We start from the raw sequence: 57,671 nt of genomic DNA on the forward strand, positions 1-57,671 counted from the left end.
TTAATGGTAAAACCAGACGGCGTACAACGTAATTTGATTGGAGAAGTTGTAAAACGATTTGAATCAAAAGGATTTAAACTTGCTGGTGCAAAGCTAATGGTAATTTCAAACGAGCTTGCGGAAAAGCATTATGGTGAGCATAAAGAAAGACCATTTTTTGGCGAGCTTGTTGATTTTATTACTTCTGGTCCTGTATTTGCAATGGTTTGGGAAGGCGAGAATGTAATCGCGACTGCACGCCAGATGATGGGTAAAACAAATCCACAAGAAGCTGCTCCAAGTACAATTCGCGGAGATTTTGGCGTGACGGTCGGAAAGAATATTATCCATGGTTCTGACTCTCCAGAAAGTGCGGAGAGAGAAATTTCACTATTCTTTGATGAAAGTGAAATCGTTTCTTACAATAAACAAGATAGTGCATGGATCTACTAAGTAAAAATAAACCTCCGTTTTTAACGGAGGTTTTTTTACAATTATGGGTGAAAGAGGCTAAGAACAATGAAAGATGACTATATGGAGTTCATTGAGAAGGTAAAGATAAGGCTAGGAATTAATTTACAGTTATATAAAGAAACACAGATGAAAAGACGAATTACAACACTGCGAAATAAAAGAGGCTATTCTAGCTTCGTATCTTATTTTGAAGCATTCAACAAAGATAAAGATATGCTAAATGAATTTACGGATCGATTAACAATTAACGTGTCTGAATTTTACCGCAATGCAAAAAGGTGGGAGGTTTTAAAGGACACGATCCTGCCAATTCTGCTAAAGGATAGAAATCGGTTATCTATTTGGAGTGCCGCTTGCTCAACAGGTGAAGAACCATACAGTTTAGCAATTTTGATGAAAGAACATTTCCCCACTGTACCTGTTCAAATATTGGCAACAGACATTGATACGAATGTGCTGGCAAAGGCAAAGCAAGGAATCTATATGGAACAGGCTTTGAAAGAGTTGCCAACAAGTTATAAAAAGAAGTATTTTGAAATGACGGGCAGTCTTTATAAAATTGATGAGTCACTAAAGCAAATGATTACATTCAAAAAGCATAATTTACTAGCTGATCGCTACCCTACAAACATTGATCTTCTCGTATGTAGAAATGTTTTAATTTATTTTACGGATTCTGCTAAGGAAAATATTTATAAAAACTTCAGCAATGCATTAAAACCAAATGGCGTATTATTCGTTGGAAGTACAGAGCAAATTTTTAACCCAGCTAAATATGATTTCAATCTTGCAGAAACATTTTTTTATCAAAAAATTAATGAGTCACCAGTTAAAACGTCTCTTTAATTTTGGGTTACTCCGACTTCATCACTTGTAAAATTATTTTTTTCGAAAAAATGCAACATAAACAAATGGAGTTATGGTATAGTAGTTAGAAAAACTTTGGATTTATCATATCCACTTTTTAAGTAAATCATTGTAAAGGAGAATGTTCATTGCGCTACTTAACATCAGGGGAATCTCATGGGAAACAACTAACAACAATTATCGAGGGACTCCCTGCACAAATGCCATTATTAAAAGAAGACATTAATGAGTCCTTAATACGTCGGCAAGGGGGGCATGGAAGAGGAAAGCGAATGCAGATCGAGAAGGATCTGGTCGAGGTAACAAGTGGTATTCGACATGGATATACGTTGGGTTCTCCTATTTCGCTCGTTATACATAATGATGATTTTAAACATTGGACAGATATTATGGGAGAAGATCCTATTAAAGAGGATACAAAGCTTAGACGAGTTGTTACAAAACCAAGACCAGGCCATGCAGACTTAAATGGTGCATTGAAATACGGCCATCGTGACATGCGAAATGTTTTAGAAAGATCCTCTGCCCGAGAAACTGCTGCTCGTGTAGCTGCAGGAGCCGTTGCCAAAACTTTCTTAAAGCACCTTGGGATCGAGGTATGCGGATATGTGAAAGAGATCGCGGGTATTCGTGCAGAAGATAAGGACGACCTTACGATTGAAGAACGTATAAAGATATCGCAGGAATCACCAGTTATGGTTTTGGATAAAAATGTAGAACAAGAAATGATGGATAAAATTGATAAAACGAAAAAAGAAGGAGATTCCATTGGCGGAGTCTGTGAAGTATATGTAGAAGGCATGCCTGCTGGAGTAGGGTCTTATGTTCATTATGATCGTAAGCTTGATAGCAGAATCGCCGGAAGTGTAATGAGTATCAATGCATTTAAAGGGGTCGAATTTGGAATTGGATTTAAAGCTGCTGAATTGTTTGGTAGTGAAGTTCACGATGAAATTGCTTGGGACAAAGACAAAGGTTACTACCGTACATCAAACCGACTTGGCGGTTTTGAGGGGGGCATGACAACTGGTATGCCGATTGTTGTAAAAGGTGTCATGAAGCCAATTCCGACATTGATGAAACGACCACTACAAAGTGTCGACATTGAAACAAAGGAGCCATTCAAAGCAACTGTTGAACGTTCTGATGCATGTGCAGTTCCTGCTGCTTCTGTAGTCATGGAGCATATTGTCGCATTTGAACTAGCAAAAGCTATTACGGAGCAATTTCCGAGTGATGAATTCTCTAGACTGAAAAAAGCAATTGACGATTATCGCGAAGAAATAAGGTGTTTTTAGTGGAGAAAATTTTAGTTAAATCAAGCACGAACGCCTATACGATTTCAATTGGAGAATCATTACGATTGCAAATCAAGCAATTTCTGAATAAAGAATATTCATCCATTTTGGTTGTAACGGATGAGCATGTTGCAGCACTCTATTTAAAGGATATTCTGGAAAACCTACCTGCATATCGGGTTTTCCAGTCTATCGTCCCAGCTGGAGAAAAGTCAAAAAACCTCCAAACCTTCTACCAATTACAAACCGAAGCCATTGAATTTGGTCTGGATCGTGAATCACTAATCATTGCCCTTGGCGGAGGCGTTGTTGGTGATCTTGCCGGTTTCGTTGCTGCAACTTATATGCGTGGGATTGATTATATTCAAATACCGACAACGATTCTTGCTCATGATAGTAGTGTCGGTGGGAAGGTAGCAATTAATCATGAGTTTGGTAAAAATCTGATCGGTAACTTCTATCCGCCAGAAGCAGTTATTTATGATGTTGACACACTACATTCTTTAAGTGAGCGTGAAGTGCGGTCAGGCTATGCGGAATTGATTAAGGAAGCGTTGATTGCTGATAAGAATTTTTTCAATACATTGTTAATGGTGGATATTTATAATGTATCGAATCATGGGCTACAGAAGCATCTGAAGCAAGGCATTAGAATTAAAGCTGCTATTGTAGAAGCGGATGAAAGAGAATCAGGGGTGCGTAAGTATTTAAACCTTGGACATACATTAGGTCATGCATTAGAAGCTGAACTTGGATATGGGACATTGACTCATGGAGAAGCAGTAGCTATTGGTCTTTTATTTTCTATTCATGTGAGCGAAGCATTATATTCGATAAAATTACCATTTGATGAGCTTGTTCAATGGTTTAAAACGAATAAATATCCGATTATTGGAACGGACTTAAACAATTTAGCATTAATAAGTAAAATGAAGTCAGATAAAAAGGCATTAAAGAGCAAAATTCAAATGGTGCTATTAGAGGATGTAGCTAAACCAGTTACAAGAGAATTAGAGGATACTGAAATCGAAATTTATTTAACATCATTTGAGAGAAGGTTGATGGTACAATGAATAGGGGATTAAGAGGGGCAACTACGGTCTTACAAAACGAAGAAAACCAAATGATAGAAAATACAAGATTACTAATTGAGGAAATGGTAGCGAAAAATAATGTCCAACCTACTGATGTTTCACACGTTTTCATATCTGTAACGAAAGATTTAAATGCAGGATTTCCCGCAAAAGCTCTAAGGGAGATTTCGGGTTGGACATATGTTCCTGTCATGTGTATGGCTGAAATCGATGTGCCGAACAGTTTACCGAAATGTATTCGAGTAATGATGGTTGTTAATACAACGGAAGAACAAGAAAAAATTCAGCATGTTTTCCATCATGATGCTGTTAAATTACGACCTGACCTTGTAAAGGGGGATAATAACTAATGGAAGCAAAGCCAGTCTTAAGTCAGCTAACTCCTTACAAGCAGGGAAAGCAGACGAAAGAAATCCAGCAAGAATTTGGGTTAGAACGAATCGTAAAACTCGCGTCGAATGAAAACCCATATGGTTATTCAAATCAAGTGAAAGAGGCGCTTTTACAAGGATTGCCCGACTTTAATATATACCCAGATGGCTATACTGCTGAATTAAGGTCTGCATTAGCAAACAAGCTGGAGGTAGCAGAATCACAATTAGTATTTGGAAGCGGGACAGAAGAAATCATTCAAATGCTGTGCAGAACATACCTTGCTCCGGGATCGAATGTTGTTACAGCAACACCGACTTTTGGCCAATATAAACACTATTCCCTAATCGAAGGGGCAGAGGTAAAGGAAATTGAAGTAACTGCTGACGGTTATCATGCCTTGGATAAGATGCTTGAAGCTATTGATGAAAAAACAAGAATCATTTGGCTTTGTTCACCGAATAATCCAATCGGGACTGTAATTCCAAAAGAAGCATTTGAAGCTTTCTTGAACAATTGTCCGAAACACGTTCTTATTGCTTTTGATGAGGCTTATTTTGAATACGTTGATCCAGAAGCTAACATAGATGTGCTTTCGTACATCAAAAGTCATAACAATTTGATTGTAATGCGCACATTTTCTAAAGCTTATGGATTAGCAGGATTACGAATTGGCTATGGTATAGCAAATCATATGATTATCGATAAGTTAAATGTTGTTAGAGGACCTTTTAACACTACCTCTATTGCACAGCAAGCTGCACTTGTTGCACTATCCGATGACGTATTTATAACGAATAGTTATGAAAAAAATAAAACGGTGAAAGCATCTTTTAAAAACTTTCTCAATCAAATCGGTTGGAAATACTTTCACTCAGAAACAAACTTTCTCCTTGTAGAAACACCGATAAGCGGTATCGATGTATTTCAGTATTTATTAGAGCGTGGTTTTATAGTAAGGCCTGGTGAACTACTTGGTATTCCAAAGACAATTCGAGTGTCTTTAGGGACAGGTGAAGATATGGAAGACCTACAACGCGTTCTGTTAGAATTCCATAACGAAGCAATAGTAAAGTAAGGTGATAAAATGCGAAAGACGATTTTAGTAGCAGGAATTGGTTTAATTGGAGGTTCCCTTGCAAAGGGCATGGCGCAATCAAGTGATCATCATATTATCGGATATGATCTGAATGAAGCTTCACTTGAGTTTGCACGTTTAAACGGTATCATTCATGAGGCAAGTACTAATTTTATAGAGGCAGCACAGCGATCCGATTTTATTATTCTGGCAGCACCAATTTCGGAAACAATCGCATTGGTGAATCTACTTAAAACGGTATCCTTTAAACGGAAAGTGATTATATCTGATACCGCATCCGTAAAGGGAGCGATTTTAAAAACAGCAAGTTCGTTAAACAGTGAAAATGTAACTTTCATTGGTGGCCATCCGATGGCTGGTTCACATAAAAGAGGTGTGCAAGCAGCAAAGGCACATCTATTTGAAAATGCGATTTATGTATTGTCACCTACAAATGGAAATCAACACAATGAGATTGAAGCTTTAAAAGGCGTTTTAATTCAAACGAAAAGTAAATTTGTTGTCTTAATGCCAAATGAGCATGATGAAATGACTGGTGTTGTATCACACTTTCCTCATTTAATCGCTTCATCCCTTGTACATCAAGCAAAAAAATGGGAAAATACGCATGCATTCCTACCAAAGCTCGCAGCAGGAGGCTTTCGGGATATTACGCGCATTGCCTCAAGCAATCCAGAGCTTTGGCAGGATATCTTCTATCATAATCGGGATAAAATGTCCGTGTTACTTCAAGAGTGGATAGAAGAGATGAAAGGTCTAAAGCAGCTTCTGGATCATGATCAAAAAGAGGAAATGATTACATATCTCAATAAAGCAAAGCTATATCGAGACGGTTTGGCAGAATCAAAAAAAGGTGCTATTCCTGCTTTTTACGACTTGTATGTTGATATTAGAGATCAGCCCGGTGCAATTGCTTCCATTGTGCAGTTATTGGCCCAAGAGAAAATTAGTATTAAGAACATAGAAATTCTTGAAGTTCGTGAAGATATTACGGGCCATATGAGACTGAGCTTTAGTTCAAAGAAAGCTCAGGTAGCAAGCTCAACATTATTAGAGAATAATGGGTACGAAACGATGATACAACAATAATGCCAATAGAATAAAGGATGTGAATAGATAGTGAGCGAATGTACATTGCAGCAATCGAACAATCCGCTTTCGGGAGAAATTTTAGTTCCGGGAGATAAATCAATCTCGCATCGAGCAGTAATTTTCGGTTCTTTAGCAAATGGAATAACGAAAATCACGCATTTTCTTGATGGGGAAGACTGCATGAGGACGGTGGAAGCATTTAGGGAAATGGGCGTTTCTATCGATGTTCATGATACAACATTAATAATTAAAAGTAAGGGTGTAAAAAGATTAGTTGAGCCAGATCAACCTTTAGATTTCGGTAATTCAGGAACAACAACTAGACTAATGCTTGGAATCCTAGCTGGGTTACCTTTCTTTACGACAATCTATGGGGATGCCTCTCTTTCCAAACGACCAATGGACAGAGTAGTGAATCCATTGAGACAGATGGGCGCAATAATTGATGGCAGATTTAATGGAAGCTTACTTCCAATAGCAGTCAGAGGGACGGCGATTAAAGGAATCAATTATACCCTGCCAGTTAAAAGCGCTCAAGTTAAATCAGCGATTCTTCTTGCTGGTTTACTTGCAGAAGGTGAAACAAAAGTTACAGAGCCAATTCCGACGCGAAATCACACGGAAAATATGCTTAAAGCCTTTGGTGCAGATCTAACAATTGATGGAAACACAATCACTGTTACGAACAAAAGTGATCTAACTGGGACAGATGTACATGTTCCGGGCGATATTTCATCTGCTGCATTTTTCTTAGTTGCGGGAGCTATTGTACCTGGTAGTGAAATTTTACTGAAAAATGTAGGGTTGAATCCTAGCAGAACTGGTATAATTGAAGTCTTAAATAGAATGGGCGCAAAAATTCAAATTGTAACTGAGCATTCTACAAGTGGAGAGGCATTTGGAAATGTTCGAATTGCCCATGGCTCTTTAAAAGGTATCACAATTGAAGGAGAAATCATTCCTCGATTAATCGATGAAATTCCAGTAATAGCTCTTTTAGCGACACAGGCAGAAGGGACAACGGTAATTAGAAACGCAGAAGAATTACGGGTCAAGGAAACAGATCGAATCACAGCAATAGTAGATGTTTTATCAACCCTAGGGGCTGATATTACAGCAACTGAGGATGGATTAATTATAAAAGGACAAACACCATTAAAAGGTGGTAAAATAGCTTCTTATGATGATCATCGTATCGCAATGATGGGAGTAATCGCCAGCCTCATAACAGATGGTGAAGTGACAATCGATGATACTAGCTGTATCGCAATTTCATATCCGAACTTCTTTAAAGATTTAGAATCCATCTCCTAATAAAAGAGTCTGCGCAAAGCAGGCTCTTTTTGTTTCAAACTAAAAACCAGATAACAATTTCTTCTCTTTTAACATAATGTACAACTTTGATGCAAAAACAAACGTATATAGATGCATTTCTGTTTCAGTCATCTTCGCTTTTATTGTATAATTGAATCAATCATTTATTTCATTAATAATAGTCGAAATTCATGCGAGTTTTTTGAAGAGAGGATGTTCGTCATGGACACCATTATGGAAGCAGTAAAATTAATAGAAAATAATCAAGCTGAAAAAGGGATCCAACTATTGGGGGATTACTTATCTAAAGCAAATGATGATGAAAAATATACGATTGCAGAGCTTTATAGACAATGGGGACATCTGCAAGATGCAAGACTTATTTTAGAAGATTTATTGAAACGATATCCGGACGAAAGCGATTTAAAAACCTCTTTGGCAGATATTTTTATTGAGCTCGAGGAAGATGAACCAGCAATAACGCTCCTTAATGAAATAGAAAAGGACGATACAGCATATATACAAGCGCTGATCCAATTAGCTGATTTATATCAAGCGCAAGGATTATTCGAGGTGTCTGAGCAAAAACTATTAACGGCGAAGCAACTTGCACCAGGAGAGGTTGTCATCGACTTTGCGCTTGGAGAATTATATTTTTCGATTGGTGAGTATCTCAAAGCGATTACCTATTACGAAAAGGTTAAGTCAAAGCGTGATGAAGTTGCCCATATTTCAATAGATGACAGACTTGGTGAATCCTATGCAGCTGCTGGCGAATATGAAAAATCATTAACCTACTTTACTGAGGATGGTAATGAAAATGCCGATAAGCTATTTAAATATGGAATTACTGCATATCAAACAGATCGAAATGATATTGCAATAAAAGCATGGGAGCATGTAATTGAAATCGACGAGTCTTACCATACAGCTTATTATCAGCTAGCAATGGTTTATGAAAAGGAAGGGCTATTAGAGGATGCGTATAAAACCGCAAAAAAAGGGCTCGAAATGGATGAATACAATAAAGAACTATTCTTTCTAACAGGTTCTATTGCACATCAGTTAGGTCAGGATGATGAGAGTGAGAAATTTATTCGAGAAGCAATCGCATTAGACCCTGATTATAAAGAGGCTATCCTGTTCTTAATTGAGTTATTTAAAAAGAACGAAGCACATATAAATATTACAGACCTTATAACAGAGGTGCAGAAATTAGGTGCAGAGGATCCACTTTATGATTGGGAATTAGCACGTGCATTTAATGAAATTGAATCGTTTGATAATGCATTAAAAAGCTACCGTGATGCATATACTAGTTTAAATCAAGATAGCGACTTCTTGAAAGAGTTTGGCTATTTTCTTACGGAAGACGGTAAGATCAAAGAAGCTATCCCAGTTTTTGAATCCTATGTTCGTTTGCAGCCGTTGGACGAGGAAGTTGAGTCATACTTAGCACGTTTAAAACAAACATATGAATTAGGTGAGTAGAATTTCAGCAGCTATTAAAGTGTTAGCCGTGTAAGTGCAACTAAGATATACACAAAGGAGCCTTGTTTTCTAATAAAACTTTAAAAGGGGGGTAAAACAGATGATAACGCCTGTCACTGCCAAAGATAAAAAAAGTTTTATTCAATGGTTTTTAAATCATTACCGCCTTAAAAAACGAGAAAGCGTCTGGATCCTGAATTATTTAATCAATCATAGTGATTTATTAGCAAATGTGCATTTTGTCAGAGATGTGAAATATTGTTCTAGAGGGATTATGATGACAAGTCACTGTTCTGATGAAGTAGCATTTCGATTTTACAAGGACCACCTTGTAACCACAGATGCAGAAAAGTCCTTCCATGATATCCGGCTCAATCAGGATGAGTCCTTATATTTACAGCTGAATTTTAAAAATGCTAATCAGAATTCATATTATGCTTCTGTACTGGAAGAAAATCCTTTCATCCCAGTTGATTACTATATTACAAATCAGGATAAGGATATTGCTAACCAGCTATTAAATTATTCCTTACATCAATATAAAAAGGAAAAAATACTCTCTGAAATTGATAATGCATTGAAGAGCAAAGACCGTGAGAGGTTCCTGGTACTTACAAAAGAATTAGCCGATTTGAAAAAATCAACCTAAGCTTTAGGTTGATTTTTTTTGTCTATATAAGATAAGATTTAATAATAGTACACAATTATCGTTATAGAAAGGATGATACAGCGGTGAAATGGAGAAAAGCAGATCTTCAAACATATTTCCAGAGTAAAGAATACATAGATTCTATTGTAGTTCCTCTAGTCCCGTTTGGTATTGCAAATGATGAAGAGTCAGAAAAAGCAGCTATTCAAGCCGAGATGATTACCCTCCTCTCACACGAACTCGAAAAAGAGTTAACCGGAAGAATGTTACTAGCACCACATTATTCTTACTTGAAGTCAATTGATAAACAAACAGAGGTAGCCCGATTGAATAGGTGGTCGGCAGAAATGAAAGAACAGCCTTTTAAGCATATCTTTCACTTAACATTTGACCCAAGTTGGAAAAAGCATGAGCAGGAACTAGAAAGTACCCTGTTATGGATACCGGCTGTACAAACAGGAGAGTTGAACTCAAAAGAAATGCATAAAACCGTCCGTGAACAAGTTGCTCAAATGGTAGAGTTAATTCGTGCATATTGGTAATAATAGATATAGTAGAAGTATAAAAAACGTCATATTTTAGTGTGTCAGTAATTAAAAAATTCTCGATAATGTGTCATCTTTTGTTTGTGAATATTGTTTTATATTGACCGAATAAAAAGATTGCGCTATCATGGTATTGTCCTAGTAATCTGATTAAAAATGATATGTCCGTGATTATGGTAAAGAGGGGGGAAAATCATGAGTGATGAAAAACAGCAAGTATCCCGAAGACAGTTTTTAAATTATACGCTTACAGGGGTAGGAGGATTTATGGCAGCGGGGCTACTTATTTCTCCAATAAGGATGGCCATTGATCCAGTATTAAAAGAATCTTCTGCAGGAGACATGGCAAACGTAGGTTTATCAGTCGACGATATTACAGCAGAGCCACAGCGAATCGATTGGACGATTGATCAAGTTGATGGCTGGTATGAATCTGAAGTAAATCGTGCTGCATGGGTTTATCGAAATGAAAATGATGAAATTGTAGCTTTTTCCCCAGTATGTAAACATTTAGGTTGTGTTGTTTCATGGGAAGGCAGTGACCAGCATCCAAACGAATATTTCTGCCCTTGTCATGATGGACGCTATTACAAGGATGGTACCAACGTTCCAGGTACACCTCCATTAGCTCCTCTAGACGAATATGAGCAGGAAGTAAGAGATGGAATGCTATTCCTAGGCGAACCAAAACCAAGAGGGGAGGCGTAATGACGAATGTTACAGAAAATATATGATTGGATTGATGATCGTATTGATATTACGCCGATATGGCGTGACATCGCAGATCATGAAGTACCAGAACATGTTAACCCTGCTCATCATTTTTCTGCATTTGTGTATTGTTTTGGTGGTTTAACATTTTTCGTTGTGGTAATTCAAATTCTTTCTGGAATGTTTTTAACAATGTATTATGTTCCAGATATTGAAAATGCATGGAAGTCCGTTTACTATCTGCAAACTGAAGTAGCTCATGGGCAGATTGTAAGAGGTATGCACCATTGGGGTGCTAGTGTTGTAATTGTCATGCTATTATTACATACCTTACGCGTATTCTTCCAAGGTGCTTACAAAAAACCACGTGAACTTAACTGGATGGTCGGTGTATTAATCTTCTTCGTTATGCTCGGCTTAGGTTTTACTGGTTATTTATTACCTTGGGATAATAAAGCATATTTCGCAACACAAGTTGGACTAGAAATAGCTGAACAAGTTCCATTTATTGGACAAGAATTGAAAACTTTACTGGCTGGAGATGCAACCATTGTTGGTGCCCAAACATTAACAAGATTCTTTGCAATTCATGTATTCTTCCTGCCGGGAGCATTATTTGCGCTATTAGCAATTCACTTTATTTTAATTCGTAGACAAGGTATATCCGGACCACTATAAAAAGGAGGGTAAGTGATGCATAAGGGTAAAGGTATGAAGTTTGTTGGGGATTCTCGAATCTCTGCTGAAAGAAAACCTAATATACCGAAAGATTATTCTGAGTATCCTGGAAGAACAGAAGCTTTTTGGCCCAACTTTTTATTAAAAGAATGGTTGGTTGGTGCAGTATTTTTAGTTGGATTTTTATGTTTAACATTGGCACATCCATCACCATTAGAGGGGATGGCCGATCCAACTAATGCGTCGTATATACCATTGCCAGATTGGTACTTCTTATTCCTATATGAACTATTGAAATATGAATTTGCAAGTGGAGATTGGACATTAATGGGGATACTAATCCTTCCAGGGCTTGCATTTGGTGCGTTATTACTTGCGCCGTTCTTGGACAACGGTCCTGGCCGCAGACCACACCAACGTCCAGTTGCAATTGGAATGATGCTACTTGGATTAGTAGCTGTTATATGGTTAACCTATACATCGGCAGCACATGTTGATTGGGAAGGCCGTGCTGAAGCGAACAAGCCAGTCCCACAAGCAGAAGTGACAATTGATGAGAGTCATCCTGGATTTGCAGCTTATGAAAATAGCTGTTTAGCATGTCATGGTGCTGAATTAGAGGGTGGCGCGGGGCCATCTTTAGTAGGAATTGAACTTAGCGCCGAGGAAATTGCTACGATTGCTGTAGATGGTATCGGTACGATGCCAGCAGATCAATTCCAAGGAACAGATGAAGAGTTAGAGCAGTTAGCCGACTTTATCATCACAGTAAATGAATCAGCTGAATAATGCTTTTTAAAACACCTTTACCATTAAAATTGGTGAAGGTGTTTTTACATCGGAATGACAGGAAGGATAGGAAGAATGATTAAATATATATTACTAGACAAGCGATTTATTTTCTGCCTTTTTCTAATTAACTTTTTGGGTACCATTTATGGTTATTATTGGTATAAGGCGCAGCTTTCCATAACGCCAAGTATTTTTCTCATCTTCGTTCCAGATAGTCCTACTGCAAGCTTGTTTTTTACCATTTTTTTGTTGTTCTTTCTTTTCGGCAGAAATATTCCGTATGTGGAAGCTCTCGGTGTAGTGACCTTACTCAAATACGGTACCTGGGCGGTTGTGATGAACCTACTTACATTAATCATTGAAGGATCACTAAGCTGGCAAGGGTATATGTTAATGGCTTCTCATGCAGGAATGGCAATCCAAGGGCTTTTGTATGCTCCATTCTATAAAATTAAATTAAAACATATTGCAGTCGCTGCAATTTGGACTTTACATAATGATGTTATAGACTATGTATTTGAAATGATGCCAATGTATTCTTCTTTGACAAAGTACATGAATGAAATTGGTTATTTTACCTTCTGGCTAAGTATCCTTTGTATCTTTATCACGTATTGGTTAACAATTCATCGAAAAAAATTGATATAAGTGGTTGTTGTTCCAATAGCCATTAAAATGGCTTCGAGAACAAACGGTATTCATCGGATTAGTTTTTTGACTTCCTTATTAAAGGAAGTATTATAAACTTAACTGTTATATACCGAGATCTTTCCTCATACACTTCAAGTAATAATAAAAATATGAGGTGATCTCTATGGTAAACAGATTAAAACTGCTTGTTCGGGTCACAGCTGCGGTACTCATAGGGATAGGGTTAAACATTTACTTTGGAGTTGTATGGATTGAAGCGAGTGTGGGAAATACTGAACATATAGTTGAAAAGCAGTCTGGTATTACTCCGTTTATTTGGGCAGCTATAATTGTTGGTGGCTGTATAACGGCTACATTATCCTATGTAAGTTGGAGAAAATATAAAGCAGAAGTAAAAGCAAGAGAAGCACGTAATAAGGATAAATCAGTTGACTAATACATTAAATTTGACTAAAATTGACCTTAGAAAGTATTTTAAACTTCTAATGGAGGAATGCAAATGAGTTTAGGGAGTTACTTGATTTATATTGCTATATTAATGATTGTACCAATATGGGCGCAATCGCGAGTAAAAAGCACGTACAAAAAGTATTCAAAAAAGCCAACATCATCTGCAATGACGGGTGCTGAAGTTGCTCGCAAAATTTTAGATGATAATGGACTTTATGATGTTCAAATAGGACGAACAAAAGGAACATTAACTGACCACTATGACCCGCGAAATAAAGTAATTAAACTTTCTGATGGAATATACGATGGTCGCTCTATGGCTTCCTCTGCTGTAGCAGCTCACGAAGTAGGACATGCTATTCAAGACCAGCAGGAATATGCATTTTTGAAGTTTAGAAGTGCATTGGTACCTGTAGCAAACTTTGGTTCCAACATCTCCCTTTTCTTGATCCTTGGTGGTATGATATTAGGAGCCATGAACTTAGTACTATTTGGTATCATCTTTATGTCCGCCGCGGTATTATTCCAACTTGTTACACTTCCTGTAGAATTTGATGCATCTAACCGCGCGATGGGGCAATTAGTTTCTTCAGGAGTAATTCGAAATAATGAAGAACGAGAAACAAAGAAGGTTCTGAATGCCGCAGCTTTAACATACGTAGCAGCAGCACTTGTAGCGGTAGCGGAACTTGTTAGATTTATATTGATTTATCTTGCCAGCAGAGAATAGTATGTAAAAACGATCATTTGCTGAACACCATTTTAGGTAAATAAAGTAGAAAAAAGGATGACGCTACGGGTCATCCTTTTTTCTATCTGCTCAGGAAACTATAAAAGGCTTAGGCGCACTTATACCCTTGTGGTGACATCGGGCATCGTCTCCAATTAAAAGGGTGGCCGATTAAAACCAGACTACGCCTGATATCGGCATACCCCTAAATTGGCATGTTTCCTTTTAGATGAACTTGACTTTCGCCCGTGGAGAGGAAAGTCATCGTTCATCTTATACTTTGGAGTGAATCTCCTGTGTAGGAATGTTCGACTCATCGAACACCAGAGTTCGGGGCGCAGTCCGTACGTCGTTAACCGGGCGTCCCGATTGTGTTCTTGCTTAATCTTGTATCGGATTTTTATTCTCATCGAGAGTAAAGCCTTCACCAAGCACATCGTGTACGGTCGTTACAGCGACAAATGCATGTGGGTCTATACTGTTAATAATCGCTTTTAATTTTACAATTTCGTTTCTTGCAACAACACAATAAAGTACATCTCGCTTTTCACCTGAAAAACTACCGCGCCCATCTAATACAGTTACTCCTCGATCCATTGAAGTAAGAATTTTTTCTGCGATTTCATTGCTTTTCCCTGAGATGATGGTTGTTCCTTTAGCTGAATAAGCTCCTTCTTGAAGGAAATCAATTACCCGAGCACCAACATATACAGCGACAAGTGTATACATACCTTCCACTAAATCTAATATTACAAATACGGATGTTGCTATAACAATAAAGTCGAATAAAAACATTGTTCGGCCCATACTCCATCCGACATATTTGTTCACCAGTCTTGCAATAATATCAACTCCACCTGTTGTTCCTCCAAAACGGAATATAATACCTAGGCCAACACCGATGAATACACCAGCAAATAAAGCAACCAACGTCATATCATTTTCTAACGGGACATTAAATTGGTAGGTCTGAAAAATCCTTAGAAAAACCGAAACCATAACCGTTCCAAGTATTGTATAAATAAAGGTGTTTTTTCCTAAAAATTTCCACCCAATAAAAAACAGTGGAACATTTAATATAATATTGGAGATAGCAGGATCCCATTCCCATAGAAAATAAAGCAGCAATGTAATTCCGGTAAAACCACCTTCACCAAGGTTATTCTGCATATTAAAGTGAACAATACCAAATGAAAAAATGGCGGCTCCTAGTACAATAAAAAGTATATTTTTAAGTCTTAACCCTTTTAGCATCTGCATAACCTCCAGATAACGATATCAATTTCGTAGAAGAATTAAACCTCTTCTTATTATAGTCAATTTCATTTTGAACAACAATTTTATTTTCCCATATAAAAAATTTGTCAAACGTGTAGCTTTTAGCTAACATGAAAGGAGAACAAAAAGGAAGAAGGGAATATCATCGATACACCTACATATAGCACAAAAGAAATACAACAACGGGTTGATGCTTATATTTCTCAGTTTAAAGAGGGATACTTTTCACCTTTATCTCAAATGGCAAGATTAACAGAAGAAATCGGTGAACTTGCCAGGGAAGTAAATCATTATCATGGCGAAAAGCCAAAAAAAACTTCTGAGAAAACACATACTGTTGAAGAAGAACTAGGGGATATCTTATTTGTTCTCGCTTGTTTTGCAAATTCATTAGATATCGACCTTTCCGAGTCATTTCATATGGCGATAAGTAAAATTGAGACAAGAGATAAAGATCGTTGGACTCGTAAAAATGATCAGAACTAAAGGAGAGAGAAATTGATGACAATAAATATTATTTTAGCTGGACCAAGAGGCAGAATGGGTCAAGAAGCAGTAAATATGGTGAATCAGGAATCCGACTTTAAATTAGTAGCTTGCATCGATCGGAAAAATGGTGGTAAAGAAGTTAAGGATATTGCGGGTTTACCTCCATTACATGTACCAGTGTACGAAAATGCAAAAGAATGTTTTGAAGCAGTAAAAGCTGATGTTTTTATCGATTTAACTGTACCCGAGGTTGGCTACTACCATACAAAATTGGCATTAGAAAATAATATAAGACCTGTAGTTGGAACGACAGGATTTACAGATGAACAATTAAATGAGCTAGCGGAGCTTGCAAAGTCCAGTAATTTAGGTTGTATTATTGCACCCAATTTTGCAGTTGGTGCTGTACTAATGATGAAATTTTCCCAAATGGCTGCCAAATATTTTTCCGATGTAGAAATAATTGAAAAGCATCATGACCGAAAATTGGATGCCCCTTCTGGGACTGCAAAGAAAACAGCAGAATTAATCAGGCAATCTAGAGAATATAAAAAACAAGGTCATCCAGATGAAGAAGAAACAATAAGAGGTGCACGTGGCGCTGAAATGGACGGAATGCACATTCATAGTGTTCGATTGCCAGGGCTTGTTGCACATCAGGAAGTGATTTTTGGAAGCCCTGGTCAAACCCTATCCATCAAGCATGACTCTTTAAACCGTGAATCATTTATGGATGGGATTAAACTTTCTGTTAATCATGTTATGGACATGAAGGAGCTTGCCTACGGACTGGAAAACATCTTGTAAGTCATATTAGTAGGATGAAGTTGAATTTAGGATAGTACAAATTCTAACATCCAGTCAATATATAGTGATGTATTCTTATAGCTGTGAATTTCTTCTGTTATGCTACATTAATCATAAAAAACAGAGGAAAGGCATTCATTGGCCTAGAATTGGTGGGTGTCTTTGTTTTCTAAAATGTAAAAAGTGAGAGTAATGGTATAGAAAGAAGGAGAAATGTGAAAAAAATAGGGATTACATGCTACCCAAGTGTAGGTGGATCAGGAGTAATTGCAACAGAACTTGGTAAACTGCTCGCTGAACAGGGAAATGAAATTCATTTTATTACGTCTAGCATTCCTTTTCGGCTAACGAAAATTCACCCCAGAATATTTTATCATGAAGTGGAATTAAATCATTATCCGGTTTTTCAATATCCACCATATGATTTAGCACTTGCAGCAAAGATGGCTGAGGTTATCGATCAGCAAAAACTTGATATCCTGCATGTTCACTATGCAATGCCGCATGCTATATGTGCTATCATGGCTAAGGATATTGCAGACCACGATGTAAAAATAGTAACAACCCTTCATGGAACGGATATTACCGTACTTGGTATTGACCAAACCTTTAAAAAGGTGATTAAGCACGGAATCGAAAAATCGGATGCTGTTACTGCTGTTTCAAAGAGTCTTGTTAAGCAAACAACTGAAATGCTTGATGTAAATAAAGAGATAGCGACAATCTATAATTTTGTAAATGAAGAGGACTATTATAAGCAAGATGTCCCTGTATTAAGGCAACAATACGGAATATCAAACGATGAAAAAGTGCTTATCCATATTTCAAACTTCCGAAAAGTAAAACGCGTACGAGACATCATATATGCTTTTAAACAAGTTCGAAATGAAGTCAAAAGTACATTACTACTTGTCGGCGATGGACCGGAATACCCTGATACGGTACAACTCGTAGAGGCACTTGGGTTAAAAGAGCATGTACGTTTTTTAGGAAAACAAACAAATATAAGTGAATTATTATCCATATCCAATTTAATGCTGCTATTATCAGAAAAAGAAAGCTTCGGTCTTGTTCTACTTGAAGCAATGTTATGCGGTGTACCATGTATTGGTACCAATATAGGCGGGATCCCTGAAGTGATTGAGCATGATAAAACAGGGTATTTGGTCGAGCTGGGAGATACTGATTCGGCAGCAAATTATGCAATTGAAGTGCTAACAGATAATCATTTAATGCGTCGTCTTTCGGAAAATGCTTTAATACAGGCTAAAGAAAAATTTGCGTCAGAAAAAATTGTAAACCAATATCAGCATCTATATGATACTGTTTTAACATCCAATATAGAAAATGGTGATTAACCATGCTACCAGAAGCATTTTTACAGGCAATACCAGTGCTTGAACATATTGAAAAACATCAGCACAAAGCTTATTTTGTAGGTGGATGTGTACGTGATTATTTGTTAAAGCGCCCTATCGGTGATATCGATATTGCAACCTCGGCATCACCTTCATTCATTCAGAAAATTTTCCCAAAGGTGATTCCTGTTGGTATAGAGCATGGAACTGTAATTGTACGGCATAATCACGAATCTTTTGAGGTAACTACATTCCGTATCGATGGAGATTATACGGATAAACGACACCCCGACTCAGTCGTATTCATCGACAATATTGATAAAGATTTAGAGAGACGGGACTTTACCATTAATGCACTAGCAATGGACTTAAATGGTAATATGATTGATTTATTTGACGGAATCCACGATATTGAGAATCGAGTTATTCGAACAGTAGGAAATGGCTATGAGCGATTTACGGAAGATCCACTTCGGATTATACGTGCGATTCGCTTTTCAAGTCAGCTAGGATTTACAATTGACCCGAAAACCTTACAGGAAATGAAGGAAGTAAGCAGTGAAATTAAAACACTTGCAATTGAGCGGATTGCTAATGAATTTTCGAAGCTATTTGCTGGGAATGATGTTAACCAAGCTTTAAATTATGTGAGGAATTTGCAAATCGAACGATACTTACCTGTATTTTGCGATTCCCCTCAGATTCTTTTCTCATTGCCGGTATCAATAACACCATTACAATCCTTTGCCGAAGTTATTGCGCTATTCCATCTTGTCAATCCAAAAATAGAGGTCATTCGGTGGGTCAAGGAATGGAAATGCTCGAACAAAACAAAACAAGAGGCACTCCGATTAGTCGAGGCTTATTCTTATTTCGAAACGCATGGCTTGGATCGATGGCTTATCTATCAATTAACACCGTCTTTATATAAAGGTTTCATACGAATTAGCGAAAATTTAACACAAACAACAGTTAGCTTGCACAAGTTGGAAGCAATTGAACAACAGCTTTCCATTCGATTGAAAGAAGAGCTGACAATTGATGGATATGATTTAATGGCGATTTTCCCCGAGAGGAAGAGAGGGCGTTGGATACAAGAATTACTAAATTGTATTGAATATAAGGTTGTATCCGGTGAATTAAATAATAATAAAAAAGAGATAAAGGAGTGGATAAAATGGAATCCACCCGAGACCGATTGATTCAGCTCCTCGCAGAAAATGGAGATGCTTATATTTCTGGACAAGCTCTATCCGATGCGATCGGCATCTCAAGAAATGCTGTTTGGAAGCAAATGAAAGAACTCGAAAAAGATGGTTACCAAATCGAAGCTAAATCAAGAATAGGTTACCGTATAACTGAATTTCCAGATAAGTTAAGTAGTAATACACTAAAATGGGGACTCCGTACAGAGTGGATTGGAAAGAAGATTATTCATCATCCGACAGTAGATTCTACACAAGCAATTGGACATCAAGCAGCTCGTGAAGGGGCACCACATGGCACGATAATTGTTGCGGATGAACAAACTGGCGGAAGAGGAAGAATGAACCGATCATGGCACTCTGCAAAGGGACAGGGTATGTGGTTAAGTCTCATTCTAAGACCTAAAATCCCACCTACCCATGCATCTCAGCTTACATTATTAGCAGCTACTGTTTTAGCAGATGTATTGGATCGATATGATACTATTCAACCATTTATCAAATGGCCCAATGATATTCTGATTAACGAAAAGAAGACAGCAGGAATCTTAACGGAAATGCAGGCAGAACAAGATCAAATTCAATACATTTTAATCGGGATTGGTTTAAACGTAAATCAAGCGCGAGATGATCTACATCAGGATATCCAATCCAAAGCAACGTCATTGCGAATTGAAACAGGCAATGAACTATCCATTAAAAATATTATCCAAGAGCTGTTAATTGCTTTTGAAGCTTCCTTCGACAACTATATAGCCCAAGGATTTTTACCAATTAAAAAGAAATGGGAAAGCTACGGTTTCAAAATGGGAGAAGATATTATTATCAAAACATTTAAGGATCGTTGGAGAGCGCCGTTTCTTGGGATATCTGACGATGGTGCACTCTGTACAGAATCAATGGAAGGTAAACCAATCTCACTTTATTCTGCTGAAATAGAGTGGTTTGATGATAGTAGCATGAAATAAACAACTGAAACCTTCTTAACCTCAGCAACAGTTAGTAGTTGACGTTGGTAGAAATCCTGCTATCATTATTATGGAGCTCATTATTCTGTAAAAGGTATGGGCATACCACTAAGTTAACAAACTCTTATCAATATATACGATAAGAGTTTTGCTATTAATAAATAAAAGGTCTGAAAAAATCGAATGAATTTAATGAGAATAACATTTAGATAAACCGGACTCAGAAGGTAAGGTGGATCAGGTGAATAAATTTGTCGTAGTTGACTTGGAAACAACAGGGCATTCTCCTTTAAAAAATGATAAAATAATTGAAGTTGGTATCGTTGTTATAGAAAATAACGAAATCACGGATACCCGTACAACCTTATTTAATCCAAAGATACCAATTCCACCGTTTATTTCTAATTTAACCGGGATTTCTGATCGTGATGTGGAAGATGCACCGTTATTTAATGAGAAGGCTGATAAAATAGTTGATATTTTTAAAAATAGTTATATAATCGCTCATAATGTAAAATTTGATCTTGGTTTTTTAAACACAGAACTTGCAGCTAATGGAAGAGATCGATTGACAAATCCAGTTTTAGATACGGTAGAGCTTTCACGAATACTATTTCCTCAAGCACCTAGTTATAAACTTGGACAGTTAGCGGAACATTTGGATATTCATCATGATGACCCACACCGAGCACTGTCCGATGCATATGTTACTGCCAAGTTATTTTTAAAACTGATGGACAAATTAAAGACTTTACCATATGAAACGATTGCCCAATTATTAAAACTGGAGAAACTATTTATTTCCGATCTCCACGAAATTTTGTCAAATCGAATAGATGAATTGGCATTTGCAACTACCGCACCTGAAGAGCTAACAATTTATCAAGGTCTTGCATTTAAAGAAGCAACGGAGACAAAAATAGAGACACCTAATTTAAATCAGTCCTTTGGTGAATATCTTGATGGAATTTATGAAACAAATGGTTCTATGGAGAAGCAGATGAAAGGGTATGAAAAAAGAACTGGTCAACGTGAAATGTCAGAATTAATCTTTGACTCCTTTCAAGCGAACTCACATGCATTGATTGAAGCTGAAACTGGAACAGGGAAGTCGCTGGCATACTTAATTCCTGCAATTTTTGAAGCGGTAAAGTCAAATCAAAGGCTAATTATTAGTACATATACTACACAATTGCAAAGTCAATTGCTGGAAGAAGAGATTCCTGCTTTAAGAAGGCTGATTGCCATTCCGTTTCAGGTAGCACTCCTAAAGGGAAAAAGCCACTATATTAGCTTAGAAAAATTTGCATATGAGTTACATGATAGTTCAAACGACAACTATGATATTGCGTTAACAAAAGCAATGCTACTGATATGGTTAACGGAAACAGATACTGGAGATATTGACGAAATACAGTTACCATCCAGTGGATATTTTTTCTATCATAAAATATCCACGGATGCAGAAGGAAAGGTAGAGCCTTTCTCTCCATGGTACTCAAAGTCCTTTTATCAGAAAGCCCGCAGAAAAGCGCAAAAAGCTGATATTGTGATAACGAATCATGCATTACTATGTACAGATATGTTCAATGATTATCAATTCTTACCAGCATATGAAAAAGTAATTATCGATGAAGCACATCACTTTGAAGAAACTGCATCACATCATTATGGAATGAAACTTGATTACAACAATATACAATTTACCTTTAATCAGATCGGCCGGACGCATGATGGTAAATTATTTAGTAAGCTTGTATCGAGTTATTCATTGACAGATGTGGATGTTCCACTAGAAAAATGGGATCACCTATTTGATCAGGCAAAATATGAAATTGATGACTTATTTCAAAGCTTATATCAATATGTAGTGTCTCAACATAAAAACAATAAATTATTAAGTGATATCGGTAGATTACAATACCGACTTGATGAAGAAAAAGAAACAGGACAAACATGGGATGCAATTCAAGAAATGGTAACAAGGCTTACATTTTTTATTAGAGATCTTATTCATGTCCTTGCACTTATGGAACAGCATTTAACGAAAAAGAAGATAATGGACAAATATGATAAAGAAGAATTAGATGGAATTACGAACACATTTGAGGACTTTATTGATCGATTGGAACTGTTTTTCTTTATTGAAGGAAACGTTCCACATGTTAAATGGATTGAAATTGATACAAAAGGCACCAAAAATGTGGTTTATTTATATAGAGAGCCAGCAGAGGTTTCAGAACTACTTGCTAATGATTTTTTCCAAAGTAAGAAAAGCGTTATCTTGACAAGTGCTACATTGACGATGAAGAACTCATTCGATTACATTCAGAAAAGGTTAGGGTTAATTACGGATCGATTAATAACGAAGAAAATAGCGTCGCCTTTCTCCTATAAGAATCAAGTTCAATTACTTGTTCCAAATGATTTTCCAGATATTAAGTATGGAAACATTGATGATTTTATTTACGCTACATGTGAAGCAATATTGTCTTTGGCTGAAATTACCGAGGGTAGAATGCTCGTCTTATTTACATCGTACGATATGTTGAAGAAATCCTATACACTTTTAAAAGAAACGATTGATACAGGTAAATATGTCTTAATTGGACAAGGAATAACGAGTGGTAGTAGGTCAAGACTAAAAAAGAATTTTCAAACCTTTGATCATGCGATTTTGCTTGGAACAAGTTCATTTTGGGAGGGTGTTGATATACCAGGTGACGATTTGTCGTGCCTCGTGATCGTTAGACTTCCATTTCAGCCGCCAAACCATCCAGTGTTTGAAGCGAAGTCTAATCTGTTAAAAGAAGCCGGAAAAAATGCATTTATGGATTTATCATTACCAAATGCCGTTATTAAATTTAAGCAAGGATTTGGCAGGCTTATCCGTTCATCAAGTGATAGAGGCATTGTTTTTATTTGTGATGCCCGTATCATTAAAACACGGTATGGCAAATATTTCACAGACTCAATACCAGACGTACCTATTTCGTTTAATTCCACACAAGAGTTACTGGATAAAGCAGAAGAATGGTTTTAAACAACAACAGCGGGAGCCTGTAGCGGTATAAAGGGAAGAGGGAAGTCTCGCTCGCAGGAGAGGGACGAAAAAAACTACTGATGTTATTACACCAGTAGTGAGTGAAGATGTGATATGGGTTAGGTTTTTTTGGTCAAATTAACAAATTAAAGCAAAGTCTTCGACTACTGGATTATTGTAGTTGTGCTTTTTAATTCGACGTTGCTTTTATTGTTTACATCCTTACAAGAGCTATGTATAGTAAAAATATCTAAAATAGAAACACAATTGTTGGAGGGATGTTGATGAATCAATATACAGTAAGTTTATTTTCAAATACTTTTGTTGATTGTTCGCATCATAAAGTTAAAAATTCAATCTATAGGCTGAGTTATTAATAATGATGAATAAATCAAAATGGCTATTATGGAGCTCATTGACCTTACTTATTATCCTTATTGCATTAGGTATTTATGGTATCGTTCTCTACAATAACTTATATGATAGCAAGACAGCAGGATTTGATGAAACAAGCAGGCAGATCCTAAGTCAAACGTCTATTACAGAAATAGAAAAAATTGAGCAATATAATGGCTCGGCGGCTTATCATGTTTTATTTGGAAAAAATGATGCAAATGAAGAAAAGCTTATTTTTTACCCGCTCGAAGGGAATGAAAAAAGCTTGACAACGATTGACAAATCTGAAATATTGACAGAGGAAGAAATCATTGAAAGATGGCAAGCAGAATGCGATAGCTGTGAGCTCATCAAGGTCACACCTGCATTGGAAGAAAACGAAGCATTATGGGAAATTGCCTATAACGACATGAATGATGATTATGTGCTTGACTATAAGTCCATCTATGATGGATCCGACGTCCATATGTATCGCTTTAAAAGAATGTTTAATTAGTGCTAAACCCACCCAGCGTTCTAAGACGAGCTATTTATCACGCATTACCTCAAAGATTGAGAATAAAAAATGTAAAGAAGAAGGATAAAACAGCTCGTAAATTCCTGACTCTGTACAAGGGCCTGTGGCTCTCCCTTGTGGTGCTAACATTCAGTGGGGAGGAAAGAAAGCCTTCACTGAATGAGTTTCATTTTATGGAAAAACATTTTAGTATTTGGAGGAAATATAAATATGAAAACAACTATTTCACAAGCAGCAAAACATAAAGATCAAGAAGTAACAATTGGTGCTTGGCTTACAAACAAACGATCTAGTGGAAAAATTGCTTTTTTACAATTACGTGATGGAACAGGATTTATTCAAGGAGTAGTCGTAAAGAATGACGTATCAGAAGAAACGTTTCAACTAGCAAAAAGTCTTACGCAGGAAACCAGTATGTATATTACCGGTAAAATTGTTGAGGATACAAGATCTTCTTTTGGCTATGAACTACAGGTTAGTGACATTGAAGTTATTCAGGAAGCAGTTGATTATCCAATTACACCTAAAGATCACGGTACTGAGTTTTTGATGGATCACCGTCATTTATGGTTACGCTCAAAGAAACAACATGCTGTGATGAAAATCCGAAATGAAATTATTCGTTCAACATACCAATTCTTCAATGAAAATGATTTTGTAAAAATTGATCCGCCAATTCTTACAGGATCTTCAGCAGAAGGAACAACTGAATTATTCCATACGAAATATTTTGACGAGGAAGCATACTTATCACAAAGTGGTCAACTTTATATGGAAGCAGCAGCAATGGCGTTTGGTAAAGTATTTTCATTCGGACCAACCTTCCGTGCAGAAAAATCGAAAACGCGCAGGCATTTAATTGAATTCTGGATGATTGAACCAGAAATGGCATTTGTCGATCATGAAGAAAGCCTAGTAATTCAAGAGAATTATGTAAGCTATATCGCTCAGTCTGTACTGAAAAATTGTAAACTTGAACTAGAAGTTCTTGGACGAGATACAACCAAATTGGAAAATATTAAAGCACCATTCCCTAGAATTACGTATGATGATGCGATTGAATTGTTAAAAGAAAAAGGCTTTGATGATATCGAGTGGGGAGAAGACTTTGGAGCTCCGCATGAAACAGCAATTGCTGAAAGCTTTGATAAGCCTGTGTTCATTATTAATTATCCAGCAGCGATTAAAGCATTTTATATGAAGCCTCATCCAGAACGCTCTGATGTCGTCCTTTGTGCAGATTTAATCGCACCAGAAGGCTATGGTGAAATTATTGGTGGCTCACAGCGTATTGATGACTTAGCATTAATGCAGGAAAGGTATGAACAGCACGGACTGACAGGACCAGCATATGAATGGTATTTAGAATTAAGTAAGTATGGAAGTGTACCACATTCTGGATTTGGATTAGGTCTAGAACGTACGGTTGCCTGGCTGTCTGGGGTTGAGCACGTAAGAGAAACGATTCCATTCCCTAGATTGCTTAATCGTCTATATCCATAAGCAACCCTTAAAATCCCTTGCAAAATTATAAGCAAGGGATTTTAATTTCTGTTTAAGGACTTGCTGGTCTGTCTTGTGGTGCTTACAATTGGGGGGATCCTACTAAATAAGCTCCACTTTATGTTAGAATATACCTTTCATGCTATACTTAAAATAGAGGTGCAGACAAAACATGACAAATAAATTTTCATTACAACAAATTATTCTCAATCAATTACAGGTACCAATCGAATTGCTTTCTAAGTATAAGCAACTAGGGTTAAATGAAAAGGAAGTAATGCTTGTTCTTCAATTACTTCGTTATCTACAAATTAGAAATGATTTTCCTACACCGTATGAGCTTTCTCTTCATGTAACAATGGATGAGCAAGAATGTGCAAACTTATTGCGAAAATTAGTCAAAAAAGACCTCCTTTCCATTGAAAAAAAAGAAAATGAAAGTAAGCAATTGAGTGAAGCTTACTCGCTGGATCCCCTTTGGGAAAAGCTATTTTCAAAAGAAGAAATTCAAGAAGAGCATTCGATTGATACGATTGGTACCATATTTATTGTGTTTGAACAAGAATTTGGAAGACCATTATCTCCTTTTGAGATAGAAACAATTAATGCTTGGATTGATGAAGATGAAATAACCCCAGCATTAATCAAAGCTGGCTTACGTGAATCTGTGTTAATGGGGAAGCTTAATTTTAAGTATATTGACAGGATACTTCGAGAATGGAAAAAGAAAGGGATTCATTCTGTTGATCAAGCTCGTAACGCAAGCAAAAAATTTCACCTAACCCAATCAACTTCCAATCAAGAAAATATACCAAAACGCGACACATCATTCTACTATAATTGGCTAGAGGAGGAAGATTGAGACAATGTTAACGAAAAAGCAAATAAGATATTGCCTTGATGTCATGGAGGAAATGTTTCCGAACGCAGAAGGAGAGCTTGTCCATTCCAATCCATTTGAACTTGTTATCGCAGTTTTGCTATCTGCACAATGTACAGACAAGCTTGTAAATAAAGTAACGGCAAACTTATTTAAGAAATATAAAAAGCCAGAGGATTATCTTAACGTGACACTTGAAGAACTGGAACAAGATATAAAGTCAATTGGGCTTTACCGAACGAAAGCTAAAAATATAAGAAAGCTTTGTCAAGTTTTACTCGATAATTATAATGGGGAAGTACCACAGACAAAAGAAGAATTAATGAAGTTAGCAGGAGTAGGAAGGAAAACTGCAAATGTAGTTGCTTCCATTGCATTTAATGAGCCAGCAATTGCTGTGGATACACATGTCGAACGGGTTTCCAAACGGCTAGGTATATGCAGGTGGAAGGATTCTGTGATCCAGGTAGAAGAGACGCTTATGCGTAAAGTGCCAAGAGATGAATGGAGTGTTACACATCACCGTATGATTTTCTTCGGGAGATACCACTGTAAGGCAAGAAACCCAAATTGCCCAGAATGTCCACTGCTTGAGCTTTGTAGAGAAGGGCAAAAACGAATGAAAAAAGCGATCATGTAATTTTAGGGAATCGAAATGAATAATTTGCTTTAAATAACGAAAAAAGAGGTAAACTTTGCTAGTTTACCTCTTTTTCGTTATCGTTATTCTTCAGATTCTTCCTGGTCTTGCCCTTGGTCTTCTCCTTCACCTTGTCCTTGATCTTGGTCTTCTCCCTGACCTTGGTCTTGTTCAGGCTCTTCTTCGTTTTCTTCCTCTTCAGGCTCAACGCCTTCGTTTTCTGCTTCATTTTCATTAGCTTCTTCTTCCGCAGGGACCTCAACAGTGGTACTTTGAGAATCACCACGAGTATTATTCGCCCCAATTGGGGTAACATTAATTGTGTAGGTTTGTCCTGGTGCTGCACCACTGATTTCAATTCCATTCGATTGAACAGTTTGTGTCTGACCGTTTACAGATACTTCAAAGGACGCATCTGGTCCGTCATAGTTCCAATTTACATCAATGATTGAAGATGCTGCAATATACTGTGCTGTTAAGCCGCTAACCGGCGGGATATCTTCCTCTTCATTTTCTTCCTCATCTTCTCCTGGAACTGTGACAGAGGTAGTACTTGGATCACTTTTCATGGAACCATTTACTGCGACAACCTGTATTTCATAAGAAGCCCCTGGTTCCACTTCAGTAATTTCCATTGATGTATCTTCTGTAGAGGATAGGTTTTGCATTTGACCACCGTCTACACTTGCGCTTACTTCAAAGCTAACGTCGTCATCAGCACTATAATTCCACTCAACCTGAATGGCGTTCGATTCCTCATCATAAACCGCGTTTAAGCCGGAAACTGAATCTAATTGATCGAATTTCTCTGATGTTTGTTTCGGCTCTGTTCCTTTCACAAATAACTCGGTAATTTTATCTGAGTCTGGTGTATACTCACTCGGTAATGCAGGTGGGTTAGACCCTTTCTCAACGGTAACCTCTACAACCGAATCGGGTTTTGCAAAATCAGGTGTTTCAATTCCTTCGGATATTTTTTGCATGGTGTTTTTAAATAATGCCTGCGCGATACTTGTATCATTTAATGGTGCCCGCTTTCCATCTTCTGTATAGCCGCCAGTCCAGGCTGTAATCGTATAATTGGTACTATATCCAGCAAACCATGAATCTCGATTTTCGTTTGTCGTACCAGTTTTACCAGCTACTGGAACACCAGGTACATTTGCTGCTGTAGCAGTACCACTCGTAACAACTGATTTTAACATATCCGTAACCATATAGGCTGTGTAATCGGACATTGCTGCAGTTGAATCTGGAGTTAAATCAACTACTCTTCCGTCTGGGAATTCAACACTTGTTACGGCATAAGGCTCTGTATAAATTCCTTGATTGCCAAATGCATGGAATGCTCCAGCTAATTGAAGTGGCGTTACATTTGTTTCAGTTCCACCAATAGCATCTCGAATGTTCATTTGATCATTAGGGAATTTGATTCCTAGTCCTTCAGCAAATTCTTGTGCCTTATCAATTCCAACTTCATCCAGTAACTTCAAAGTCGGTACGTTCAAGGATTGGTTCATTGCATGGCGCATTGTGATCCAACCAGCATGGCTTCGATTCCAGTTTCTAACCGGAGAAGAACCAGCAATTTCATATGGTGCATCATCATTTAGTTGATGATAGGTCGAAAGCTTATTATATTCAATAGCTGGACCAAATGACATAATCGGCTTGGCTGTTGATCCGATCTGACTACCATCACGAATGGCGTAATTGAATCCTTGAACTCCTTCATTATTTCTGCTACCACCTATCGCCTGAATGGCACCACTTTTTGTATCTAAAACAGTCATAGCTGCTTGCATGTTATCATCAGGATAGTTGATCGGATTCTCCTCACTGTCCGTAAGTAAAAATTCTACGTATTCCTGTGCTTTTGGATCTATTGTCGTATAAACCTTCAAGCCATCTGAATAGATATCTGCATCGCCGACTTTTTCTCTAACCTCTTTATCTACCTGTTGGAGGAATGCTTCATACGGTGTTGGGTCTGGACGAGATTCAACCAATAGGGAGGGGATATCTACCTCTCTAGCTTCGTCAGCTTCTTCTTCTGTAATTTTCCCATGTCTAACCATTAATGTTAGCACCGTATTCATTCGCTTTTCTGTTAAATCCGGATTTTCAAAAGGATTATATGCAGTTGGACGTTGGGGTAAACCGGCTAGTATGGCCACTTCTGGTAACGTTAATTCATGTAAATCCGTTTTACCAAAATAGTTTTTCGCTGCCTCCGCTACACCATATGCTCTGTTACCGTAAAAGACTTTATTTAGATAGAATTCTAAGATTTCTTCTTTGGAATATTGTCTTTCCAACTGTAATGCCAGCCATTGTTCCTGTACTTTTAAACTTATTTTCTTGTCAGGTGGTAAAAATGATTTCTCAACGACCTGATGCGTAATTGTACTAGCACCCTGGGAACCAAAGCCGTCCGAAATATTTGCTAATACTGCGCCGCCAAGTCTTCGTAAGTCAATACCTGAATGTTCAAAGAACCTCGCATCCTCCGTAGCAGTTACTGCGTCTATTAATTCTTGAGGTAAGTCTTCATAAGATACTTTTGTTCGTTTTTCATCTCCACTTAGACTTGCGAATTCTTCCCCATATTTATCATAAACAGTAGAGGAGAAAGTATCTTCTAATTTTGTTGGATCCAATTCTGGAGCTGTTGCAATCCAATACGCCCCTAAGGCTGCGCCTCCTACTCCTAGTAATAAAAATATCAGGAGAAAGGAAAATAGTACTTTCTTCCAAATAGGTTTCTTTTTCGTTTTCTTCTTTTGTTTTCTTCTAGCTGCTCGACTCTGGCTATTATCTGCCATCGTTCAATACCTCCGTCTCTAAAAATAAAGCTTATCTATAATCGATAAATAATCAATACGCTTTTGAAAATGGAATGGAATTAAAAAGCTTTCCTGCTGAATCTTTTCATAAGAAATAGATTTTTTCCCATTATTTAATTTGTCGTTCCAAAACTGGAAAAGTTTCTTTGCCTCTAAAAAATATGTTTCATCATAGGTTGCAAACCGAATAATAATAAAGCAAATCCCGCCTTGATTAACAATTGCTTTCATATGTTCTATCTGGTGATCATGTATGTTCGCTAACGGAAAAAGCGTTTTGTTTTTTGTTTCCTTTGCTTCAAAGTCAATATATTTACCTTGATAAATACCATTATAATCTGTAGTAGAAGCTTGCTTAAAATATGCTTCTGTAATAACAGCTGCACTTCTTTTTGGATAATTGACATTTACAATTTGGACAGGTGTCGGTTTTTTGTGAATGACTGCTTTACCTGTATCAAGATAAAATTGATTCGTAATATTAATATCCTCTTCTAAGGACATTCCTCGGTTGCTAAATGTATTTTTATCTTGCTTTATCCTAACTGGCATCAGTTTTTTTTGCCCATTTGGATAGTTCAAAAGATATTCCCTCCCAACATATGAAAGTATAATATCAGAAAAAGAGGTAAATGATAACTTTAAACCACAAAGAATAGCTTATTTTATTTGTATCGCATGCAAATAAAATATGTAGCTAGTACTTTATTATATCATGATATAACAATTTAAAACCGACCACATTATTGACAATTTAACGATTGTTTCGTCAGACACCTTCCATTCTTTATTGTACATAATTTCACAATTGATTCAAGTTTATAACAGTGATAAGAAGAAATATTAATGTAACGATAGGGATTTTTGTATGGGTAGAATAACAATTTAATTTCTCCAATAGTAATGTAAGTATGTAAAAGGATTTGTGTTGATAAACCACACAAATCCTTTTACATACAATAATTATTTTATTTAAGTAGATGGGCGGTTTGGTCCATTCAGTTTCTTATCACCAGTTTTTAATGATTTTTCTTCACGACCAGCTGCATTTTTGCGTGCGTTCTTCGATTGTTTCAACCATAACACCTCCTTTGGTTCTAGTCTGTCTCATTTTAGTGAAAAAATAACCCTTTACACTAGTTTTGTAATATTGCTTCTAGTTTTGTCGAAGGAGAAGGGGAGTAACCTCTCGTTGGAGAATTGTAGCATTATCAAATAAAAAATTAAGGGTGATATTATGTCCTATCCTTTAAAAGAACAAACTGGTATTAGCAAGAGTAAGGCACATCATACACTACAACAAATGGAGAATCAGTTAAGACTTATTGATCAAAAACTAAAAGTGCATGTGGACCGCGAAGTGTGGATGCACTTTCAAAATGAGATTCATCAAATTGACTTTACCAAATCGTCAATTGAGAAAATGAGGGCCTGAAAGAAATAGATGCCTTCTTGACATAAAAATGGTAAAGTAGGGTATAAACAGTTATAAACAAATTAAAGGCGGAAATACAGCATGGAATTAAAAAAACAAACAGAAAGTCTGAAAAATCATCTCAACCAGTTAAAGGAAAGATTTGAGCATAATGAGGCACCTGCAGACAGCCGCGATAAGGCATTTTTTTTGAAAGTAAAAGAAGAAACTTTGCCAGTGTATACATTGTTGGAAGAATGGGAAGCATCTGCATTAAAAGTTGTTAAAAATAGAGAAGCAAAAGTGCATCCCCACCAAATAACGTCAACAAAAGAAAATATGGAACTTCTCTTAATGCACAGTTATTATATTGATGCACGTAGAAAACGATATATGGAACTATATACTTCCATTTTGTATGTGTTTGATTTACTGTTAGATGATATACCGTAATATATATTTCCTGGAAGTAACTTTAATAACTTGTAATAAAGCTAAAGGATGAGTGGAATGTCAACGAATAAACTAATTGAAGAAGCAATTAAAATAAGAGAACGCGCTTATGTCCCGTATTCAAAATTTCAAGTAGGTGCAGCATTGCTTACTGAATCAGGGAAAATTTATACTGGATGTAATATTGAAAACGCAGCATATCCTGTTGCGTGTTGTGCTGAGCGTGTAGCAATCTTTAAAGCTATATCAGAAGGAGAGACAAAGTTTCAAGAGCTAGCTGTTGCAGCGGATACTGCAAGACCTGTTCCACCATGCGGGTCTTGTCGTCAAGTAATGAGTGAGTTCTTTGACAAGTCGATGCCAATTCATTTAACAAATCTAAAAAAAGAAATAAAATCGTTTACCATGGAAGAATTACTGCCATTTTCGTTTGAAACGAACGATTTACTTAAAAATTAAAGAATATTATACCTACTAAAGGTAGTCATTTTTCCTTATTTACGAAAAATAAAGGAGACTGATATTCAGTTTCCTTTTTTATGGTATAATAAAAATATAATTTCGGTAATAAAGCTTCTTTTGATTCATACATTTATAATTGAACCTAATTAATTCTATTAAAAATAGTATAGATGAAGATCATGAGGTGATGAGATGAGTATAAATCGAGTTCAACTTAGTGGAAAAGATATTTTGGAAAAGGATTTTAAAACAGCAATGCGTGGATATAATCAAGAAGAAGTTGATGAGTTTTTAGATATTATCATACAAGATTATGATTTGTTTAAGCAAGAAGTCGACCGATTACAAGCCGAAAATGAAAAACTCAGAAAAAATTCTACTGACCAAACAAGATCAAGAGCACCACAAGCTACTAGTCAAGTTAATTATGACGTATTGAAACGTCTATCTAATTTGGAAAAAGCAGTTTTTGGTAAAAAATTCGTTGAATCAGGTGAATAGTTTTTATCGAGGTTTAAAGCAGTTTTATGCAGTTGTTGAAAAATGTTCACAGGTATGATATGCTTATACGTACGGTAATTAAATGCTCATGTAATCGCTGCATATAAATGCAGAGGAAAGTCCATGCTCACACAGACTGAGATGTCAGTAGTGTTCGTGCTTGATGAATTCATAAGTCAAGGTAGCTTTTATGCTAACGGCAGAAAACATTCCTAAGTCAAAAATGATATGGAATTATTCTTTAAAGTGCCACAGTGACGTAGCTGGAGTGGAAACACTCTGGGTGGAACGAGGTAAACCCCACGAGTGAGCAACCCAAATAATGGTAGGGGCATCCTTTAGTAGGGAATTCAACCGAAACAGGGACAAGTTTTAACTTGTAGATAGATGATTACAACCGGAGTACGAGGTTGACCACCGTTTGCAGTACTATGGTACAGAACATGGCTTATCGAGCATTTAATGGTCTGATTACGAATAGAAACCTTTCTTTGCCGGTATCGGTATAGGAAAGGTTTTTTTATTTTTAAGTTCTAGAAGTTGTTTGAAAAAGCCTGGAAAAAATGACACATCGAGAACAGAGGACTTTCGACTAAGTATCGACACGTGCTAGTGTCGGCGCTGCAACAAAGCTTTTCGATAGGGCGAGTAATCGTAGTCCTAGAACGTTGTGTTCTTAGCCACCTTGGACCTTTTTATCCTCCTTTTTGAATGCACACTAATATGGTAAACTAGGACTAACTTAAATTGAAGGGAATAGTTGGATGCAAAAAGTAACATTAATCGCAACTGCAGCAATGGGTTTAGAATCAATAGTTGCACATGAAGTAAAACAATTAGGATACGAAGTAACTGTAGACAACGGCAAAGTTATATTTGAAGCACCACTTTCAGCTATACCGCGCTGTAATTTATGGTTGCGCAGTGCTGACCGAATTAAATTAATTGTTGGTCAATTTAAGGCTACAACATTTGATGAGCTCTTTGAAGCAACGAAAGCATTACCGTGGGAATATTATATCGCAGAGGATGGCCAATTCCCGGTCTCAGGTAAATCTGTGAAATCAACGCTATTTAGTGTGTCTGACTGTCAAGCTATTGTAAAAAAGGCCATTGCAGAAAGATTAAAACTAAAATATGGCCTGGCTACTAAAATGCCAGAAACAGGAGCTTTCTATAAAACAGAAGTTGCGATATTAAAGGATACTGTAACATTAACAATCGATACATCAGGTACAGGCCTTCATAAACGAGGATACCGCGTTGGACAAGGTGAAGCGCCGCTAAAAGAAACATTAGCAGCTGCACTGATTATGCTAACGAACTGGAAACCCGAATATCCGTTGATTGATCCATTCTGCGGTTCCGGAACAATTGCAATTGAGGCGGCCCTAATTGGACAAAATATTGCACCTGGCTTCAATCGGGAGTTTGCTTCAGAGGATTGGACGCTTGTAAGAAGAAAGCTGTGGGATGATGCTTTTGAAGAAGCAGAAGACAAGGCAAACTATGACCAAAAGCTAATGATTACAGGCTCAGACATAGACCATAAAATGATCCAAATTGCTAATGACAATGCAATCGAAGCAGGGCTAGGAGATCTGATAACCTGGAAGCAGATGCAAGTAAGTGATTTAACTTTACGCCAGGAGAATGGATATATTATTAGCAACCCACCATATGGTCAGCGTATTGGGGACCAGGACATTGTTGCAGAGATGTATCGAGATTTAGGAAATATAATGAAAAACCATCCGTCCTGGAGCGTTTATATCATTACTGCCTTTGAAGCATTTGAAAAACATTATGGTGCACAGGCAACAAAGAAAAGAAAACTATTCAACGGATTTATCCAAACGAATTATTATCAATATTTTGGTGGAAAATTATGAGTAAATAAAATGGAAGAAGCAGCTGTTATCGCTGTTTCTTCCATTTTATTTTAGGAATTACCAATTGGCCAGTCGAACGGTACTGATCCGGGTGGTGAATTCTGTATAATATCTACAAACGGAATGGTGTATGCAAAAAGTATTAAAGCTATCGTGATGGCAATCCATAGCTTCCAGTTTTCCATCCACTTTGGTGTCGGCTCAGCATTTTCTTCTTCCTCTGCAACTGGGAATTCTTCCACTCCTTTTGGTGAGAAAAAGGTCAGCTTGATGAAAATATATACCATGAGAATAATCCCGACAAAAAGAATGGTGCCTCCAATCGCTTGTGCCATTTGATAAGCACCCCACGAGACAGCTTGTTCAGTTCCGCCATAATCCGAATATGCAGAACGTCTCGGTCCACCTAGCAGACCTTGGATATGCATGGCTCCGGACATGATTAGCATACCGACTCCCCAGACAATCGTTTGAAAAATACCTAAACGATTAACGGATTTTGTAAGCTTCCTACCTGTTAAATGCGGGATAAGCCAATACGTAATGCCGAAAAACGTTAAAATAACTGTGGTGGCAACAGTAAGATGAAAGTGCCCCGTAACCCAAATCGTATTATGGACAAGCGTGTTCACTTGATGAGAAGCATTTATTATTCCACCTGCGCCCCCAGGAATAAAAGCTAGCATACCAACAAATGGAGCAAAGAAGCGAACATCTTTCCACGGTAGATGCTTAAACCAACCAAACAAACCTCCATATCCTTTACGTCGGCCTGTAATTTCAAAAGTAGCAAATAAAGAAAATGCTGTCATTAAACTAGGAATGATAACCATAAATGTTAAAACTACCTGGATAAATTTCCATGTAGGGTCAATCCCTGGTTCTGTTAGCTGATGGTGAAATCCAACAGGTATGGAAAAAAACAGAAATAGCACAAATGATAATCTGGCTAAAGAATCACTAAACAGTTTTCCGCCAATAATCTTGGGGATAATCGCATACCACGCCATGTAAGCAGGCAATAGCCAAAAATATACTAATGGATGACCGAAATACCAGAATAATGTTCGACTAACGAGAACATTAATTGTTTCCGCATAACCAAGAGACCATGGAATAAATTGTACTAGTACCGCTGCAGCAACACCCAATGAAGCAATAAACCACATAATCATATTAATCGTTACCATAAATGCTAGTAAGGGAGATTTTTCTCCAGGATGACCTTTCTTCCATAAGTAGAGCTGGCGCCAATTTACAAAGGCAGCAACCCAAGTACCAACGATGACTAAAGCTAAACCGATATAAAAGGCTGGATGGGCTTTTAATGGTGCATAAAACGTATAGAGTACACTCGCTTTGCCTAATAAAATAGTTACGGCTGTAACCAGTGTTCCAATCGTCATAATCCAAAAGGCAAGCCATGATACCTTACGTTGTTTAACTGACATTCCAACCGTTTTACTCATTAACGTAAACTGAAAGCCGATAATAAAAAATGTTGTTAGTACAAGTGCTAGGATAACGCCATGTACTGTTAAAATTTGATAGTAACCAATACCAAATGGAAGTGTGAAACTTCCCGACCGAACTAGTACTTGCAACAAACCCATTAAACCACCAATAAATAAAGATATAAAAGCTACATACATAAAAGACATATAAAGTTTTGCTTCTTGTTTTGGAATTGCAAGCAATTGTCTAGGATCTTCATTAGGTAATACGACATTTCGAAGCGCCATTATTGATACACCTCCACGGTTGTATACATCATATGGTGACCAATACCACAGTACTCATTACAGAGTAAGGTAAATTCACCTGCTTGATTCATTTCAACCTCCATACTACTGATATAACCAGGTTCAACCATCATATTTACATTTGTCCCAGCAATATTAAAACCATGAATTACATCCTTTGTTACAACTTGAAATAGTACAGTTGCACCTTTAGGGATTTCAATATGATTTATTGCATTGCCATCTGCATCAACACCAAAGTCATAATGGAATGCACTTGCAACGACATTGACAATATAACGGTCTTCATCCACTTTTGTCAGCCCTAAATTTTCAGGCTTAAAAGCCTCATGGGCCTCTACATTTTGAGGGTCAATTGTCACACCATGGCTTTGAGGGTGAGTACCAAGATAAAAAGCTCCGTAACCAAGAATAACCAAAAATAGTACTAATGCTCCGATACCAAATGTAAGCCATATTTTTTCAAACTTATGAAAATGCATCTTTTCTCACTCCTTTTTAATCACCTTTCTTATCTTGAAAGGAAAATTGCAAAAACAACAGTCCAACTAATGACAATAAATAAACCTAAGGCTCCCACCGATAATAATGTACCTTTTAAATTTGGCTCTTTCTCATGATTCGTGTAAGTTTTCCCATTCTGTTTCACTGCATATCATCCTCCCATCATGTTATCGGTTACTTATATTTTCATCATACACAAAGTGGAAACATAAATTAGTGAAATAATTAACGTTTCACAATTTGTTCAATTACGCTAGTAACTATATATCTTAGGACTTTACTAACTTTTAAGTATAAAAAGTATGTGAAATAAGTATGAATAAATACCTATTTATCTTGACAATAAACGGGACTACTGTATGGTTTTTTAGATTAGAAGAAATGCGAAGAAGTAAACTATCCGCCCGTTCGCTCTATAAGGGCAATTTAATAATAAAGACTAAAGCGACCACTCCAAGTGATCGCCAACCGCTAAATTTAAGTGCAATTATAAAGTTGGACATAGTAGAAATATGTGCTAACCTATGGTTGCACGTCCTAAAGTTAGGAGGAATGGTAATGAATAATGATCGTATTGAAGGAGAGATCTTTATTAATGCATCTGTTCAAACGGTATGGGAGTTGATAAGCCAACCAGCATGGTGGGTGGGTGATGCACCAGGACCAGACAGGGTACAAGTAGACGGGGCACGTATTGTAGCGGATACGAAGTATGGTAAATTCACGGTATTAATTGAACAAGAAGATTCACCTAACTACCTTTCATGTCGGTGGGCAAGTTCATTTCCCGGTGAGGAGCCAGGAGAAGATAACTCTACACTCGTTGAGTTTATGCTGAAAGAAAAGGATGGGGGTACTTGGCTTAGTGTAGTAGAAAGTGGATTTTCCAGCCTTGCCGTTTCTGAGGAAGAAAAACATAAATTTTTTAAAGAAAATGTCAAGGGATGGATTTATCAATTGGAAACGGTGCGAAAACTTGCTGAGCAGTAATATGCCGTCTGCAGACAATAAAAATTTTGAAAAGGTTCTAATTGCGTTAGCAGACCCAACTCGTCGTGAGCTGCTTGACCACATTGCAATTATAGGACAAGTAACAGCAACAACATTGGCGACTAAGGTAACTGTATCTCGTCAAGCAGTTGTTAAACACCTTACAGTTATGGATAATGCTGGATTAGTTACCTTCAAACGTGTTGGGCGGGAAGTTCGATACAAAGTGTGTCCAGAACAACTATCGAGTGCAGCAGAGTGGATGGGAAATATAGCAACGGATTGGGATAGAAAATTAGAATGGATTAAACGTGTAGCAGAAACAAACAATAATTCCGACCTGACATAACCCATATAATCTTCGATACAACAATGGATAAACCTGAAAAATACAGCAGTGGACGACCTACCTGATGCAAGATTATGTAACTCTTGTGATTACCCCCTCAAAAATAGTTCAGATGTAACTATAAAACATAAAGTACATTCTAAGAGGAAAGAGGTATATACCTCAAAAAAAAGCTTGGATCGAAATGTTTGAAGCAATGAAAGATGTAGAAGTGTTAGTTAAAGAGACTTATGAGGATTTGATTTTAAATGATGAAAGGAGAAATTAAAATGATAACACTGAATCATATACCGGTTATAAAATCAGAAATGCTTATTCGCAGACCGGTTGAAGAAGTATTTGAAGCTTTTATCAATCCGGAAATAACTACAAAATTTTGGTTTACCAAAAGCAGTGGGAGATTAGAAGAGGGGAAGCATATAAAGTGGGAATGGGAGATGTACGGCGTTTCTGATGACCTTTTTGTAAAAGAAATCGAGCAAAACAAAATAATTCGGATTGAATCCTCAGACAGCACTAAAACTGAGTGGATATTTACTCCCCGAACAGAAAACGAAACATTTGTCTCAATTACAAACTCAGGGTTTACAGGCAATGGAGATGATATGGTAAACTATGCTATTGGATCAATGGGAGGATACACGATGGTCCTTTGTGCACTAAAGGCACTTCTTGAGCATAACATCATTCTAAATGTTGTAGCAGACAAAGCTCCTGATGATCACATTTAATAGTAAGAGATAGTTTGTAATCTAACCTATGAACTTGATTTACTATTGTATATGCAAGAAAGAATAGCGTTTTTCCAATTGGTTCTGATGCTTCAGATATACTTGACCTCGTTCCGATAATAGATATTCGAATTTAAGGTTGCCAGAATTAAGGGTGACGAATAATGTAATTTTTCACCTGATCGATTGTGACAGACAGTGTTTGCTTGTTTAAAGTTTCCCAAAAAGGAGTAACTAAAAGCCCAATTTCTCATTTTTAATAAAGAAAAATTAGGCTTTTTGTAATTTCGTTAACGTTATTAATCCGTATTTTCTGGCACTCTGCATTCATGTACACAGTCTTTGTAAGATTAATCCTATGCTTGTTATTATCTTTTCATATAAAAGTTTACTTCTATATTTGGGTAAACGCTATATGGTACGTACAATTCACAAAGTCTATATAACGCTAGGAGATTTTTTCTTTTTCATGATACCTCTATAACTTTCACAGGCAGCGTCTATGGTTTTAAAAGTATAATAAAAAAGCAGTGAATAATCACTGCTTTCACTTCTATGTGTTTTGCTTATTTTTTTACAACATTTGCGGCTTGTGGACCGCGTTCGCCTTCAACAATTTCAAAAGTAACTTCTTGCCCTTCTTCTAAAGACTTGAAGCCTTCCTCTTGGATTGCTGAGTAATGGACAAATACATCATTACCTTCTTCCAATTGGATAAATCCATAGCCTTTTTCAGCATTGAACCATTTTACTACTCCGTTTTCCATGTCTTATTCCTCCCAAATTCCCACGTGAAATGCGTGTTAATACAAAGTATAGACTCAGAATATATTAAAAAAGGCAGGTTCTATAGAAGTGTAGGATCATATTGCATCCACTTCTATAGAAGCTGCCTTTTCGTCAATGATTCCGTACATCTTCTTTGCTTGCCCCTAATATAGCTTATTTAGAACAACTCGTCAAGAAATTAACACTTAAATTCTGCATTTATCAAATCTTTACATTTATCCATTATTCGTTTGTTAATGAAAAAAGCAATGGAAAGGGTTAAACTATATTATAGAACTATGAAAAGGAGCATCGATATGAAAACAGATATAGAAATCGCCCAACAGGCAAAATTAAAACCCATAACCGAAATTGCGAAAATGCTCGATTTAACCACGGATCACTACGAACCTTATGGTTATACAAAAGCAAAGCTTTCCGATAAATTATTAGAAAAATGGAAAGACAAGCCAAACGGAAAAATAATTCTCGTAACCTCCATTAATCCCACACCTGCAGGAGAAGGAAAGTCAACCGTAACAGTTGGCTTAGGGCAAGCGTTAAATCAGTTAGGAGAAAAGGCTGTTATCGCCTTGCGTGAACCATCGCTTGGTCCTGTGATGGGATTGAAGGGAGGAGCCGCTGGAGGAGGTTATTCCCAAGTATTACCGATGGAAGAAATTAATCTTCATTTTACCGGGGATATCCATGCAATCACGAGTGCAAATAACTTGTTATCTGCCGTAATCGACAATCATATTCACCGCGATAATAAGTTACATATTGATCCGAGAAAAGTGGAGTGGAAACGGGTTGTTGATATGAATGATCGAGCGCTGAGACAGGTAGTTGTTGGTCTAGGAGGTTCTTCCCAAGGTGTACCGAGAGAGGATGGCTATACAATAACAGCCGCCTCAGAAATAATGGCCATTTTATGTCTAGCAGATAACATGGAAGATTTGAAAACAAGACTTTCAAAAATTGTTATTGGCTATACATATGATGATCATCCGGTTACAGTGAAAGATCTTGAAGTAGAAGGAGCTTTAACAATACTTTTAAAGGATGCATTCAAGCCAAATCTCGTACAAACAATCGAAAATACGGCAGCTGTCATCCACGGTGGCCCTTTTGCCAATATTGCACATGGTTGTAATAGTATAATCGCTACAAAAACCGCTGCAAAATTAGGTGATTATGTTATAACTGAAGCTGGCTTTGGAGCGGATTTAGGTGCTGAAAAATTCCTGAATATAAAAACGCAAGCAGGTAATTTTCATCCTGATGCAATTGTTATTGTAGCTACTGTCAGAGCATTAAAAATGCACGGCGGCGCAACAAAGGAGAATTTGAATACAGAAAACATCGAGGCGTTGAAAGCGGGCATGGAAAACTTAAATAAACATATTGATACCATTGAACGATTTGGGCTCCCATATGTAATTGCCATTAATAAATTCCCAACTGATACAAGTGCTGAAACAGATTTTATCGAATCTTGGTGCCAATCCAGAGGAATCGATGTAGCATTAGCAGATGTATGGGCTAAAGGCGGAGCTGGCGGTATTGAGCTAGCTAGGAAAGTTATGACGAAAACAATGACGTCTGAAACCAAGTTTACTCGAACTTACAATGCTAATGATACGTTAGAAACGAAGATAAGAAAAATAGCACAGACGGTATATGGTGCTGATGATATTGAATTATCACTAAAGGCAAAGAAACAAATTGTTTTCTTTGAAAAACAAGGATGGGGCAATCTGCCAGTCTGTATGGCCAAAACACAATATTCTTTATCAGATGACCCAACATTATTAGGCCGACCGAGCGGTTTTACAATTTCTATTCGCGAGTTAAAAGCTTCTATTGGAGCTGGATTTATAGTTGTTCTAACAGGTGATCTCATGACAATGCCAGGATTACCTAAGACACCTGCCGCCTTACACATGGATATAGATGCAAACGGGAAAATTATGGGATTATCATAATGGAAAAAGAAGTACAAATTAAGCACATTCGAGATTATGTATTCACATTGTTTCAAGCTGACGAATCAGGTCATGATTATTTCCATATGGAACGTGTTGCACGTATCTCTAGAAAGATTGCTGAAGTGGAGCAGGCTAATGTTTTTCTTTGTGAAGCGGCTGCTTGGTTGCATGATGTTGGCGATAAGAAGCTCTTCCATAATCCAAATGAAGCTATAGAGGAAATGAACACTTTTTTATGTGATATTTCTTTAAATAAAATCCAAATTAATGAAATCAATCATATTATTTCTGGAATTTCTTTTAGTAAGGGAATTGCTGTTCCAGACACTTTAGAAGGAAGAATTGTTCAAGATGCGGACCGACTGGATGCGATTGGGGCAATTGGCATTGCGAGAACGTTTGCGTTTGGGGGTGCTAATCAGCAACTAATGTATCACCCAAACAGTAAATCGACATCCATTCAGCATTTCTATGATAAGCTTTTGACGTTAAAAGATTTAATGCATACAGAATCAGCCAGAGAAATGGCGAAAGAACGCCATCAATATATGGAATCGTTTCTTAAACAATTTTTTCAAGAATGGTAAACGTGCAGTTTAAGAAATTTGATCATTCTATTTTTATTCAATAAATAACTGTCACGTATATTTCTAGAAATATGTCTAGAAAGGAGGAAGCTGGGACATAACAAAAGTGTTTAATGTTAAAGACGAACGTTGCATAAACTTAGCGAAGTATATATCCGGAGCGAGTTATTTGCACCAATCATGTTCGGTTTTTATTTCATAAAAATACTTTTGGCTCAGCCTCAATAAAATCTGTTATAATAACAATTAATGTTTAAATACTGTTTCTTATGCAAGGCATAGGGGTTAGGAGTGATAGCATGATAAAAGGTGAACAAGCCTACTTGGATCTATGTCAGCATATCCTTGATAACGGCTTTAAAAAAGGAGATCGAACAAATACAGGAACATACTCTGTTTTTGGACATCAAATGCGCTTTGACTTAAGTGAAGGGTTTCCATTATTAACAACAAAAAGAGTACCATTTCGACTTGTTGCAAGTGAACTTCTCTGGTTTCTAAAGGGAGATACGAATATACGCTATCTATTGGAAAACAATAATAATATTTGGAATGAATGGGCGTTTGAAAAATGGATTCATAGTGAAAAATACACCGGTCCAGATATGACAAATTTCGGAATCCGCAGCCAAGAGGATGAAGAATTTAATCTGTTGTATCAGGAGCAAATGAACTTATTTAAGGAAAGAATCTGCAAAGATGAGGAATTTGCAAAGACGTTCGGTGATCTTGGGTCTGTTTATGGAAAACAGTGGCGTAAATGGAAAACGTCACGCAATGAAACAATCGATCAAGTACAGGAAGTGATTGAATCCATTCGTCATAACCCTAACTCCAGAAGGCATATTGTGTCGGCATGGAATCCAGAGGATCTTCCGGAAATGGCATTGCCACCTTGCCACACCTTATTCCAATTTTATGTTGCAGATGGCAAGCTTTCTTGTCAGTTGTATCAGCGAAGTGCAGATGTTTTCCTTGGGGTGCCATTCAACATTGCAAGCTATGCTTTATTGACACATTTAATTGCACATGAATGTAACTTAGAAGTTGGGGAGTTTGTACACACACTTGGAGACGCACATATCTATTCAAACCATGTTGAACAAGTTCAAACACAGCTTAAGCGTGAGGTACGTGCCTTTCCTAGCTTAAAGATAAATCAGGAAAAATCATCTATTTTTGATTTTGAACTTACAGATTTTGAAATTGTAGATTACAATCCACATCCAAGTATTAAAGCACCAATCGCAGTTTAAGCAGTGGAGGGACAGAAATGATATCATTATTACTCGCAATGGATCGCAATCACGTTATTGGTCTAAACAATGAAATGCCATGGCATCTTCCAAAAGATTTACGTTTTTTTAAAGAAAAAACAACTGGTAATACGATTATTATGGGGAGAAAAACATACGATTCCATGGGAGGCGCGTTACCGAATCGTGAGAATGTCGTATTAACGAAGTCAAAAACTGATTTTCCGGAACATGTGAAGGTAATTGACCAGTTACAAACAGTAGTTGAATGGAATACGGACAATCCGGATAAAGAGTATTTCATTATTGGCGGCGGAAATATTTTTAATCAAGTAATTGATATAGCGGATCGAATGTATATTACTTGGATTGATGAAGAATTTGATGGGGATACCTTTTTCCCGAGCTTTTCAGAAGGTGAATGGGAATTAACAGCTAAAGTTAAAGGTGAGAGAAACGAAACGAATCCTTATGACTATTATTTTTTACAATATGATAGAAAATAGCAGCGCTTGTTTAATAGGGAATAAAGAGGTAAAATATAGATAGAATTTGCTGTATTCTAAAATCAGCTGATTTTATGAGTTAAATTTTAGCATAGAGAAGGTGTACACATGTTAGCAAATATCGGGGTGCCTGGGTTAATATTGATTGTTTTACTTGCATTGATTGTATTTGGTCCAAAGAAACTCCCGGAAATTGGTAAAGCTGCTGGACAGACGCTGCGTGAATTCAAAAACTCTACTCGCAATCTAACAGAAGATGCGAAAGGGGAAATAAACGAAGTAAAGGCAATTGTTCATGGTGACAGCAAAGAAACTAAATAAATTTCGGAGTGATACAAAATGTTAGGTAACATTGGGATTCCTGGTTTAATTCTAATACTTATTGTTGCATTAATCGTTTTTGGCCCGTCTAAATTACCTGAAATCGGCAAGGCTTTTGGAAACTCTCTACGGGAATTTAAGAATGCTACACAGGGCATCGTAAACGATAAAGAAAATAAAAGCGAAGATAAAAACAGTTAATAGATCGGTGATGGAGGTGTAGGGACTATTCCTTACATCTTCTTTTGTGCTAACTTAGGAAGCAATAAAATTTGAATGCTGTGGATAACATTGTTACCTAAACAGCCAAGTCCAGCTGCAGCGCTTAAGCGTTAGCGATACTTCCCTCACCTCATGACAGGATAAAGAAGACTTGCCGACTGGCTAATACAAGAGGCCTAGTCGCACGTATACCCTTGCGGTGAAAGCTGGCACCTGACTTTAGTAAAAGGATGGGCGATTAAAACCAGGCTACGCCTAACATGGGCATACCCTAAAGGGGTCTTTTTAGATGAACTTGACTCTCGCCCGTAGAGGCGAAAGTCATAGATCATCTTATACTTTGGAGTGAATCTCCTGCATAGGAATGTTCGATCCATCGAACCACGTCAAAGTTCGGGACGCAGTCCGTACGTCGCTAACCGGGCGTTTGCGCTTTTGTTCTATAGATGGTAGGGAGTGATTAGAATGACAGAAGACCAGCAACAAGTAAATAATGATAAGGATATGAATTTAGTTGGCCACTTATCCGAATTAAGAAACAGACTCATTATAACAGCAGTTTTCTTTATTGTTTTTTTTATTGTTGGGTTTATATTTGTAGAAGATATTTATTCTTTTTTTCGTAAAGATATAGATTTAGAATTAACCGTAATAAGTCCAACTGAAATTATTTGGATTTATTTTTCGATGGCAGGATTAGTAGCAATCATTGGTACGATTCCAGTTCTATCCTATGAAATTTGGGCATTTATTAAACCTGGATTGACGCCGTATGAGCGAAAAGCATCTTTATCCTATATTCCAGCTCTATTTTTACTATTTATTGGTGGATTAGTATTCGGCTATATCGTATTTGTTAAATTGATTATGCCATTTTTACTTTCATTAAACGATGGTATGTTTAATGTCATGTTTACAGTGGATCGCTATTTCAAATTCTTATTACGGGTAACATTGCCGTTTGCGTTGCTATTTGAATTACCACTCATAACAATGTTCTTAACGACTTTAGGAGTAATTACTCCTGATTTCCTATCTAAAAACAGAAAATATGCCTATTTTATTTTAATTGTAATTGGTGTATTAATTACACCACCAGATTTTGTTTTACAACTTGTAGTGGCTATTCCGTTAATAATTCTATATGAAATCAGTATCTATATGTCTCGAATCGTTTACCGAAAGAAGCTGCGGAAAAATGAAGCCTTTATGCAAGAAAACAACATTTCGTAATGGGGGATTAGATGCGTTCTTTTTATCATTTCTTATTGACTTATCGTGGTAAAACAAGACCTGATGAAAAATCAAGACTTGCAGACTGGGCATTTAAAGATCATAATTTCCCTAAACAAGCAACGGATTATAATGATGTAAGTGATTATTTAGAATGGAACAGCCCCTTTCCAAATGCAGTAAATGTTTTTGATGAATTGTGGGAGATCTATCAATCCGATTAAAAAAGACCAAACTTCTCGCTTAACCAACCCCCTAGAAATGTATCTAGGGGGTTAGTTAAATTCTAAAATTAAACAAACGTTTGATCAATTATCAGAAATCCCATGTATGTTAAGTGTGGCATTAATATTACAAATTACGACTTATTTTTTGATTTAGAATGAGAGATCGTGTAGTATTTGTTGATTCCTGCGGTTTCCCAGGAAATATTTCCTCACCTATTTATTTGCCTACACATATTAATGCAAATAAACGTAAACTAATCATAGAGGATTTTATGTTGAAAGGGGATATCCTATGTTACTTCCATCCAGGCAACAAAGACAACGACAGTTCTATCCTTCCACAATGAACAGATCAATGCAGCGTAGCATACAACCTAGCCAATTGAAGACAACTAAAGTAGGAGGAAAAGGAGTTATGAGCGGTCTTTCAAAGACACTCGACGGGGTGCAGCAGGTACTAAACATGGTTCAAACAGGAGCTCCGATTGTGAAAGAATACGGACCAATGATAAAAAATCTACCTGCAATGTATCGAATGATAAAGGTTTTTAAAGAAATAGAAAAAAGTGATGATAAAGAAGAAGTCACTGAGACGCATGAAAGTAAACCATCTGAATCACAAGAAAGTGCGGCTGCATCAAGAACAAAACGGTCATCTACAATCAATGTTCCAAAACCCAGATTGTATATATAACATTTTAAGTCGCCCCACTTGATTTTTCTCTATAAAAAGGGAAAAATAAAGATAAGCCATTGGATTACTTTAAGTTAATCTGATAAAGATGATAATTTTCATATGAGTATATATAGTTTGATAAGAGCAATTCAATTTATACTGGAGGTATTTACATGTCTACAAATTTAAAGTTAGCAACATTTGCAGGTGGGTGTTTCTGGTGCATGGTCGAACCCTTTGATCAACGTCCTGGAATTGAAAGCATCGTTTCTGGTTATACTGGAGGGCATGTTGAAAATCCAACATATGAACAGGTTTGCACAAATACCACAGGACATGTGGAAGCAGTGCAAATAACATTTAATCCAAATTATATGTCTTATGAGGAACTAGTAAACACTTTCTGGCAGCAAATCGATCCAACAGATGCAGGGGGACAATTTAATGATAGGGGAGAGTCCTATCAAACAGCAATCTTCTATCATGATGAATCACAAAAGCAGATTGCCGAGAAATCAAAGCAAAAATTGGAAGCAAGTGGGAAATTCTCTAAACCGATTGCTACACAAATTCTTCCTGCTAAACCCTTCTACCGTGCGGAAGACAGTCACCAGGATTATTATAAAAAGCAATCGTTCCATTACCGGCTATATAAAAAAGGATCAGGTAGGGAAGATTTTATTAAGGATAATTGGCAAGAGAAGTATGATAAAGCAGCGTTAAAGAAAAAGTTAACACCAATCCAGTATCATGTAACACAAGAGAATGGGACTGAGCGTCCTTTTCAGAATGAGTATTGGGATAATAACAAGGAAGGCATTTATGTTGATGTTGTGTCTGGAAAAGCCCTTTTTTCCTCACAAGATCAATATGATGCTGGCTGTGGTTGGCCAAGCTTTACGAAGCCGATTGACGCATATCAACTAAAAGAAAACATGGATACTACTCATGGGATGATACGAACAGAAGTTAAAAGTAATAGTTCAAACTCTCATTTAGGACATGTATTTGAAGATGGACCAGTGGAGGCTGGTGGGTTACGTTATTGTATGAATTCTGCTGCAATGCGCTTTATCCCGAAAGAAAAAATGGCTGATGAAGGGTACGGGGAATACCTACATTTATTTAATTAACGGTAATATTATTATGTAAACCAGAAAGAAGGAATAAAAAATGATTCACTTAAATTGGGGAAATAGAGAAACACTAAAAAAAATTGAATGTGTTCATGCAGATGCTAAGAAATTTATTGTTCATCATAAGCTTACACCAGGAAAAATCTATGATGTAAAAAATGAATCGGATGAATTTTACTTTATCATTGATAATAGTAACCGGATGGCAGGATTTAGGAAAGATTATTTTAAAGAAGTGAAGAATTAAAAAAATAACAGGAGCAATCCTGTTATTTTTTATTCCTGCCAGGAAACTATATAGTTTGTATGCAGTGGATAACTTCATCTCGGAGCGACCACGACCAGTCACACCTCGCTATGCAGGTGCTTTTGCTTTTGTTCATTATATTTTCATTAAATTTTAGAATATATTGTTTTCTATTCCAACATTTGATGCTATAATTTATCTACTCATTTACAACTTATCCAACTGTAGACTTAGTAGAGAACCATCCAAACTGGAGGGATGATCGAACATGAAAAAAATTTATTTTGTCAGACATTGTTCCGCTCACGGTCAACACAGGGATTCTCCGTTAACAAAAGACGGAATTAAACAAGCAAGAGAGCTAGCCGAATATTTTAATGAGCTGCCGATTACGTTTGATCTAATTCTTTCAAGTCCTTACTTAAGAGCGATTGAAAGTATTAAGCCATATGCAGAATTAACAAATTCAACGATTCAAATTGACGAACGTTTAAAAGAGCGTATTCTTAGTGAAGAGCCAGTTGAAGACTGGATGGATGGATTAGAACAATCCTTTTTGGATGAACATTTTTCGCTGCCAGGTGGAGAGTCTGCACGAGATCTTTTGCATCGATGTAATGGAGTTTTAAATCCTCTTTATAATGACTCTTCTATTAAACATGCTATTATAGTCAGTCATGGAAATTTATTATCCCATGTTTTTCATCAATTTGATAAACGCTTTGGCTTTAATCAATGGAAAGAATTAAGAAATCCAGATATCTATCTGTTGCAGTTTGATGATACTGACAGTATGCTGGAATGTGTCTGGAGACCAATTGAATTGTAAGAGGTTGTTCAAAAAAATGATACATCGAGAACAGAGGACGTTCGACTAACTACCGACACGTCCTGTGAACAACACAAAAGTCAACATATCCTGAGTAAGCCTGGTACGGGGAGCTATGCTGCGTAGAACTTTCGGTCCTTTTATCTTGAACATGAATTATAAGTATAAATTTGCTAACATTATTCCTAAGCTGTCCTCATAAATTTCCTGAAATTGCTCGATCGGCAGGGGGTTGACACCTTCTCCAAGTTCTACTGTAAAGCCAGGCCTTCGAAATTCTTGAATAAACCAATCCTTATATCCTGCATAACTATCAACATATTGAATAGGTGTATAGCCACTGACTCTTTCATACTCACTTACAATCTCTGCGGATTCAGGTGGCTCTAATCCTTCAAATCCCCAAAATATAACTTTACCTTGGGTATGAAAAGCGTTCATCCTTCTAAAGTTTCTTTCTTCAGCTAAATTTGCCATTGCAATTGCTTCTGGTTCTGTTAATGGAGCAGTTCCTGGAAAATCTCTAGGCTGCGGAGTTGTTGGTTTTCTATCTGCTTCAATTTCCCATAAAGCAGGAAATTGATTATTTAAATCAACCCCATTAATATTTGCCTTCCAACCTGAAAAATCTTCACTTTGCTGATTAATAGCTAAAACAGAATTACTATAGTCACCAGCCGCAGATGCTCCCTGTATTACGAGATTTACTCCATCTGGATTAACCATCGGAACAGCTGAAAATAGCGTTGCTTGATACATTGGTAACGTTGCAAGGTCATTGATAGGCAGTCCATTTGTAAGCGATAAAGCATACTCATTAATAAATCGCATGATAATCGGAGTAGTAATCCATTCATTTGCATGAAATGATCCATTTAGATGGACTTCAGTTGGTCCAGCACCAATTTGCAGTTCCGTAATATCTTTGCCCATTACAGAACTACCGATAGATCTTTTCATAATAAATGGATAGATGGAAAGCAGCTCATTTATATCTGTTACCATTCTTTCATACGTATAATTTGTTATATCATCAACTACAAATTCAGTAACTCTCTTAGGCAGATAAATGGTCTGACCAACCTCAAGCTGTGAAGGATCAATTGTCGAATTCATTAATTCTATCAAATCTAACGGTATATTATTTTCAATTGCTAGTGTCCAAAATGTATCATTCGGTTCAATTGTATAATTTTCACGTAAATAGCCTGGTATTTTAATTTCTTGCCCAACTTGAATTTGTAACGCATTTACCCCGGGATTTGAGGTTTCGATTAAGATTACTGGGATGTTAAATAACTGGCTATAATACCAAAGCGAATCACCTAAACGTACAGTAATTTTCATTATCATTCTCCCTTTCAACATGAATATTACATCATATGTTTATTGAAAAGAATGATGAATCTTTTATTTTTTTAAGATAATGCGCTATAATAGGTAAACATACATGTAATAATACATCATTGTGTACGAAGGAGGAGATTTGTTTGGCTTTTGTAATTACATCACCTTGTAAAACAGAAAAAGCAGGAGAATGTGTAGAAGTATGTCCTGTTGATTGTATAGAAGAAGGCAAAGATATGTTTTACATTGACCCTGACATTTGTATTGATTGCGGAGCGTGCGAGGCAGTTTGTCCGGTAGAAGCAATTTTTATCGAAGACGAGGTCCCAGAAGAGGAAACACCTTATATTGCATTAAACCGTGCATTCTTTGAAGACAGATAATAAAATCAAAAAGCCGTTTACCACCAGGTAGGCGGCTATTTTCTTGATGAAGTTAACTATAATACAATCTGTTTCTTATCGCAGGATTCTTATACGTGTTTTGTAAATCGTACATAAATTTCCCTGTATTGGTAATAATGATTCTATCTAAATAGATAGGAGAGAGGCAGATTGGCTAAACCAACATTACCACAATTTCCTGAACCTATATGGCGTGAAAATCTATCATTACCGAAATTCTCGACCTTGAATGAATCCATTAAAACAGATGTAGCCATTATTGGAGGAGGCATCACAGGAATAACTGCAGCGTATTTACTATCGAAACAGAATCTAAAGGTAGCATTGCTTGATGCAGGGTCAATTTTAAATGGAACTACAGGCCATACTACTGCGAAAATAACAGCACAGCATGGCCTGATTTACGATGAATTGATTCAGCATTTTGGTTTGGAAAAAGCATCCCTGTATTATCAGGCTGCTGAAGAAGCGAAACAGTTTATTGAAGAGATAATAAGGAAGAAGGGGATTGAATGCAGCCTCACCACAGAAGATGCTTATCTTTACACAAACCATGACACATATTTGGAAAAAATAGAGAAGGAAAAAGAAGCATATGACAAATTAAAAATAACTAATAAATTAGTCGAAAGCATACCACTTAATATTCCAGTAAAAGTGGCTCTTGTTATGCAGGCACAAGCACAATTTCATCCATTAAACTACCTGAAAGCATTAGTGGAAGAGAGCTTACAAAAGTCTGTAACTATTTATGAAAATACAACAGCTGTAGATATTGAATATAATAAGCATCCTAGTGTCATAACAAGGGATGGACATCGAGTAATATGTCGATATGTAATTGTAGCTTCTCATTTCCCTTTCTATGACCGGGAAAGCTTTTATTTTACTCGCATGTTTTCTGAAAGATCATATCTTATCGCAGGAAAGTCGCCAAATGATTTTCCAGGAGGAATGTATATTAGTGCGGAATCTCCAACACGCTCCATTAGATCTGTAAAGTTGCATGATGATAAGGAGTTTGTGCTCATTGGAGGAGAAAATCATAAAACAGGTCAAGGCGACTCTACGATTGCGCATTATGAAGCATTGCAGAAATTTGCTAACGTACACTTTCAAGTCGAAAAAATTGACTATAGGTGGTCAGCACAAGACTTAACAACCTTGGATAAAGTGCCATATATCGGACCAACGATGAAAGACGAGGATGCAGTACTTGTTGCTACAGGCTATCGTAAATGGGGAATGACGAATGGAACGATTGCAGCTAAGATACTGTCAGATACCATCTTGCGTAAAGAAAATCCATATGCAGATCTATTTAAACCATCAAGATTTCAAGCTGATCCTTCGGTAAAGAAGTTTATGGAGGTAAATGCCGATGTAGCGAAACATTTGTTAAAAGGAAAACTAGAATTTACAAAGGATACGGTTAAAGACCTTAAGGCCGATGACGCAACAGTTACCAGGATCGACGGTAATCGAGTTGGTGTTTATAAAGATAAAGATAGTAAACTCCATATGGTGGATACAACTTGTACACATTTAGGGTGTGAAGTAGAATGGAACTCCGGTGAACGTTCATGGGATTGCCCTTGCCACGGATCTCGATTTTCTTATACAGGCGAGGTTTTAGACGGACCTGCTAAAAAGCCTTTAAAACGAATTAAAAATTAAATTAAAAACATGGTCCTGTTCGATAGGACCATGTTTTTAATTGGAATTTAACTATAATGGTAATTTGTAATAAAGTGGACAAATTCTTTTTCTATCGGAAGTCCATGTTTACAAATGATGTACATACTGGATGAAGGGACGTCTATAAAATCAATTGGAACTTCTAAAATTCTTCCTTCCATCAGTTCGCGTTTGATTATTGATTTTGGCAAAAAGCTAACACCAATGCCTTCCATTACAAAACGCTTTGTAGCATGTGTTTGATTTACTTTCATCATCCGTAAAGCAGGGATGAGCTGCTTGAGTTGTTCTTTTAGATCGCTCCAATAACCTGGATGATTATCTGTAAATAAAATATGATTCTCTAATAATTCTTTCGCATCGATAACAGGACCAATTTCCAAATCATATCCATCATGATTACAAACTAGGCTAACGGGTTCTTCGTGGAATTTTATTGACTTTACGTTTGATAACCCGGGAATACAGGATAAGCCAATATCAACTTCTCCATTTTCGATTAAAGAAGAAATCTCAATTGATTCAACAACTTGAATCGATACTTCAACATATGGATTTTCATCTATATATGTTCGTAATATACTTGGTAAAATAGTCTCTGTGAACATGGGAGAAATAGCAATACGAATCGTTCGTTGATATCCTTGTTTATATCGATTGATAGCTTCCAAGCTTTTATCCATTTGAGAAAGGATCTCCTGTGCCTCCTGATAAAAAAATCTTCCGAACTCAGTTAGCTGTACATTTCTACCGTGTTTTATAAAGAGCCTCTCACCAAGTTCTTTTTCTAATAGTTTCATTTTCGATGTGATTGCAGGCTGGGTCATAAATAATTTTTCTGCGACAATTCTAAAATTTTCAACCTCTGCAGCCATTAAAAATGTTTGTAAGGTTCTTTGGTCGATTATAATCACCTCATTGATAAAACTTATTTATTATTATACTAAAAAATTAAAAATTTTAATAATGATTCGGTTCATTTATAATTACAAGAGAAAGGGGAGGATTACGTGTATTATCCAGGTTTAAAAGGAGTTACAGCTGTTGAAACAAAATTAAGTGATATTGATGGAGCAAATGGTCATTTAACGTATAGAGGGATTTCAGTACAAAAACTGGTAGAAAATTATTCCTTTGAGGAAATAGCATATTACTTGCTGCATGGAGTTTTTCCAAATCCAAATCAATTGCAGCTGTTCCAAACAGCTTTACGTGGGAACAGGGAATTACCTCCTTATATTAGGAACATATTATCCAACATTCCTATAGAGCAATCGATAATGGATGCTTTACGTACAACGATTTCAGCACTTTCAGCAAAAGAAGAAGCAGAAGATACGGCCATACAATTAATCGCTATTATTCCAACCATTATCGCGAACCGTTACCGGGTAATGAAAAAATTAGGTGTAATTGAACCTAATCCAAGATTAAATCATGTAGAGAACTTTATTTATATGTTAACAGGTGAAACGAATACAGCTAACGCAAGAATACTTGAAGCGTATTTAATTATGACAATGGAGCACGGATTAAATGCATCGACGTTTGCAGCTAGAGTGACAATTTCAACAGAAAGTGATCTCGTTTCAGCAATCACAAGTGCCATTGGAACGATGAAAGGACCATTACATGGCGGAGCACCATCTGGAGTAATAGATTTATTAGAGGAAATCGCGACAAAGGATCAAATAAGTGAAGTAATTCACAATAAAATAAAAAATAAAGAGAGAATTATGGGATTTGGTCACAGGGTTTACAAGACTGTAGATCCACGCGCCGAAGCATTAAAGCAAATCATTTACAAACTGGAATCGTCACCAGAATGGATTGAATTAGCAGTTGAGACTGAGAAAGTAACGATTGATATATTAAATGAACTGAAACCAAATCAAAAGCTATATACGAATGTAGAATATTATGCTGCAGCAATTATGAAATCACTGGAATTAGATCCAGAATTATTTACAGCTATATTTAGTTCAAGCCGAATCGTTGGTTGGTGTGCACATGCAATTGAACAGAAAAATAACAATGTAATTTTTAGACCAAATGCAACATACGTAGGAAATTAAATAAAAAATTACGCTATGAATATATTTTGTAGCGTAATTTTTTATTTTATCTCAATATCACAAGTATACTTATATTATGAGATGGGAATTTCGATTTTCTAGTTTACTTCCTATAATATATATTATGTAAACTAGGAAAAATTTAAAGAAAAGAGGTTGTTTACTACAACCTTTTAATTGATAAAATGTAAACTATACCCTCTATCACGTCATTTATGAATAGATTATTCTCTTTGGAAATTTTTTTATATTAGTTAACAACTCTTTATCATAAGTCGTTTTAAATTGAATCCGATCATCCGGTCTTGTTTGGCTATTAAAAGATATTTCATTTTGTGCTAATAAATTTTTCAGTCCAATTTCAATTAATTGATTGAGATGCATTCTCTGTTTTTAGCAATCATTTGAAATAAACTAATGTTCTACTACTAATATTTGCGGAAAGATATTCTTCCATTTTTCAAATCATCATTGTTAATATGCGTATAAATTTTACGTAATAATATAATTAAATGGTATTTTTACATGAATTATCTGTTCAAAGATATAAAAATCAAAATTATTAAGACAAGAAACTCTAAACTCCCCTCTTCTACAACTTTTAAGACATGAAAGTCTAAACGAAAAATTTGCTCATCATTATTTACTCGTTTAAAATAAATCTAATTCTTCTCGAATAGCTTCTATATCATATATTGTCTCCAAGAAACTTAATTGATACGGTTCATTGGCCTTGTCTGAATTACCTGCTTCTCTTAAATTTATCAAGAATACATTGTTGTTTTTTGTAAATGTCTCTGCAAAATAATCCCCTGTGTGATTAAATTCTGAATAATGATGAGTGACACAAAGTGATTCTCCTGTACCCTTTACAAATATTTCAAATACACCACGTGATGTTTTTAAGTAAAGTTCTTTCCCAAATCCCCATCAAAATCTTCCTATCTTATAAAACAATCCTGCTTCGTTAGCTGAATTACACTTCTTTACAATTTTATCAAAACGTGTTGAAACATTTTATAATGTAGTTAATCAACCTGGAGAATAAATAATGGAGAGAAAAATCATGCAAAAAAGGTACCCGTGAAGGACCTTCTTCCATACTATATAGCAAAAGCCCATAATTATAAAATGCAGGCGCTTGTCTTTTATGCTATCAATAATCAAGGGAGATGTATATAGAGTGTTACCCCCTTCAACTATACTAACGAAGACAATTATCGAGGAGGATAATCAGTCTATCCCCGAATGGTTTAAAAAAGAATATGCCCATTGGAAAGAAGTGGTTTCTGACAGAGAATTTCCTTGCCCATTTGGAACAGTTGCTGAAATAAATGGGCATTTAAGGTATTTTTATGTTGAAAATGATAATTTTCATTCTTTGCCCCATGTCCTCAGGGAATTTCTCGATCTATCGAGAAGAACTAGGACTAGGCATGCCTTTGTTATTTTTATAAAACCAGAAATTCCAGAAAAACCTTTTGCTTATTATGAATCTTATTTTTGGGATATTATAAATTATTTACATGTGAATGATGAGATGGAATGGTGTGAAGATATCTCAATACATCCGGATGACGCCAATTGGGAATTTTGTTTTGATGGAGAACCAATTTTTGTTTCTGCCAACATGCCTGGGTATAAACACAGGATTACGAGAAACATTGGAAACAGCCTTATCTTAATCTTCCAACCGAGAAGAATTTTTAATGATATCTCTTACAAAACAAATCGTGGTAAAAATGCTATCAATTTAATTAGGTCAAGGGTGGAATCTATTGAAAAACTCCCTTTTCATCCAGATTTAGGAGAATACGGCAATGAAGGTTACAGAGAATGGAAACAGTATATTATTACAGATGGCATAGAACCAAGAAGCGGCCAATGCCCTTTTCGTTCAAATGAAATCAGGAATGAAAAAAAGTAATCACCTTGTTGCTTTGCATTGCACTGGTTTTCTTAGGAGGTGGTCTAATGAACCACCTCTTATCTTTATCTACACAACCAAATTCAGCCGATATATCTGCAAAAAAGCCCCCTTTGATTTCTGCGTCTATGTTATATTGTCTAAATTTATTTATAAAATCTTTCTGTATCTGGAATACGATTTTTCAGATTGATTACTTCCTACTTTTCCACATTCTTTATCCATTCAATTTGACCCATTTCACCTGTTTGTGATGCTTTTGTTTTATTGCCGATTTTGTATGAATTTTGTTAGCACGCAAAATGGCTCCTGTTAAATTTCATACCAACATGCAGAAATTAGATATAGCTTTTGCTTATGTATTTCTAGTTCACTGATTATAATATCCAACATTTATTTCTGAATCTTGGGGATTATATAGAATGCGTGTGAAGGAGGATCAACATGGCAGGGTCAAAAATAGATGAGAAACATATGAAATGGTGGCAATTATCTTTATTTGGCGTGGGTTGTACGATTGGTACCGGCTTTTTTTTAGGTTCAAGTATCGGTATCGGGCAAGGTGGACCATCTATCGTCATAGCATATGTTTTGGCTGGAATCACAACATATATTGTTTTCGATGCGTTAGCCAAATTAACGGCAAGCCATCCTGAAAAGGGAGCATTCCGTTCCTATGCCAAACAAGCCTATGGACCTTGGGCCGGGTTTAGTATCGGATGGATGTATTGGTTTGCAGAAATATTAATAATGGGAAGTCAGCTTACCGCGCTGTCAATTTTTTCACGCTTTTGGTTTCCTAATATCCCTTTGTGGTTATTTGCAATCGGATATGCGATTCTGGGACTTTTTGTATTGCTCGTCGGCGCAAAGAAGTTAACGAGCATTGAAAATATATTTGCCGTCATAAAACTTGCTGCAATTCTCATGTTTATCATTATAGCCG

Annotated in this window: 61 protein-coding genes, 1 other RNA gene and 1 pseudogene (2 of these 63 cut by a window edge); 53 read left to right on the forward strand and 10 right to left on the reverse strand. The window is 36.6% G+C overall.

All coding sequences use genetic code 11. The annotated features are described in order from the left end of the window. The 17 genes from ndk to D1B32_RS12810 form a co-directional block, all read left to right on the forward strand. Window positions 1–432: the 3' portion of a nucleoside-diphosphate kinase gene (gene ndk, locus D1B32_RS12730; RefSeq protein ID WP_095308977.1), read on the forward strand. Its footprint begins 15 nt before the window's first position; only the last 432 of its 447 coding nucleotides appear in the window; its start codon lies beyond the left edge, outside the window; the stop codon is at window positions 430–432. A gap of 66 nt (window positions 433–498) precedes the next feature. Next, a complete protein-coding gene (locus D1B32_RS12735; RefSeq protein ID WP_095308979.1) occupies window positions 499–1,299 on the forward strand; it encodes a CheR family methyltransferase in 801 nt (266 codons plus the stop codon). A 149-nt stretch (window positions 1,300–1,448) separates the two neighbouring features. After that, on the forward strand, window positions 1,449–2,618 hold the full coding sequence (aroC, locus tag D1B32_RS12740) for a chorismate synthase (RefSeq protein ID WP_095308981.1): 1,170 nt from the start codon (window positions 1,449–1,451) through the stop codon (window positions 2,616–2,618). Further along, entirely contained in the window at window positions 2,618–3,691 is a 1,074-nt protein-coding gene (aroB, locus tag D1B32_RS12745; RefSeq protein WP_095308983.1) for a 3-dehydroquinate synthase, read from the forward strand. The genes aroC and aroB overlap by 1 nt, the downstream gene beginning before the upstream one ends. After that, window positions 3,688–4,062 (forward strand): chorismate mutase, encoded by a 375-nt coding sequence (gene aroH, locus D1B32_RS12750; RefSeq protein WP_095308985.1) that lies wholly within the window; start codon window positions 3,688–3,690, stop codon window positions 4,060–4,062. Before aroB ends, aroH begins: the two co-directional genes overlap by 4 nt. Next, window positions 4,062–5,162, forward strand: coding sequence for a histidinol-phosphate transaminase (gene hisC / locus D1B32_RS12755; protein ID WP_095308987.1), 1,101 nt, complete (start codon window positions 4,062–4,064; stop codon window positions 5,160–5,162). The genes aroH and hisC overlap by 1 nt, the downstream gene beginning before the upstream one ends. Window positions 5,163–5,171: 9 nt before the next feature. After that, entirely contained in the window at window positions 5,172–6,272 is a 1,101-nt protein-coding gene (locus D1B32_RS12760) for a prephenate dehydrogenase (protein ID WP_095308989.1), read from the forward strand. A gap of 30 nt (window positions 6,273–6,302) precedes the next feature. After that, window positions 6,303–7,589 carry a 3-phosphoshikimate 1-carboxyvinyltransferase gene (gene aroA, locus D1B32_RS12765; RefSeq protein WP_095308991.1) on the forward strand — a complete coding sequence of 429 codons (1,287 nt, stop codon included), beginning with the start codon at window positions 6,303–6,305 and terminating at the stop codon, window positions 7,587–7,589. 222 nt (window positions 7,590–7,811) lie between these two features. Further along, a complete protein-coding gene (locus D1B32_RS12770; protein WP_095308993.1) occupies window positions 7,812–9,080 on the forward strand; it encodes a tetratricopeptide repeat protein in 1,269 nt (422 codons plus the stop codon). A gap of 100 nt (window positions 9,081–9,180) precedes the next feature. Further along, window positions 9,181–9,729 carry a ReoY family proteolytic degradation factor gene (locus D1B32_RS12775; protein WP_095308995.1) on the forward strand — a complete coding sequence of 183 codons (549 nt, stop codon included), beginning with the start codon at window positions 9,181–9,183 and terminating at the stop codon, window positions 9,727–9,729. 83 nt (window positions 9,730–9,812) lie between these two features. Beyond that, window positions 9,813–10,271, forward strand: a complete 459-nt coding sequence (locus tag D1B32_RS12780) for a YpiF family protein (protein WP_095308997.1) — start codon at window positions 9,813–9,815, stop codon at window positions 10,269–10,271. A 198-nt stretch (window positions 10,272–10,469) separates the two neighbouring features. Continuing rightward, window positions 10,470–10,982, forward strand: coding sequence for a QcrA and Rieske domain-containing protein (locus tag D1B32_RS12785; protein ID WP_095308999.1), 513 nt, complete (start codon window positions 10,470–10,472; stop codon window positions 10,980–10,982). 6 nt (window positions 10,983–10,988) lie between these two features. After that, window positions 10,989–11,663: a menaquinol-cytochrome c reductase cytochrome b subunit gene (gene qcrB, locus D1B32_RS12790; protein ID WP_095309001.1), complete on the forward strand. Its 675-nt coding sequence runs from the start codon at window positions 10,989–10,991 to the stop codon at window positions 11,661–11,663. Between the two features lie 15 nt (window positions 11,664–11,678). After that, entirely contained in the window at window positions 11,679–12,452 is a 774-nt protein-coding gene (locus tag D1B32_RS12795; protein WP_095309003.1) for a menaquinol-cytochrome c reductase cytochrome b/c subunit, read from the forward strand. Window positions 12,453–12,527: 75 nt separating this feature from the next. Then, a complete protein-coding gene (lhaT, locus tag D1B32_RS12800; protein WP_095309004.1) occupies window positions 12,528–13,103 on the forward strand; it encodes a lipoprotein heptaprenylglyceryl N-acetyltransferase LhaT in 576 nt (191 codons plus the stop codon). A 166-nt stretch (window positions 13,104–13,269) separates the two neighbouring features. Continuing rightward, complete coding sequence (locus D1B32_RS12805) at window positions 13,270–13,542, forward strand: sporulation protein YpjB (protein WP_095309006.1); 273 nt, start codon at window positions 13,270–13,272, stop codon at window positions 13,540–13,542. A gap of 63 nt (window positions 13,543–13,605) precedes the next feature. Next, entirely contained in the window at window positions 13,606–14,286 is a 681-nt protein-coding gene (locus tag D1B32_RS12810; RefSeq protein WP_095309007.1) for a zinc metallopeptidase, read from the forward strand. Window positions 14,287–14,667: 381 nt separating this feature from the next. Here D1B32_RS12810 and D1B32_RS12815 read toward each other — a convergent pair whose 3' ends face one another. Further along, entirely contained in the window at window positions 14,668–15,540 is an 873-nt protein-coding gene (locus tag D1B32_RS12815; protein WP_095309009.1) for a YitT family protein, read from the reverse strand. Between the two features lie 165 nt (window positions 15,541–15,705). On the opposite strand from D1B32_RS12815, the gene D1B32_RS12820 reads away from it, so the two are divergent. The 10 genes from D1B32_RS12820 (at window position 15,706) to nth (ending at window position 27,370) form a co-directional block, all read left to right on the forward strand. Continuing rightward, on the forward strand, window positions 15,706–16,050 hold the full coding sequence (locus D1B32_RS12820; RefSeq protein ID WP_095309011.1) for a nucleotide pyrophosphohydrolase: 345 nt from the start codon (window positions 15,706–15,708) through the stop codon (window positions 16,048–16,050). 15 nt (window positions 16,051–16,065) lie between these two features. Further along, window positions 16,066–16,860, forward strand: coding sequence for a 4-hydroxy-tetrahydrodipicolinate reductase (gene dapB / locus D1B32_RS12825; RefSeq protein ID WP_095309014.1), 795 nt, complete (start codon window positions 16,066–16,068; stop codon window positions 16,858–16,860). 215 nt (window positions 16,861–17,075) lie between these two features. Beyond that, window positions 17,076–18,218, forward strand: a complete 1,143-nt coding sequence (gene bshA / locus D1B32_RS12830; RefSeq protein ID WP_095309016.1) for an N-acetyl-alpha-D-glucosaminyl L-malate synthase BshA — start codon at window positions 17,076–17,078, stop codon at window positions 18,216–18,218. A 2-nt stretch (window positions 18,219–18,220) separates the two neighbouring features. After that, entirely contained in the window at window positions 18,221–19,420 is a 1,200-nt protein-coding gene (locus D1B32_RS12835; RefSeq protein ID WP_095309018.1) for a CCA tRNA nucleotidyltransferase, read from the forward strand. Beyond that, window positions 19,396–20,391, forward strand: coding sequence for a biotin--[acetyl-CoA-carboxylase] ligase (locus tag D1B32_RS12840; protein ID WP_095309021.1), 996 nt, complete (start codon window positions 19,396–19,398; stop codon window positions 20,389–20,391). The genes D1B32_RS12835 and D1B32_RS12840 overlap by 25 nt, the downstream gene beginning before the upstream one ends. Window positions 20,392–20,632: 241 nt before the next feature. Further along, window positions 20,633–23,434 (forward strand): ATP-dependent DNA helicase DinG, 3'-5' exoribonuclease type, encoded by a 2,802-nt coding sequence (gene dinG / locus D1B32_RS12845; protein ID WP_118889608.1) that lies wholly within the window; start codon window positions 20,633–20,635, stop codon window positions 23,432–23,434. 379 nt (window positions 23,435–23,813) lie between these two features. Next, window positions 23,814–24,326 (forward strand): cell wall elongation regulator TseB-like domain-containing protein, encoded by a 513-nt coding sequence (locus D1B32_RS12850; RefSeq protein ID WP_240033788.1) that lies wholly within the window; start codon window positions 23,814–23,816, stop codon window positions 24,324–24,326. A gap of 231 nt (window positions 24,327–24,557) precedes the next feature. Beyond that, a complete protein-coding gene (gene asnS / locus D1B32_RS12855; protein WP_095309101.1) occupies window positions 24,558–25,850 on the forward strand; it encodes an asparagine--tRNA ligase in 1,293 nt (430 codons plus the stop codon). A gap of 172 nt (window positions 25,851–26,022) precedes the next feature. Continuing rightward, window positions 26,023–26,712 (forward strand): DnaD domain-containing protein, encoded by a 690-nt coding sequence (locus D1B32_RS12860; protein WP_095309027.1) that lies wholly within the window; start codon window positions 26,023–26,025, stop codon window positions 26,710–26,712. Window positions 26,713–26,716: 4 nt separating this feature from the next. Then, window positions 26,717–27,370, forward strand: coding sequence for an endonuclease III (nth, locus tag D1B32_RS12865; protein WP_095309029.1), 654 nt, complete (start codon window positions 26,717–26,719; stop codon window positions 27,368–27,370). A gap of 83 nt (window positions 27,371–27,453) precedes the next feature. Here the strand turns inward: nth and D1B32_RS12870 are convergent, their stop codons facing one another. Continuing rightward, window positions 27,454–30,195 carry a penicillin-binding protein 1A gene (locus tag D1B32_RS12870; protein ID WP_118889609.1) on the reverse strand — a complete coding sequence of 914 codons (2,742 nt, stop codon included), beginning with the start codon at window positions 30,193–30,195 and terminating at the stop codon, window positions 27,454–27,456. 18 nt (window positions 30,196–30,213) lie between these two features. Beyond that, on the reverse strand, window positions 30,214–30,798 hold the full coding sequence (gene recU, locus D1B32_RS12875) for a Holliday junction resolvase RecU (protein ID WP_095309034.1): 585 nt from the start codon (window positions 30,796–30,798) through the stop codon (window positions 30,214–30,216). Window positions 30,799–31,453: 655 nt separating this feature from the next. Between recU and D1B32_RS12880 the strand changes: the two genes are divergently transcribed. The 6 genes from D1B32_RS12880 (at window position 31,454) to D1B32_RS12905 (ending at window position 34,938) form a co-directional block, all read left to right on the forward strand. Next, window positions 31,454–31,651, forward strand: a complete 198-nt coding sequence (locus D1B32_RS12880; RefSeq protein WP_095309036.1) for a hypothetical protein — start codon at window positions 31,454–31,456, stop codon at window positions 31,649–31,651. 81 nt (window positions 31,652–31,732) lie between these two features. Next, window positions 31,733–32,083 carry a DUF1798 family protein gene (locus D1B32_RS12885; protein ID WP_095309038.1) on the forward strand — a complete coding sequence of 117 codons (351 nt, stop codon included), beginning with the start codon at window positions 31,733–31,735 and terminating at the stop codon, window positions 32,081–32,083. A gap of 57 nt (window positions 32,084–32,140) precedes the next feature. Continuing rightward, window positions 32,141–32,542 carry a cytidine deaminase gene (locus tag D1B32_RS12890; RefSeq protein WP_095309041.1) on the forward strand — a complete coding sequence of 134 codons (402 nt, stop codon included), beginning with the start codon at window positions 32,141–32,143 and terminating at the stop codon, window positions 32,540–32,542. Between the two features lie 195 nt (window positions 32,543–32,737). Continuing rightward, complete coding sequence (gene gpsB / locus D1B32_RS12895; protein WP_095309043.1) at window positions 32,738–33,046, forward strand: cell division regulator GpsB; 309 nt, start codon at window positions 32,738–32,740, stop codon at window positions 33,044–33,046. Between the two features lie 82 nt (window positions 33,047–33,128). Beyond that, an RNA gene (rnpB, locus tag D1B32_RS12900) (RNase P RNA component class B) lies at window positions 33,129–33,502 on the forward strand. Window positions 33,503–33,810: 308 nt separating this feature from the next. Next, window positions 33,811–34,938 (forward strand): THUMP domain-containing class I SAM-dependent RNA methyltransferase, encoded by a 1,128-nt coding sequence (locus D1B32_RS12905; protein ID WP_095309045.1) that lies wholly within the window; start codon window positions 33,811–33,813, stop codon window positions 34,936–34,938. A 50-nt stretch (window positions 34,939–34,988) separates the two neighbouring features. Here the strand turns inward: D1B32_RS12905 and D1B32_RS12910 are convergent, their stop codons facing one another. From D1B32_RS12910 to D1B32_RS12920, 3 genes are read right to left on the reverse strand one after another with little or no spacing between them, the layout of a single operon-like run. Next, the gene (locus tag D1B32_RS12910; protein WP_118889610.1) at window positions 34,989–36,680 is read right to left on the reverse strand and encodes a b(o/a)3-type cytochrome-c oxidase subunit 1; all 1,692 of its coding nucleotides are present in this window, start codon (window positions 36,678–36,680) and stop codon (window positions 34,989–34,991) included. Continuing rightward, a complete protein-coding gene (locus tag D1B32_RS12915; RefSeq protein ID WP_095309049.1) occupies window positions 36,680–37,183 on the reverse strand; it encodes a cytochrome c oxidase subunit II in 504 nt (167 codons plus the stop codon). The genes D1B32_RS12910 and D1B32_RS12915 overlap by 1 nt, the downstream gene beginning before the upstream one ends. A 29-nt stretch (window positions 37,184–37,212) precedes the next feature. Beyond that, window positions 37,213–37,350 (reverse strand): cytochrome c oxidase subunit 2A, encoded by a 138-nt coding sequence (locus tag D1B32_RS12920; RefSeq protein WP_095309051.1) that lies wholly within the window; start codon window positions 37,348–37,350, stop codon window positions 37,213–37,215. A gap of 413 nt (window positions 37,351–37,763) precedes the next feature. On the opposite strand from D1B32_RS12920, the gene D1B32_RS12925 reads away from it, so the two are divergent. The 3 genes from D1B32_RS12925 to D1B32_RS12935 all read left to right on the forward strand — a co-directional run bounded on the left by D1B32_RS12925 (window position 37,764) and on the right by D1B32_RS12935 (window position 39,275). Next, window positions 37,764–38,195 carry an SRPBCC domain-containing protein gene (locus D1B32_RS12925; protein ID WP_118889611.1) on the forward strand — a complete coding sequence of 144 codons (432 nt, stop codon included), beginning with the start codon at window positions 37,764–37,766 and terminating at the stop codon, window positions 38,193–38,195. Next, complete coding sequence (locus D1B32_RS12930) at window positions 38,182–38,544, forward strand: ArsR/SmtB family transcription factor (protein WP_205126987.1); 363 nt, start codon at window positions 38,182–38,184, stop codon at window positions 38,542–38,544. Before D1B32_RS12925 ends, D1B32_RS12930 begins: the two co-directional genes overlap by 14 nt. Window positions 38,545–38,813: 269 nt before the next feature. After that, window positions 38,814–39,275, forward strand: a complete 462-nt coding sequence (locus tag D1B32_RS12935; RefSeq protein WP_095309059.1) for an SRPBCC family protein — start codon at window positions 38,814–38,816, stop codon at window positions 39,273–39,275. A 566-nt stretch (window positions 39,276–39,841) separates the two neighbouring features. Here the strand turns inward: D1B32_RS12935 and D1B32_RS12940 are convergent. Beyond that, complete coding sequence (locus D1B32_RS12940) at window positions 39,842–40,042, reverse strand: cold-shock protein (protein WP_095309061.1); 201 nt, start codon at window positions 40,040–40,042, stop codon at window positions 39,842–39,844. Between the two features lie 318 nt (window positions 40,043–40,360). On the opposite strand from D1B32_RS12940, the gene D1B32_RS12945 reads away from it, so the two are divergent. The 12 genes from D1B32_RS12945 (at window position 40,361) to D1B32_RS13000 (ending at window position 49,274) form a co-directional block, all read left to right on the forward strand. Then, on the forward strand, window positions 40,361–42,031 hold the full coding sequence (locus D1B32_RS12945; protein WP_118889613.1) for a formate--tetrahydrofolate ligase: 1,671 nt from the start codon (window positions 40,361–40,363) through the stop codon (window positions 42,029–42,031). Then, entirely contained in the window at window positions 42,031–42,621 is a 591-nt protein-coding gene (locus D1B32_RS12950; RefSeq protein ID WP_095309065.1) for an HD domain-containing protein, read from the forward strand. The genes D1B32_RS12945 and D1B32_RS12950 overlap by 1 nt, the downstream gene beginning before the upstream one ends. A gap of 299 nt (window positions 42,622–42,920) precedes the next feature. After that, window positions 42,921–43,877, forward strand: coding sequence for a thymidylate synthase (locus D1B32_RS12955; RefSeq protein WP_095309067.1), 957 nt, complete (start codon window positions 42,921–42,923; stop codon window positions 43,875–43,877). 17 nt (window positions 43,878–43,894) lie between these two features. After that, the gene (locus tag D1B32_RS12960; RefSeq protein ID WP_095309069.1) at window positions 43,895–44,383 is read left to right on the forward strand and encodes a dihydrofolate reductase; all 489 of its coding nucleotides are present in this window, start codon (window positions 43,895–43,897) and stop codon (window positions 44,381–44,383) included. Window positions 44,384–44,491: 108 nt separating this feature from the next. Continuing rightward, window positions 44,492–44,704: a twin-arginine translocase TatA/TatE family subunit gene (gene tatA / locus D1B32_RS12965; protein ID WP_095309071.1), complete on the forward strand. Its 213-nt coding sequence runs from the start codon at window positions 44,492–44,494 to the stop codon at window positions 44,702–44,704. Window positions 44,705–44,722: 18 nt separating this feature from the next. Further along, a complete protein-coding gene (gene tatA / locus D1B32_RS12970) occupies window positions 44,723–44,905 on the forward strand; it encodes a twin-arginine translocase TatA/TatE family subunit (RefSeq protein ID WP_095309073.1) in 183 nt (60 codons plus the stop codon). Between the two features lie 486 nt (window positions 44,906–45,391). Further along, window positions 45,392–46,159: a twin-arginine translocase subunit TatC gene (gene tatC / locus D1B32_RS12975; protein WP_095309075.1), complete on the forward strand. Its 768-nt coding sequence runs from the start codon at window positions 45,392–45,394 to the stop codon at window positions 46,157–46,159. A gap of 11 nt (window positions 46,160–46,170) precedes the next feature. Next, window positions 46,171–46,383, forward strand: a complete 213-nt coding sequence (locus tag D1B32_RS12980; protein WP_095309077.1) for a YozE family protein — start codon at window positions 46,171–46,173, stop codon at window positions 46,381–46,383. A 418-nt stretch (window positions 46,384–46,801) separates the two neighbouring features. After that, window positions 46,802–47,080, forward strand: a complete 279-nt coding sequence (locus D1B32_RS12985) for a VrrA/YqfQ family protein (protein ID WP_240033789.1) — start codon at window positions 46,802–46,804, stop codon at window positions 47,078–47,080. A gap of 155 nt (window positions 47,081–47,235) precedes the next feature. Further along, complete coding sequence (msrA, locus tag D1B32_RS12990) at window positions 47,236–48,195, forward strand: peptide-methionine (S)-S-oxide reductase MsrA (RefSeq protein WP_095309082.1); 960 nt, start codon at window positions 47,236–47,238, stop codon at window positions 48,193–48,195. Window positions 48,196–48,235: 40 nt separating this feature from the next. Next, window positions 48,236–48,445, forward strand: a complete 210-nt coding sequence (locus tag D1B32_RS12995) for a DUF6501 family protein (RefSeq protein ID WP_095309084.1) — start codon at window positions 48,236–48,238, stop codon at window positions 48,443–48,445. Between the two features lie 268 nt (window positions 48,446–48,713). Continuing rightward, window positions 48,714–49,274, forward strand: coding sequence for a histidine phosphatase family protein (locus D1B32_RS13000; protein ID WP_095309086.1), 561 nt, complete (start codon window positions 48,714–48,716; stop codon window positions 49,272–49,274). A gap of 156 nt (window positions 49,275–49,430) precedes the next feature. Here D1B32_RS13000 and D1B32_RS13005 read toward each other — a convergent pair whose 3' ends face one another. Then, complete coding sequence (locus tag D1B32_RS13005; protein WP_095309088.1) at window positions 49,431–50,621, reverse strand: M14 family metallopeptidase; 1,191 nt, start codon at window positions 50,619–50,621, stop codon at window positions 49,431–49,433. Window positions 50,622–50,764: 143 nt separating this feature from the next. Between D1B32_RS13005 and D1B32_RS13010 the strand changes: the two genes are divergently transcribed. Together D1B32_RS13010 and D1B32_RS13015 are read left to right on the forward strand one after the other, a co-directional pair. After that, window positions 50,765–51,004, forward strand: a complete 240-nt coding sequence (locus D1B32_RS13010) for a ferredoxin family protein (RefSeq protein WP_095309090.1) — start codon at window positions 50,765–50,767, stop codon at window positions 51,002–51,004. Between the two features lie 171 nt (window positions 51,005–51,175). Then, complete coding sequence (locus D1B32_RS13015) at window positions 51,176–52,702, forward strand: FAD-dependent oxidoreductase (RefSeq protein WP_095309092.1); 1,527 nt, start codon at window positions 51,176–51,178, stop codon at window positions 52,700–52,702. Window positions 52,703–52,749: 47 nt separating this feature from the next. Here D1B32_RS13015 and D1B32_RS13020 read toward each other — a convergent pair whose 3' ends face one another. Further along, window positions 52,750–53,637: a LysR family transcriptional regulator gene (locus D1B32_RS13020; protein ID WP_118889614.1), complete on the reverse strand. Its 888-nt coding sequence runs from the start codon at window positions 53,635–53,637 to the stop codon at window positions 52,750–52,752. 96 nt (window positions 53,638–53,733) lie between these two features. On the opposite strand from D1B32_RS13020, the gene D1B32_RS13025 reads away from it, so the two are divergent. After that, window positions 53,734–54,798 (forward strand): citrate synthase/methylcitrate synthase, encoded by a 1,065-nt coding sequence (locus tag D1B32_RS13025; RefSeq protein WP_118889615.1) that lies wholly within the window; start codon window positions 53,734–53,736, stop codon window positions 54,796–54,798. Window positions 54,799–55,455: 657 nt separating this feature from the next. Here D1B32_RS13025 and D1B32_RS24260 read toward each other — a convergent pair. Then, a pseudogene (locus D1B32_RS24260) lies at window positions 55,456–55,677 on the reverse strand (alpha/beta fold hydrolase); the annotation flags it as partial. A 271-nt stretch (window positions 55,678–55,948) separates the two neighbouring features. On the opposite strand from D1B32_RS24260, the gene D1B32_RS13035 reads away from it, so the two are divergent. Next, a complete protein-coding gene (locus D1B32_RS13035; RefSeq protein ID WP_118889616.1) occupies window positions 55,949–56,725 on the forward strand; it encodes a YqcI/YcgG family protein in 777 nt (258 codons plus the stop codon). Window positions 56,726–57,169: 444 nt separating this feature from the next. Continuing rightward, on the forward strand, window positions 57,170–57,671 hold the 5' portion of the coding sequence (locus tag D1B32_RS13040; protein WP_118889617.1) for an amino acid permease. 818 nt of this gene lie beyond the right edge of the window; only the first 502 of its 1,320 coding nucleotides appear in the window; it begins with the start codon at window positions 57,170–57,172; its stop codon lies off the right edge, out of view.

Source organism: Oceanobacillus profundus (genome assembly GCF_003515705.1).
GTDB lineage: Bacteria > Bacillota > Bacilli > Bacillales > Amphibacillaceae > Oceanobacillus > Oceanobacillus profundus.

Coding starts and splice junctions, on each gene's coding strand:
- D1B32_RS12735 (WP_095308979.1), top strand. CDS start 499: ATGAAAGATGACTATATGGAGTTCATTGAGAAGGTAAAGATAAGGCTA.
- aroH (WP_095308985.1), top strand. CDS start 3,688: ATGAATAGGGGATTAAGAGGGGCAACTACGGTCTTACAAAACGAAGAA.
- hisC (WP_095308987.1), top strand. CDS start 4,062: ATGGAAGCAAAGCCAGTCTTAAGTCAGCTAACTCCTTACAAGCAGGGA.
- D1B32_RS12760 (WP_095308989.1), top strand. CDS start 5,172: ATGCGAAAGACGATTTTAGTAGCAGGAATTGGTTTAATTGGAGGTTCC.
- D1B32_RS12770 (WP_095308993.1), top strand. CDS start 7,812: ATGGACACCATTATGGAAGCAGTAAAATTAATAGAAAATAATCAAGCT.
- D1B32_RS12775 (WP_095308995.1), top strand. CDS start 9,181: ATGATAACGCCTGTCACTGCCAAAGATAAAAAAAGTTTTATTCAATGG.
- D1B32_RS12785 (WP_095308999.1), top strand. CDS start 10,470: ATGAGTGATGAAAAACAGCAAGTATCCCGAAGACAGTTTTTAAATTAT.
- qcrB (WP_095309001.1), top strand. CDS start 10,989: ATGTTACAGAAAATATATGATTGGATTGATGATCGTATTGATATTACG.
- D1B32_RS12795 (WP_095309003.1), top strand. CDS start 11,679: ATGCATAAGGGTAAAGGTATGAAGTTTGTTGGGGATTCTCGAATCTCT.
- lhaT (WP_095309004.1), top strand. CDS start 12,528: ATGATTAAATATATATTACTAGACAAGCGATTTATTTTCTGCCTTTTT.
- D1B32_RS12805 (WP_095309006.1), top strand. CDS start 13,270: ATGGTAAACAGATTAAAACTGCTTGTTCGGGTCACAGCTGCGGTACTC.
- D1B32_RS12810 (WP_095309007.1), top strand. CDS start 13,606: ATGAGTTTAGGGAGTTACTTGATTTATATTGCTATATTAATGATTGTA.
- D1B32_RS12815 (WP_095309009.1), bottom strand. CDS start 15,540: ATGCTAAAAGGGTTAAGACTTAAAAATATACTTTTTATTGTACTAGGA.
- dapB (WP_095309014.1), top strand. CDS start 16,066: ATGACAATAAATATTATTTTAGCTGGACCAAGAGGCAGAATGGGTCAA.
- D1B32_RS12835 (WP_095309018.1), top strand. CDS start 18,221: ATGCTACCAGAAGCATTTTTACAGGCAATACCAGTGCTTGAACATATT.
- D1B32_RS12840 (WP_095309021.1), top strand. CDS start 19,396: ATGGAATCCACCCGAGACCGATTGATTCAGCTCCTCGCAGAAAATGGA.
- D1B32_RS12850 (WP_240033788.1), top strand. CDS start 23,814: ATGATGAATAAATCAAAATGGCTATTATGGAGCTCATTGACCTTACTT.
- asnS (WP_095309101.1), top strand. CDS start 24,558: ATGAAAACAACTATTTCACAAGCAGCAAAACATAAAGATCAAGAAGTA.
- D1B32_RS12860 (WP_095309027.1), top strand. CDS start 26,023: ATGACAAATAAATTTTCATTACAACAAATTATTCTCAATCAATTACAG.
- nth (WP_095309029.1), top strand. CDS start 26,717: ATGTTAACGAAAAAGCAAATAAGATATTGCCTTGATGTCATGGAGGAA.
- D1B32_RS12870 (WP_118889609.1), bottom strand. CDS start 30,195: ATGGCAGATAATAGCCAGAGTCGAGCAGCTAGAAGAAAACAAAAGAAG.
- D1B32_RS12880 (WP_095309036.1), top strand. CDS start 31,454: ATGTCCTATCCTTTAAAAGAACAAACTGGTATTAGCAAGAGTAAGGCA.
- D1B32_RS12885 (WP_095309038.1), top strand. CDS start 31,733: ATGGAATTAAAAAAACAAACAGAAAGTCTGAAAAATCATCTCAACCAG.
- D1B32_RS12890 (WP_095309041.1), top strand. CDS start 32,141: ATGTCAACGAATAAACTAATTGAAGAAGCAATTAAAATAAGAGAACGC.
- gpsB (WP_095309043.1), top strand. CDS start 32,738: ATGAGTATAAATCGAGTTCAACTTAGTGGAAAAGATATTTTGGAAAAG.
- D1B32_RS12905 (WP_095309045.1), top strand. CDS start 33,811: ATGCAAAAAGTAACATTAATCGCAACTGCAGCAATGGGTTTAGAATCA.
- D1B32_RS12910 (WP_118889610.1), bottom strand. CDS start 36,680: ATGGCGCTTCGAAATGTCGTATTACCTAATGAAGATCCTAGACAATTG.
- D1B32_RS12915 (WP_095309049.1), bottom strand. CDS start 37,183: ATGCATTTTCATAAGTTTGAAAAAATATGGCTTACATTTGGTATCGGA.
- D1B32_RS12925 (WP_118889611.1), top strand. CDS start 37,764: ATGAATAATGATCGTATTGAAGGAGAGATCTTTATTAATGCATCTGTT.
- D1B32_RS12935 (WP_095309059.1), top strand. CDS start 38,814: ATGATAACACTGAATCATATACCGGTTATAAAATCAGAAATGCTTATT.
- D1B32_RS12940 (WP_095309061.1), bottom strand. CDS start 40,042: ATGGAAAACGGAGTAGTAAAATGGTTCAATGCTGAAAAAGGCTATGGA.
- D1B32_RS12945 (WP_118889613.1), top strand. CDS start 40,361: ATGAAAACAGATATAGAAATCGCCCAACAGGCAAAATTAAAACCCATA.
- D1B32_RS12950 (WP_095309065.1), top strand. CDS start 42,031: ATGGAAAAAGAAGTACAAATTAAGCACATTCGAGATTATGTATTCACA.
- D1B32_RS12955 (WP_095309067.1), top strand. CDS start 42,921: ATGATAAAAGGTGAACAAGCCTACTTGGATCTATGTCAGCATATCCTT.
- D1B32_RS12960 (WP_095309069.1), top strand. CDS start 43,895: ATGATATCATTATTACTCGCAATGGATCGCAATCACGTTATTGGTCTA.
- tatA (WP_095309071.1), top strand. CDS start 44,492: ATGTTAGCAAATATCGGGGTGCCTGGGTTAATATTGATTGTTTTACTT.
- tatA (WP_095309073.1), top strand. CDS start 44,723: ATGTTAGGTAACATTGGGATTCCTGGTTTAATTCTAATACTTATTGTT.
- tatC (WP_095309075.1), top strand. CDS start 45,392: ATGACAGAAGACCAGCAACAAGTAAATAATGATAAGGATATGAATTTA.
- D1B32_RS12980 (WP_095309077.1), top strand. CDS start 46,171: ATGCGTTCTTTTTATCATTTCTTATTGACTTATCGTGGTAAAACAAGA.
- D1B32_RS12985 (WP_240033789.1), top strand. CDS start 46,802: ATGAGCGGTCTTTCAAAGACACTCGACGGGGTGCAGCAGGTACTAAAC.
- msrA (WP_095309082.1), top strand. CDS start 47,236: ATGTCTACAAATTTAAAGTTAGCAACATTTGCAGGTGGGTGTTTCTGG.
- D1B32_RS12995 (WP_095309084.1), top strand. CDS start 48,236: ATGATTCACTTAAATTGGGGAAATAGAGAAACACTAAAAAAAATTGAA.
- D1B32_RS13000 (WP_095309086.1), top strand. CDS start 48,714: ATGAAAAAAATTTATTTTGTCAGACATTGTTCCGCTCACGGTCAACAC.
- D1B32_RS13005 (WP_095309088.1), bottom strand. CDS start 50,621: ATGAAAATTACTGTACGTTTAGGTGATTCGCTTTGGTATTATAGCCAG.
- D1B32_RS13035 (WP_118889616.1), top strand. CDS start 55,949: ATGCTATCAATAATCAAGGGAGATGTATATAGAGTGTTACCCCCTTCA.